The 55,606-nt window shown below is 67.6% G+C and carries 58 protein-coding genes and 1 riboswitch (2 of these 59 only partly in view); of the genes, 46 read left to right on the plus strand and 12 right to left on the minus strand.

Translation table 11 applies throughout. From position 1 onward, the window contains the following. The 6 genes from RU09_RS00285 to RU09_RS00305 form a co-directional block, all read left to right on the plus strand. A protein-coding gene (locus tag RU09_RS00285) for a hypothetical protein (protein ID WP_156145846.1) crosses the window boundary here: on the plus strand, window positions 1-22 show its 3' portion. The gene continues 338 nt to the left of window position 1, outside the view; 22 of the gene's 360 nt are visible here — the last part of the coding sequence; the start codon falls outside the window, past its left edge; its stop codon occupies window positions 20-22. Then, window positions 19-1,920 (plus strand): bifunctional DNA primase/polymerase, encoded by a 1,902-nt coding sequence (locus tag RU09_RS00290; protein WP_042536514.1) that lies wholly within the window; start codon window positions 19-21, stop codon window positions 1,918-1,920. Before RU09_RS00285 ends, RU09_RS00290 begins: the two co-directional genes overlap by 4 nt. Window positions 1,921-2,203: 283 nt before the next feature. After that, complete coding sequence (locus tag RU09_RS19055) at window positions 2,204-2,380, plus strand: WhiB family transcriptional regulator (RefSeq protein WP_442922271.1); 177 nt, start codon at window positions 2,204-2,206, stop codon at window positions 2,378-2,380. A 134-nt stretch (window positions 2,381-2,514) separates the two neighbouring features. Beyond that, window positions 2,515-3,087, plus strand: coding sequence for a hypothetical protein (locus tag RU09_RS00300; RefSeq protein WP_042536516.1), 573 nt, complete (start codon window positions 2,515-2,517; stop codon window positions 3,085-3,087). Between the two features lie 320 nt (window positions 3,088-3,407). Next, entirely contained in the window at window positions 3,408-3,536 is a 129-nt protein-coding gene (locus tag RU09_RS18985; RefSeq protein ID WP_269430278.1) for a hypothetical protein, read from the plus strand. Next, window positions 3,533-4,213 (plus strand): recombinase family protein, encoded by a 681-nt coding sequence (locus tag RU09_RS00305; protein WP_042536517.1) that lies wholly within the window; start codon window positions 3,533-3,535, stop codon window positions 4,211-4,213. Before RU09_RS18985 ends, RU09_RS00305 begins: the two co-directional genes overlap by 4 nt. Here RU09_RS00305 and RU09_RS00310 read toward each other — a convergent pair. From RU09_RS00310 to RU09_RS17950, 3 genes are all read right to left on the minus strand, one after another. Then, window positions 4,164-4,991 (minus strand): DUF3800 domain-containing protein, encoded by an 828-nt coding sequence (locus RU09_RS00310; RefSeq protein WP_082040971.1) that lies wholly within the window; start codon window positions 4,989-4,991, stop codon window positions 4,164-4,166. The two genes, RU09_RS00305 and RU09_RS00310, sit on opposite strands and share 50 nt — an antisense overlap. A gap of 6 nt (window positions 4,992-4,997) precedes the next feature. After that, a complete protein-coding gene (locus tag RU09_RS00315; protein WP_052492796.1) occupies window positions 4,998-6,416 on the minus strand; it encodes a serine/threonine-protein kinase in 1,419 nt (472 codons plus the stop codon). Window positions 6,417-6,480: 64 nt separating this feature from the next. Next, window positions 6,481-7,482 carry a protein NO VEIN domain-containing protein gene (locus RU09_RS17950; RefSeq protein WP_052492797.1) on the minus strand — a complete coding sequence of 334 codons (1,002 nt, stop codon included), beginning with the start codon at window positions 7,480-7,482 and terminating at the stop codon, window positions 6,481-6,483. A gap of 148 nt (window positions 7,483-7,630) precedes the next feature. On the opposite strand from RU09_RS17950, the gene RU09_RS00325 reads away from it, so the two are divergent. Next, window positions 7,631-8,935 (plus strand): hypothetical protein, encoded by a 1,305-nt coding sequence (locus RU09_RS00325; RefSeq protein WP_042536519.1) that lies wholly within the window; start codon window positions 7,631-7,633, stop codon window positions 8,933-8,935. Window positions 8,936-8,975: 40 nt separating this feature from the next. On the opposite strand, the gene RU09_RS00330 is transcribed toward RU09_RS00325, so the two are convergent. Together RU09_RS00330 and RU09_RS00335 are read right to left on the minus strand one after the other, a co-directional pair. Next, complete coding sequence (locus RU09_RS00330) at window positions 8,976-9,527, minus strand: hypothetical protein (RefSeq protein ID WP_042536520.1); 552 nt, start codon at window positions 9,525-9,527, stop codon at window positions 8,976-8,978. 26 nt (window positions 9,528-9,553) lie between these two features. Next, window positions 9,554-10,969: a recombinase family protein gene (locus RU09_RS00335; protein ID WP_042536521.1), complete on the minus strand. Its 1,416-nt coding sequence runs from the start codon at window positions 10,967-10,969 to the stop codon at window positions 9,554-9,556. Window positions 10,970-11,098: 129 nt separating this feature from the next. On the opposite strand from RU09_RS00335, the gene RU09_RS00340 reads away from it, so the two are divergent. The 4 genes from RU09_RS00340 to RU09_RS00355 are packed head-to-tail and all read left to right on the plus strand — an operon-like array spanning window position 11,099 to window position 12,565. Continuing rightward, entirely contained in the window at window positions 11,099-11,311 is a 213-nt protein-coding gene (locus tag RU09_RS00340) for a hypothetical protein (protein WP_042536522.1), read from the plus strand. Window positions 11,312-11,323: 12 nt separating this feature from the next. After that, window positions 11,324-11,734, plus strand: a complete 411-nt coding sequence (locus tag RU09_RS00345) for a TadE/TadG family type IV pilus assembly protein (protein ID WP_042536523.1) — start codon at window positions 11,324-11,326, stop codon at window positions 11,732-11,734. After that, window positions 11,724-12,158 (plus strand): TadE family protein, encoded by a 435-nt coding sequence (locus tag RU09_RS00350; RefSeq protein WP_231567438.1) that lies wholly within the window; start codon window positions 11,724-11,726, stop codon window positions 12,156-12,158. The genes RU09_RS00345 and RU09_RS00350 overlap by 11 nt, the downstream gene beginning before the upstream one ends. A 23-nt stretch (window positions 12,159-12,181) precedes the next feature. Beyond that, complete coding sequence (locus RU09_RS00355; RefSeq protein WP_331451818.1) at window positions 12,182-12,565, plus strand: hypothetical protein; 384 nt, start codon at window positions 12,182-12,184, stop codon at window positions 12,563-12,565. 109 nt (window positions 12,566-12,674) lie between these two features. On the opposite strand, the gene RU09_RS00360 is transcribed toward RU09_RS00355, so the two are convergent. Together RU09_RS00360 and RU09_RS00365 are read right to left on the minus strand one after the other, a co-directional pair. Continuing rightward, entirely contained in the window at window positions 12,675-13,229 is a 555-nt protein-coding gene (locus tag RU09_RS00360) for an NUDIX hydrolase (protein ID WP_042536526.1), read from the minus strand. Continuing rightward, window positions 13,226-14,458 carry an MFS transporter gene (locus RU09_RS00365; RefSeq protein ID WP_042536527.1) on the minus strand — a complete coding sequence of 411 codons (1,233 nt, stop codon included), beginning with the start codon at window positions 14,456-14,458 and terminating at the stop codon, window positions 13,226-13,228. Before RU09_RS00365 ends, RU09_RS00360 begins: the two co-directional genes overlap by 4 nt. Before the next feature lie 108 nt (window positions 14,459-14,566). On the opposite strand from RU09_RS00365, the gene prfB reads away from it, so the two are divergent. Continuing rightward, window positions 14,567-15,676 (plus strand): peptide chain release factor 2, encoded by a 1,110-nt coding sequence (gene prfB, locus RU09_RS00370; RefSeq protein WP_042536528.1) that lies wholly within the window; start codon window positions 14,567-14,569, stop codon window positions 15,674-15,676. 277 nt (window positions 15,677-15,953) lie between these two features. On the opposite strand, the gene RU09_RS18405 is transcribed toward prfB, so the two are convergent. Further along, the gene (locus RU09_RS18405) at window positions 15,954-17,348 is read right to left on the minus strand and encodes a DUF2510 domain-containing protein (RefSeq protein WP_052492798.1); all 1,395 of its coding nucleotides are present in this window, start codon (window positions 17,346-17,348) and stop codon (window positions 15,954-15,956) included. Between the two features lie 138 nt (window positions 17,349-17,486). Here RU09_RS18405 and ftsE point away from each other — a divergent pair, with 138 nt between their 5' ends. From ftsE to smpB, 3 genes are all read left to right on the plus strand, one after another. Next, window positions 17,487-18,548, plus strand: coding sequence for a cell division ATP-binding protein FtsE (ftsE, locus tag RU09_RS00380; RefSeq protein ID WP_042536529.1), 1,062 nt, complete (start codon window positions 17,487-17,489; stop codon window positions 18,546-18,548). Then, window positions 18,545-19,459, plus strand: coding sequence for a permease-like cell division protein FtsX (gene ftsX / locus RU09_RS00385; RefSeq protein ID WP_042536530.1), 915 nt, complete (start codon window positions 18,545-18,547; stop codon window positions 19,457-19,459). The genes ftsE and ftsX overlap by 4 nt, the downstream gene beginning before the upstream one ends. An 84-nt stretch (window positions 19,460-19,543) precedes the next feature. After that, a complete protein-coding gene (gene smpB / locus RU09_RS00390; RefSeq protein WP_042536531.1) occupies window positions 19,544-20,020 on the plus strand; it encodes an SsrA-binding protein SmpB in 477 nt (158 codons plus the stop codon). Here the strand turns inward: smpB and RU09_RS00395 are convergent, their stop codons facing one another. Both RU09_RS00395 and lexA read right to left on the minus strand, forming a co-directional pair. Next, window positions 20,021-21,880: a S9 family peptidase gene (locus RU09_RS00395; protein ID WP_042536532.1), complete on the minus strand. Its 1,860-nt coding sequence runs from the start codon at window positions 21,878-21,880 to the stop codon at window positions 20,021-20,023. A 109-nt stretch (window positions 21,881-21,989) separates the two neighbouring features. Further along, entirely contained in the window at window positions 21,990-22,676 is a 687-nt protein-coding gene (gene lexA, locus RU09_RS00400) for a transcriptional repressor LexA (protein ID WP_042536533.1), read from the minus strand. A 281-nt stretch (window positions 22,677-22,957) separates the two neighbouring features. On the opposite strand from lexA, the gene RU09_RS00405 reads away from it, so the two are divergent. The 4 genes from RU09_RS00405 to hisH all read left to right on the plus strand — a co-directional run bounded on the left by RU09_RS00405 (window position 22,958) and on the right by hisH (window position 25,758). After that, the gene (locus RU09_RS00405; protein ID WP_042536534.1) at window positions 22,958-23,320 is read left to right on the plus strand and encodes a LysM peptidoglycan-binding domain-containing protein; all 363 of its coding nucleotides are present in this window, start codon (window positions 22,958-22,960) and stop codon (window positions 23,318-23,320) included. A 91-nt stretch (window positions 23,321-23,411) separates the two neighbouring features. Further along, on the plus strand, window positions 23,412-24,506 hold the full coding sequence (locus RU09_RS00410) for a histidinol-phosphate transaminase (RefSeq protein WP_194285945.1): 1,095 nt from the start codon (window positions 23,412-23,414) through the stop codon (window positions 24,504-24,506). Further along, window positions 24,503-25,120 (plus strand): imidazoleglycerol-phosphate dehydratase HisB, encoded by a 618-nt coding sequence (gene hisB / locus RU09_RS00415; RefSeq protein WP_042536536.1) that lies wholly within the window; start codon window positions 24,503-24,505, stop codon window positions 25,118-25,120. The genes RU09_RS00410 and hisB overlap by 4 nt, the downstream gene beginning before the upstream one ends. Continuing rightward, the gene (hisH, locus tag RU09_RS00420; RefSeq protein ID WP_042536537.1) at window positions 25,117-25,758 is read left to right on the plus strand and encodes an imidazole glycerol phosphate synthase subunit HisH; all 642 of its coding nucleotides are present in this window, start codon (window positions 25,117-25,119) and stop codon (window positions 25,756-25,758) included. The genes hisB and hisH overlap by 4 nt, the downstream gene beginning before the upstream one ends. A gap of 72 nt (window positions 25,759-25,830) precedes the next feature. Here hisH and RU09_RS00425 read toward each other — a convergent pair whose 3' ends face one another. Continuing rightward, window positions 25,831-26,889 carry a MinD/ParA family ATP-binding protein gene (locus tag RU09_RS00425; RefSeq protein WP_052492799.1) on the minus strand — a complete coding sequence of 353 codons (1,059 nt, stop codon included), beginning with the start codon at window positions 26,887-26,889 and terminating at the stop codon, window positions 25,831-25,833. A gap of 631 nt (window positions 26,890-27,520) precedes the next feature. Here RU09_RS00425 and priA point away from each other — a divergent pair. Genes priA through RU09_RS00440 form a run of 3 tightly spaced genes read left to right on the plus strand, consistent with a single transcriptional unit; the run spans window position 27,521 to window position 29,868 of the window. After that, window positions 27,521-28,267 (plus strand): bifunctional 1-(5-phosphoribosyl)-5-((5-phosphoribosylamino)methylideneamino)imidazole-4-carboxamide isomerase/phosphoribosylanthranilate isomerase PriA, encoded by a 747-nt coding sequence (gene priA, locus RU09_RS00430; RefSeq protein WP_042536604.1) that lies wholly within the window; start codon window positions 27,521-27,523, stop codon window positions 28,265-28,267. After that, a complete protein-coding gene (locus tag RU09_RS00435) occupies window positions 28,251-29,075 on the plus strand; it encodes an SseB family protein (protein WP_042536539.1) in 825 nt (274 codons plus the stop codon). Before priA ends, RU09_RS00435 begins: the two co-directional genes overlap by 17 nt. 34 nt (window positions 29,076-29,109) lie before the next feature. Beyond that, window positions 29,110-29,868, plus strand: a complete 759-nt coding sequence (locus tag RU09_RS00440; RefSeq protein ID WP_042536540.1) for a DUF3626 domain-containing protein — start codon at window positions 29,110-29,112, stop codon at window positions 29,866-29,868. Between the two features lie 149 nt (window positions 29,869-30,017). On the opposite strand, the gene RU09_RS00445 is transcribed toward RU09_RS00440, so the two are convergent. Beyond that, a complete protein-coding gene (locus RU09_RS00445; protein WP_042536542.1) occupies window positions 30,018-30,416 on the minus strand; it encodes a DUF1844 domain-containing protein in 399 nt (132 codons plus the stop codon). A gap of 232 nt (window positions 30,417-30,648) precedes the next feature. On the opposite strand from RU09_RS00445, the gene infC reads away from it, so the two are divergent. The 24 genes from infC to argH all read left to right on the plus strand — a co-directional run. Then, window positions 30,649-31,299 carry a translation initiation factor IF-3 gene (gene infC, locus RU09_RS00450; protein WP_079113185.1) on the plus strand — a complete coding sequence of 217 codons (651 nt, stop codon included), beginning with the start codon at window positions 30,649-30,651 and terminating at the stop codon, window positions 31,297-31,299. Between the two features lie 73 nt (window positions 31,300-31,372). Then, entirely contained in the window at window positions 31,373-31,567 is a 195-nt protein-coding gene (gene rpmI, locus RU09_RS00455; RefSeq protein WP_036278714.1) for a 50S ribosomal protein L35, read from the plus strand. A 32-nt stretch (window positions 31,568-31,599) separates the two neighbouring features. Next, a complete protein-coding gene (rplT, locus tag RU09_RS00460) occupies window positions 31,600-31,986 on the plus strand; it encodes a 50S ribosomal protein L20 (RefSeq protein ID WP_029262486.1) in 387 nt (128 codons plus the stop codon). A gap of 102 nt (window positions 31,987-32,088) precedes the next feature. After that, complete coding sequence (locus RU09_RS00465; RefSeq protein WP_042536547.1) at window positions 32,089-32,901, plus strand: TrmH family RNA methyltransferase; 813 nt, start codon at window positions 32,089-32,091, stop codon at window positions 32,899-32,901. A 76-nt stretch (window positions 32,902-32,977) separates the two neighbouring features. Beyond that, window positions 32,978-33,646, plus strand: a complete 669-nt coding sequence (locus RU09_RS00470; protein WP_042536548.1) for a response regulator transcription factor — start codon at window positions 32,978-32,980, stop codon at window positions 33,644-33,646. A gap of 6 nt (window positions 33,647-33,652) precedes the next feature. Further along, window positions 33,653-35,029 (plus strand): sensor histidine kinase, encoded by a 1,377-nt coding sequence (locus tag RU09_RS00475; protein ID WP_042536549.1) that lies wholly within the window; start codon window positions 33,653-33,655, stop codon window positions 35,027-35,029. Next, window positions 35,026-36,006 carry a TAXI family TRAP transporter solute-binding subunit gene (locus RU09_RS00480; RefSeq protein WP_042536551.1) on the plus strand — a complete coding sequence of 327 codons (981 nt, stop codon included), beginning with the start codon at window positions 35,026-35,028 and terminating at the stop codon, window positions 36,004-36,006. Before RU09_RS00475 ends, RU09_RS00480 begins: the two co-directional genes overlap by 4 nt. Before the next feature lie 352 nt (window positions 36,007-36,358). After that, window positions 36,359-37,108 (plus strand): amino acid ABC transporter ATP-binding protein, encoded by a 750-nt coding sequence (locus RU09_RS00485; RefSeq protein ID WP_376708823.1) that lies wholly within the window; start codon window positions 36,359-36,361, stop codon window positions 37,106-37,108. Between the two features lie 46 nt (window positions 37,109-37,154). Continuing rightward, window positions 37,155-38,063 carry a glutamate ABC transporter substrate-binding protein gene (locus tag RU09_RS00490; RefSeq protein WP_042536552.1) on the plus strand — a complete coding sequence of 303 codons (909 nt, stop codon included), beginning with the start codon at window positions 37,155-37,157 and terminating at the stop codon, window positions 38,061-38,063. 59 nt (window positions 38,064-38,122) lie between these two features. After that, window positions 38,123-38,779 (plus strand): amino acid ABC transporter permease, encoded by a 657-nt coding sequence (locus tag RU09_RS00495; RefSeq protein ID WP_042536554.1) that lies wholly within the window; start codon window positions 38,123-38,125, stop codon window positions 38,777-38,779. Then, entirely contained in the window at window positions 38,776-39,696 is a 921-nt protein-coding gene (locus RU09_RS00500; protein WP_042536606.1) for an amino acid ABC transporter permease, read from the plus strand. The genes RU09_RS00495 and RU09_RS00500 overlap by 4 nt, the downstream gene beginning before the upstream one ends. 9 nt (window positions 39,697-39,705) lie before the next feature. Further along, window positions 39,706-40,344, plus strand: a complete 639-nt coding sequence (locus tag RU09_RS00505) for a hypothetical protein (RefSeq protein WP_153302225.1) — start codon at window positions 39,706-39,708, stop codon at window positions 40,342-40,344. 49 nt (window positions 40,345-40,393) lie between these two features. Further along, complete coding sequence (gene pheS, locus RU09_RS00510) at window positions 40,394-41,434, plus strand: phenylalanine--tRNA ligase subunit alpha (protein ID WP_042536557.1); 1,041 nt, start codon at window positions 40,394-40,396, stop codon at window positions 41,432-41,434. Then, window positions 41,434-43,938, plus strand: a complete 2,505-nt coding sequence (pheT, locus tag RU09_RS00515) for a phenylalanine--tRNA ligase subunit beta (protein ID WP_042536559.1) — start codon at window positions 41,434-41,436, stop codon at window positions 43,936-43,938. The genes pheS and pheT overlap by 1 nt, the downstream gene beginning before the upstream one ends. 133 nt (window positions 43,939-44,071) lie before the next feature. Continuing rightward, complete coding sequence (locus RU09_RS00520; protein WP_079113179.1) at window positions 44,072-44,788, plus strand: DUF402 domain-containing protein; 717 nt, start codon at window positions 44,072-44,074, stop codon at window positions 44,786-44,788. 64 nt (window positions 44,789-44,852) lie between these two features. Beyond that, a complete protein-coding gene (locus tag RU09_RS00525; RefSeq protein WP_042536562.1) occupies window positions 44,853-45,818 on the plus strand; it encodes an NAD-dependent epimerase/dehydratase family protein in 966 nt (321 codons plus the stop codon). Window positions 45,819-45,840: 22 nt separating this feature from the next. After that, window positions 45,841-45,934, plus strand: a riboswitch (TPP riboswitch). Continuing rightward, the gene (gene thiM / locus RU09_RS00530) at window positions 45,925-46,773 is read left to right on the plus strand and encodes a hydroxyethylthiazole kinase (protein ID WP_042536564.1); all 849 of its coding nucleotides are present in this window, start codon (window positions 45,925-45,927) and stop codon (window positions 46,771-46,773) included. It overlaps the preceding riboswitch by 10 nt. Continuing rightward, window positions 46,770-48,920: a bifunctional hydroxymethylpyrimidine kinase/phosphomethylpyrimidine kinase gene (locus tag RU09_RS00535; RefSeq protein ID WP_042536566.1), complete on the plus strand. Its 2,151-nt coding sequence runs from the start codon at window positions 46,770-46,772 to the stop codon at window positions 48,918-48,920. Before thiM ends, RU09_RS00535 begins: the two co-directional genes overlap by 4 nt. 244 nt (window positions 48,921-49,164) lie before the next feature. Beyond that, window positions 49,165-50,217, plus strand: coding sequence for an N-acetyl-gamma-glutamyl-phosphate reductase (gene argC, locus RU09_RS00540; protein WP_042536568.1), 1,053 nt, complete (start codon window positions 49,165-49,167; stop codon window positions 50,215-50,217). Beyond that, on the plus strand, window positions 50,214-51,371 hold the full coding sequence (argJ, locus tag RU09_RS00545; protein WP_042536570.1) for a bifunctional glutamate N-acetyltransferase/amino-acid acetyltransferase ArgJ: 1,158 nt from the start codon (window positions 50,214-50,216) through the stop codon (window positions 51,369-51,371). Before argC ends, argJ begins: the two co-directional genes overlap by 4 nt. After that, window positions 51,368-52,285: an acetylglutamate kinase gene (argB, locus tag RU09_RS00550; RefSeq protein ID WP_042536571.1), complete on the plus strand. Its 918-nt coding sequence runs from the start codon at window positions 51,368-51,370 to the stop codon at window positions 52,283-52,285. Before argJ ends, argB begins: the two co-directional genes overlap by 4 nt. After that, window positions 52,282-53,493: an acetylornithine transaminase gene (locus RU09_RS00555; RefSeq protein WP_042536572.1), complete on the plus strand. Its 1,212-nt coding sequence runs from the start codon at window positions 52,282-52,284 to the stop codon at window positions 53,491-53,493. The genes argB and RU09_RS00555 overlap by 4 nt, the downstream gene beginning before the upstream one ends. Continuing rightward, window positions 53,490-54,419 carry an ornithine carbamoyltransferase gene (argF, locus tag RU09_RS00560; protein WP_042536574.1) on the plus strand — a complete coding sequence of 310 codons (930 nt, stop codon included), beginning with the start codon at window positions 53,490-53,492 and terminating at the stop codon, window positions 54,417-54,419. The genes RU09_RS00555 and argF overlap by 4 nt, the downstream gene beginning before the upstream one ends. After that, on the plus strand, window positions 54,419-55,606 hold the 5' portion of the coding sequence (gene argH / locus RU09_RS00565; RefSeq protein ID WP_042536576.1) for an argininosuccinate lyase. Its footprint extends 243 nt past the window's final position; the window shows 1,188 of its 1,431 coding nt (coding positions 1-1,188); its start codon is at window positions 54,419-54,421; the stop codon falls past the right edge of the window. Before argF ends, argH begins: the two co-directional genes overlap by 1 nt.

Below are 55,606 nucleotides of genomic sequence, written 5' to 3' on the forward strand. Positions count from 1 at the left end.
CGGACCGGAGACCGGCTCATGAGCAACCTCGATATCGCGCTCAGCCTGGTCCGCGCAGGGTTCTACGTGTTCCCACTCACGCCCAGCGGCAAGTTCCTGCAGGGGTTCAGCTGGGACACGGGCGCATCACGTTCCCCGAAGGAGGTCCGCGCGTGGTGGGCCAAGGAAGCGCGTCAGCGTATCGGCATCCACTGTGGGCGGAGCGGCATCGTCGCTGTGGACCTTGACCGGAAGCACGGCAAGGACGGTTTCAAGAGTCTGAAGGCTGCGGGCCTCGACCTGCCGCGCACGTTCCATTACACGAGCCGCAGCGGTAACGGCGAGCACCACATCTACCGCGCACCGGAGGGCGAACAGCTCACCATCGACCGCGACCTGAACGGTATGCCTGGTGTGGACATTCGCAGCGGCATCGGGATGATCGCGTACGCCGGTACGAAGCTGACCAGGAAGCCCCGGCTGGCCCCGGCTCCCGAGTGGGCACTTGTCCACAAGAAGGATGGCTGGGACTACGATGCGGCCGATCTGGAGGCGTGGCTCGATGCCGAGGGCACCGCCACCGACCCGAAGCAGAAGGCGAAGGCTGCCAAGGCGCGCCGCATAGCGACCATCTTCCCCGAGGACGGCATCGCCGAGCCGCAGTTGCTTGGTTATGTCACCCCGCTGGTGTCGGGCCTGATGTGGGGCAGCGGTCGTCGAGAGTCGTACGAGGCTGCGCGGGCGCGGTACACGAATGACTACCCCGACCCGAAGTACCTGATCGCGTTCGACCGGGCGTGGGCCAAGGCGATCACACGGGTTGAGGCGGACCAGCAGAAGTCAAACTCACCCGCCGCGCAGCCGAGGTCGAAGGCGAAGCGCGCGGGAGAGAGCACCGGCCGGAAGCTGATTCTGGTTGACCTCGACGACGTCGAAGAAGAGCCCGTCTACTGGGCGCTGCAGGACGTGTTCCCGCTGGGCACGTTGTCGATCATGTCGGGCTTGGGTGACGTAGGTAAGAGCACGCTGCTGGCGACGTGGGCGAAGCAGATCATGGAGGGATCCGCTGAGGGCGACCTCGACGGGCCGACCGCGATCCTGACCGCCGTAGGTGAGGACGACCTGGGCCGCGTGCTCAAACCGCGTATGCGGGCGGCAGGGTACGACTCCTCGACGCGAAGGTTCCGTGTCATCACGATCACGAGCCAGGGGCACGCCACGTCCTTGCAGATTCAGGAGGACCTAGACGATATCCGGCAGGCCGTGATCGACACCGAGGCACGCGTACTGATCCTTGACCCCGTCATCTCGTATGTAGCGGGCGACCCGAACAAGCCTAAGGACGTGCGAGAGGCTATGGACCCCGTCCGCGACCTGGCCACTGAGCTCAACATCGCTGTCATCTGCATCCTTCACCACAAGAAGGGGCAGGGCACCGCAGCCGAGAAGCTGTCCGGAGCGCACGCCTGGCGCGACATCGCACGGTCGCACATCTTCGTGGTCAAGGACGAGGAAACCGGCATGCGGTACGCCACCGTCGAGAAAGGCAATTACACCGGGGCGCGCCTGTCGTTCTCCTTCGAGACGGAGGAGGTGGTGTACCCGAACCCCAAGGGCCGGGGGAAGCCAATCAAGACCGCCCGCGTGATCAACCTGCAGCAGTCCACGACTACCGCGCACGACGTCATGGCCAAGCAGACGGGGATGGTCAGCACGAACAGTGAGCTGCGGCAGGCCATTGTTCACTACATCGACAGCCAGCGCGTGTCGCTGTCGCCGTCCGAGGTAGCCGAGGCCCTGGGCGAAGACGTGCGGAAGGTGAACGTGTACCTCGACCGCGCGTGGAAGTCCGGGCAGATCAAGAAGGCGGCGCGGGGCGCGTATCACTCGCTCGCTGGTGTAGACATCCGCGCCGAGCGGGCCAAGAAGGGGGAGAAATGATGCCCTGCCGCACCGCAGCCGCAAACCTAACACCGGCTTCTACACACCCGTGGGGCGTTATGTGTGTTGGTTTGGCCCCTCGCGAAAGTAACACTCCTAACACACCTAACGCTGTAGCCCCCTACGCGCGAGGCGTTAGGTTCCCTGCCGTCCGGGACAAGGTCTCACACCTGTGTGGACATGTCACACGCTGCGCAGGAGGACACGGATGAGCCCCGATGAAGCGTACGCGCCGCTCGCAGCTGCGCTCGAGGATTACGTGCCGCCGTGCAACGGCTGGGACATGTTCACGTCGGACTGGTTGACGGATGAGGACCGGGAGCAGTGTTCATCAATCTGTGCGGGGTGTCCCATCGCTGATCTGTGTCGCACATACGCCACCGCAGCCAAGGTCGACTCCGGGTTCTGGGCCGGAAATGACCACAGCCCCAAGCGCAGGCGGGCGAAGGGGGCCAGCTGATGTACGACCACTGTCACATCGCCGACGGCTGTGGGGGCTGATGAAGTCTGCGTCGCCCTCTGCCCACGGCAGTCACGAACTACCGACGCCGGGGCGGTTTCCCTGGCACCCATCCAACAGAAGGAAGAAGCATCATGAGCAAGTCAACCGCTGCATCCGTCGAGTCCGCCCTGCCCACCGCCCTCGCTGGCTTCAAGGACCGGGCCGCTGCCGTCAAGGAAGCGCACCGCGTTGCCCGCAAGGCGATTCAGGACGACAAGATGACCAGCGACCTGGCCAAGCGCGGCAAGCTGGACGGCCTCAATGTGGGCACTCGGGCGAAGCTTGACGCCATCAAGGCTGAGCAGGAGTCGTACGTCAGCGGCCTGCGCAGCAAGATCGAGAAGGAGTTGCGGGGGAACCAGCCTTCAGACGCCAGCAGCGTGCTGCTCCGCCGTGACGCCGCCGACCGCGCCCGCAAGCTCACCGACAAGAATGAGGCGTTGGAGGTGCTGCAGGACGCTATCGCCAACGGTGATGCCGAGATGGCTCACGCAATCGGTACCCGTGCCCGGAACTTCACCTGGCTCGATGTGTCGGACGTGTACCAGGCTGCACACCCGGACACGGCGGACTCGGCGGCTGCGCTCTCGTACGTCGAGGCGAACACAAGCGGGGTCGCCTACAACCTGTCCAACCAGATGACGTACGCGGCACCCAACGTCTGAGTCATGACTGGGCGGGGTTGTTTGACTCCTTTCGCCCGCCCACGCTCGGTGTGCATGCCGAGCACGCAGAGGCTCCCTGGTACATGCTGGGGGGCCTCTGGCGTACCCGGGGGGCTGGGCATGGGCGTTGGGTCCGTCAGAGGGCGCACAGAAGCGCTCGCCGACGGGTGCGCAGCGGCACACTGGCCCGCGCTGGTCGCGTGGATTCGGCACATTGCAGAGTGTCAAGCGGCAAGTTCGAACATTGTGTTTACTGAAGGGTCCCCTTGTGGCTAAAGTTCACACATTCGAACAAAGTTTCGAAAGACTGGGATGACTGCATGAACGCCGCGCAACGCCGTCACTATGACGCCATTCAGCAGATCGCCCGCGTCGAGTGGCCGGTCAACGAGCAGAGACCCAAGGGCGATGGCGACGAGCTCAAGACGGCGCAGGAAAGCAAGCGATGACCACCATGATCGGCTATCTACGGGTGTCCACTGAGGAGCAAGCGAATAGCGGCCTGGGGCTTGACGCCCAACGGGAGTCCATCGAGCGCTATGCCGACGCGCACGGGTGGGCCGTCGCCTGGTACGTCGATGAGGGGCTGTCGGCTAAGTCGCTGGCCCGCCCGCAGCTACAGGCCGCGCTCACGCGTCTGCACGTGCTACCGAAGCGCCGCGACGTTGACGGCATCGTGGTGGCAAAGCTCGACCGTCTGAGCCGTAGCGTGCACGACTTCTCGGGCATCCTCAAACTTGCCAACGCGCGCAAGTGGGCCGTGGTAGCCATCGACCTCGGTGTGGACACCAGCACTCCCACCGGCAAGCTCGTGGCCAACGTGATGATGTCGGTTGCCGAGTGGGAGCGCGAGGTCATCGGGGAGCGCACTTCCGCCGCCATGCAAGCTGCCAAGCGTCAGGGAAAGCACATGGGCCGGGTATCAGCTCTGCCGCAGAGCACGGGGGACCGCCTGCTCGCCCTTCGCGCCACGCACACGCTCGCAAAAACCGCTTCGCAGCTCAACGCCGAAGGGCTCACCACCGCGACCAGCAAATCGTGGTCCGCGAATTGCGTTGCGAAGGTCGAGATGCGCCTTAGAGACCGTCGTCGTGTGGATAGCGCCAGCTTGCAGACGGGAGGCTGACGCCTCCCGCACCGCGTACGAAAGTATCCTCTCCCAGCACCCAGTGATTCAGATTGTTCAGTGTGTCCGGATACAGCTTCAACCCTGTCCCGCCGATGTGGCCACGCCAATTGACGCACATCATGGGTTTGATAAGAGGGAGCAGATCGAGCCCATGCTGGACCCCCGCCACAGCGGCGGTGGTACTCCCCGCGATTAGGTCAGCGAGTTGAATATGCGGATGGAGGTGGGAGGGAGCCGTGAGAATCTGGGTGACGATCGCGTTGGGCTTTACATATTCCGTCCCTAGCCGGACCATCTCCGCGCGTCCCGTGAGCCAGTCCGCTTCGTCGCGGTGGTTGCCGCCGGGCTTGTCGAACACAATAAGGCCGCGTTCGCCGGCGTTCTCAAGCTGCGCCGAGACGCGCTCAAACATGAACGTGATGACGGCGTCCTCGGGCCCCTCACCGCCTGCAGTTGACACCCCTCCGTCGAGGTCCCAGATCACGACGATAACCCGCGCCTTATGCGCCTGAGCTAGTTCCAAGACACGAATACGCATGGGGGTCTGTTTAGCTTTTCGCTCGTCTGACTGACCCCACCAGTTGGTGCGCTGGGAGTTCGCCCACTTGAGCTCGACATCGTAGGGCACCTCGAACTCGTCGTATAGCGCGCGAAACGCCTGCGCGAAGGGCTGGACCTGATCCTCATCGAAGATGGCCGCGCCGAGGGCGACCAATTGGCCCATGCCGCGGCGACGACCGCGTTGTTTTGTGTCGTCAACGTAAGCGATTCGCATCGTGGTCTACCGCCTACGTCTCGGGCGGTTCGTGGCTCCGTCCGGGAGTTGAGACAGGCGCGGGAAATGTCCGGACGCGGCCTGTCCGAAACGCTCCGCCCAGAAGTCAACGAACCGGTCCAGGTCTCCGATGTCGAGAGGAATAACGCCGTACGCCAGGCCAAGGCCGCCGAAGACCCCGTCGAGAGCCCCGAGCCCTTCGCCGGGCTGGGCCGCGCGTGGCTCGTTCTCGAAGTCAGGGCCGAAGCCCTGCATGAAGCCCAATTCGTACCAAGAATACGAGCGCTCGGCTTCGAAGTCGGCGAAGTAGAAGGAGTGGGAACGAGAACGGGTGCGACGAATGTCATCAAGTCGGATGTGCCCGTACGCGATGACATCGAACGGCGACGACTCGCTGCCAGAGAAGTCCGATACGCCAGTGATGACCAGGCGGGCATCGCCGAGCGTCAGCGTCACACCTCCGTCTCGCGAGCGCGACACCGCCGTCGAAGGGGCGCTGTCGGCGATAAATTCGACTAGCTCCTCGATGAGCGCCGCATAGCCGCTACGGCAACTCTGCGCGAGGGCTTCCCTTCGCTCGCGTTCCGTACGGGCGGCCTCTGCAGCCGCCTGTTCCGTGGCAGCGGCTTGAAGAACCGCCGACTGCGCAGCCGCGAGCGCGCTGCCGCCGCGTGTTGCAGCCTCTACCCCCGCACGTTGGAGTCGGTCGATGAGGTTTCCGGCTGCGGGACGAGCTCCGGGCGCTTTGCTCAGACACTCGCCCACGATCCAGGCCAGCTTCCGACCGCCGGGCAGGAGGTCAGGCACGACGTTCAGATGTTGAGCGCGCAAGGCATCAAGCTGCCCGTTGAATGGACGTTGCCCTGCGAGCAGTTCGTGCGCAATGACGCCGAACGCATATACATCCGTCGCCGCCGTCGCGTGCTCGTATCGCCACTGCTCTGGGGCGGCATACTCGGGCGTGAATGAGAACTTGCTTGTGTCGCCGGCAGTTACCGCTTCCGCGTAGCGTGCGATTCCAAAGTCACACAGCGCCCAAGATCCGTCGAGAAAGAGGACGTTCTCCGGTTTAATATCGCGATGAACGACGAAGGGCGCGATGACATTCAGTGCCTCAGCCAGATCGGTGAGTATGGCGATCGCTTCGCCTGCGCCGACGCCCGCGTTCATCTTCTGCCGAAGCGAGTACTCCGCTCGCGGCATATACAGAATGAACGAATCGGTCGTCTCTTCGATCTGCAAAATTGGGACGACATGCGGTGAGCTGGGCGCGTCCTGCGCGATGAGCTGCTCGCGCGTCGTGCCTTTCGCCTTGGGTACGACCTTAGCCGCGAGTTGATCCGAGTCGGGTCCGTACGCCGCATATACCTTGCCAAACGTGCCACTGCCAAGCGGTTTGCCGGAATCCCATCCCCACGTAGTCATGGGAAGAATATAGCGGACCGGCTCGAGCTACATCGCCTAGCGCCGCTCGACACTTGAGGTCCGGTTAGTGATCGGGGAGTGTGTAGCGCAGGTGGGTCGGACGAAGCGCCCTCTCGCTAGGTATCCAGTCCGACCATAGTCGCGCTCTCCCTCCCGACGTCACTACAAGCCCGTCCGCATCGTGGGACGCGCTAATCCCGTCGACCACGAAGAGGTCAGTCGGCTGGTAGGCCCGGGCATGGACGACTTCGCCTTGCGTGAGCTGCACATTTTCCAGCTCATCGCCCACCGAACCTTTGACCTCGACGTGGCGCTCTACACCGTTCAGCATCACACGCAGGTCGTAGGGCTTGCCCAGCTCCTCGATGCTCGTTGCACCGGCAGCTCGGTAGTGCTCAATGGCCAAGCGCACAGCGTGGCCCTCAAGCGCAGAGCGCTTTTCCGCGTCCCGAAGGTACCCCTGCCCACGTCCCGCACGAGCAGTTCTCCTACGGTCGTTCGGCGACTCTGGGGCCTCGGTCGGCGTGAACTCAAAGAACAACGCCACGAGAGCGGCCGGGAACTTTGTGAGATAGCCCTGTTGAGCGCGTAGTTCACGACCACCGTAGTTCTGGAATGGCGCATAGATCGGCTTGCCGTAGGTGCGGGCGAGGCCGTCAACGACCTCGAGTACCTCGGCTCGACGCGCATTAAGAGCCGATCTGGTGATGGGCTGGGCCAGCTCGGTGTATCCGGTGAGTGGCATGTTCCACGTTGGCCCCACTCTAGGTACGCCACGTTTCCGTCCTCGGGTACCGCGCGCTTGCCACGACCAAAGCATGGTTTCGAGTGGACCTGTGGCCTCAGACCAACCAAGGATGCCCTGTTCGCCTGAGGGCGTCTTGTGCCAGTGGAACACCCGGTCGCCGGGTTGTACGTAGGAGGTCAACTCGTAGGACCACGAGGGGTTCCCATCCCCACCCGTTTTCGGCGCGCGCAGGTACTCGCCCAACCCGACCGGCTCCTGCCGAATCTCCATCCAGAAGATCTCGTCGGGGTCCGCGCCCCACCAGTTGTTAATTACCATGAGTCGACTCTGGCAGACCTCGGCTTGCCCGAAGGGGGCCCTTTAGGCGCACTTATGCAGGCGCTCATCCTGGGCGGCGGCCCCGTCGAAGGCGCGCCGTCGAAGCGATGTCGGTGACGGCCGATAGCATGACTGCCGGGAGGCAAGGATGCTGCGGTCAGATTTCGATAGTCACGCGCTATGGGGTGTACTCGACAGGATCGACGATCAGCTCACTGAGATCGTTGACGAGCATCAGCCTGCTGAAATGCCGTTCATCGAACGCATCAAGGCACAGATGGCGTATGTGCGTAGCTTCGACGTCGTCGCCTCGACACGTGCAGCCTTCTTCCATCCCCAGATGCTCGCCCCAGTGCAGACGGTATGGGAATCTGTCGAGAACTCGTTGTCAACCCGTGTCGGCAGTGGGGTTGACTACACAAACTATCTTCATCAGGCTGCGGATCAAGCGGAAACGGGCCTGCTGCAAATGGCCGCGTGGCCACGTCCCTATGGCAGGGGCGGCGAGGTCAACCAGATGAACACTCTCTTCGAGCAGTTGCTCGAGGCTCAGCGCATCAGTATCGATGCACTCAACACCGAGCACGAGAAGCTGCGGAACGAGATCACTGATTACGACGCGCGAGTTGAGGCGAAGCGCGACGAAGTTAGCGCGGAACTGCTGGAGGCTCATGCCAAGCTCGAATCCTTGCAAGCAACTATCGAAGAGCAGAAGAGCGAGCTCACGGTCGCAGTGGCTGGAGCTAAGTCGGCAGTCGAGGCCCTCGACGAGAAGAACTCCGCGGCCTATAAAGAGTGGCGCAGCGCTCGCGAAGCCGCCTTCAACGAGGACTTCCAGCCGCTGAGGGATAGCGCCGCCGAGCGTCTCGATGCTGCTGAGGCAGAGTACGCGGAGTTGATCGGCGCCAAAGAGAAGTACACGAAACTAGTCAGCGCGATCGCCGCTGACGAAGTTGCGTCGCAGTTCGAGTCGGAAGCGGACTGGGGGCGTCGTGTCGGAAACCGCTTCTACCTTCTCGGCTTTGCCCTCCTGCTCGTTGCGACAGTGCCGCTCATCTGGTTGATCTTCGACGGCACCAAGTCCGACGACGGCACCGTGGACTGGACCGCGATCATTACTCGGGCAGCTATAGGCATCTTGGCTGGCTCCGCGGCAACCGTGGCGATCAGACTTGGAAGCCGGTTGATCAACAACGCCAACGCCATCAAACGGATGGAACTAGAGCTACGCGCGATCGGTCCGTTCCTTGCGAATGTGTCCGAGAAGCCCAAGGTGGACGATGCCTTTATCGAGCTGGTGGGTAAGGCATTCGGCAACACTTACGCTGAAACGACGTCCACCGGTGGTAAAGATTCGACGGACGACAAGACGTCAGTCACGACGTTGGCGCAGCTTCTCGAACTCATCGAAAAGGCGCGGAAGGTTCTGCCGCCGGGTCAGACTCCTTCTTGACTTGGTGCCGCTCCATGATGAAGCAGCGCTTGCCAGGACACTAGTCCAAGGGCGCAACGCGCGGGTTCGAGGTAGGCGGAAGCTCCCACCCGTGCTTCTTATGGACGTCTTTCGTGAGGCCCGTGGCGTTCTCTCGCAACTTGGAAAGCGCCGCCTTGTCGTATCCCGTCCGGCGGAACAGGCGGAGGTTCTGGCTGAGAGCTTGCGCCCAACTCATGAACGGGTCGAGGTTGTCGAGGCGCTGGTCCACGCTGTCGCCAGGCTTCGCGGCAGCCATCACCTGCCGCGCGAGGGTGGCCCCCAGTACACGTTCAGCTTCCAGCCACGTGTCGAGGCCTTCCCAATCGGTGTACTCGTCGGCCAGCTCGATCCCGGCAATGCGCAGGTTCGCGAGCCGCTCGCCCACGGGCTCAGTGGTCGGATCGAACGCGACGAGCCGCTGCACCGCTTCCTGCAGAGCGGACCACAGCGCCGTGGTGACCGCCTTGCGGGACTCCTGCAGGGCTTCCTTAGAACGCTTGTTGGCCAGGGCCGTCCCAAGCCCAGCGATAAGGACAGCAATGACGGAGATGACAAACGCAGCGATGTCCACGAACTGATCTTGGCAGACCCCGGCTGTTAGCTCTTCCACGTGACACGCACGGTTGCAGGGTCGAACGCCTTGCCGCTGCCGCTGGGCAGGATGGTCACCGTCACGAGGGTATCCAGCACGGCGCGCTTGACGTCCATGCTGAGCCCGCCCCACACCTGGAGCGCGTTGGGGCCGATCAGCTCGGCGGGTACGGCAGGGGGCAGCGCAGCATCCAGGGCAGCCGCAGCCTGCACACGGTCAGCCCGCAGTCGCTCGGTGATGCGCGTCAGCTGCGCCGCGTCAATGTCACCCGTGGCGAACATGTCGGCAGCATTGGCCAGGCGGGCATCCAGCGCCTCTATGGTGTCGCGCGCCTCCTGAAGCGTAGCCGGGTCACCCTGGGTGAACAGCGCCGCAGCATCAGGCATCTGCAGACGCCCAATCAGCACTCGGTCAACGGCGTCATCGACGCTGTCTTGCTTGCGCCGCACCCGGTAGCACTCGCTGCACACGTAGCTCGGGGGCTGACGCTTCTCGTTGCCGTTGGCCTGGCGCGTCTTCCGGCCTACTGCGCGCACCATCACCCCGCCACACTCCACCGGCTTGCCGGGCTCATCCAGCGCGCCTGTGGAGCGACCGCAGCGGGCGATGCCACCCAGCAGGTACTTTGGCGTGCGGCCTGCGGGGCTGGTGCGGCGCAGCGGGTCAGTCAGCACGGCCTTCAGGCGCTCATGAGTGTCCTCGTCGATGACGCGCGGGGAGTCGGCAGGGGAGTGGCCTACCACCTGCCCTCTGTGGACAGTCAACCCGGCCAGGCTGGGCCGTAGCAATAGCTGCTTCAGGGTCGTGGTGTTCCAGCCTGCGCCTCGTCCCGGGGTCGGCACCTGCTGCGCGTCCAAGTCCTTGCACACGGCCCGCAGCGACTCACCGTCGAGCACGCGCTTCACGGCTGCCCGGATGGTGTCAGCCTCGGCGTCGTGCAGCACCACGGCGGATCCCTCGCGCCGATAGCCGTAGCCCACGCGGCCCTGATGGACTCCGCTGACGGCGCGCTGCACGTTGGCGGCTACCTGGCGTGTGGCCTTCTGCTCGCCCTCGTACTGGCTCCACGCGGCCACGGTGCGCGCCACTGCACGGCCTGCGGGTGTGGTCAGGTCTAGGGTGCCAGCGGTCACGGAATACACCGGCACGTTCAGTGTGATCACCCGCTCCAGGTCGCGGGTCAGGCGCAGTAGCCGGTCCTGATGCCAGGCGACGATGGCTGGGGGCTGGGCGTCCAGCATGGCCTCAAAGTCAGGGCGCACCTTGCCGCTCGTGGCGCTGATGTCGTTGTCAGAGTAGACCTTGACCACACGCAGCCCGAGCTTCTTCGCCAGGGCACGGCATTCCTTCTCCTGGCGGGCAACCCCCAGCCCCTCACCCGTGCGGTCAAGGCTGATGCGGGTGTAGATGACGCAATCCATGAAGGTACCTTAGCGCCATGCCAGCGCCGCTCGTGTTCCTGATCCTCCCGCTCTCCGTTCTCTTCGCCATCTATCCGGGCCTCTTCATTCTGCGTCTCGGCATCGGCTGAGCGATCACGAAAGGACGACATGAACACTCCTCGACCTCACAGGGCGCGCTTCGCGACCTGCCTCTCTCAGGCTCCCGCCAAGAATCTCGTCGACGACGAATCCGGAGACGTGCCTGGCTGGGTGCTGGTGACACTGATGACGGCAGGCCTCGTGGTGCTGATCTGGGCGGTGGCCGGACCTGCGCTCAGTGCGCTGTTCGAGCAGGCCATCCAGCGTGTGTCGGGACTCTGAGGGGCTATCTCGATGCCGGTCACATCATCACGGCCCTCTTTTACGGACGACCGCGGATCGAGCCCGGTCGAGTTCGTGCTCGCGGGAACGCTGCTCACCCTGCTCACCCTTGCCGTTATGCAACTCGCGCTCGCCGTCTACGTCCGCAACGTCGTGCACGACGCGGCGGTCGACGGGGCCTATCACGCCGCTCTGGCGGACACGAGCACAGAGCAGGGAGCCGAGCGTGCACGGGAGGTCATCACCCGCGCGGTCGGCGAAACCTACGCCGAGGATGTGACTGTCGTCCGTTCGATGTCACTCGCTCAGCCGACGATCGAGGTTCGCATCCGCACCACACTTCCCGTGATCGGTCTCCTCGGTGTGCCGCTCGCACTGGAGGTGCAGGCGCATGCACCGGAGGAGTCGTTCGATGACGGATGACGACGGCTCGGCCGCCCTCGAGTTCATCGCCGTCGGCGTCATTCTGCTCGTGCCGCTCGTGTATCTGATCATCGCGCTGGGGGCTGTCCAGGAGCAGACGCTGGGTGTCGAGGCCGCCGCACGGCACACGGCACGGGCGATCGCCCTCGCGCCTGATGCCGGGACCGCGGCCATGCGGAGCGAGCAGGTGATCGCGAGCATCTCCGATCAGTACGGCCTCGATGCGGAATCCATCGAGGTGTCTGTGACCTGCGCACCCCTCGAGGTGGCATGTCCGTCGGCGGGCGCGACCGTGACCGTGACGGTCGCGACGTCGGTGTCCCTGCCCCTCGTGCCGACGATCTTCGGAGTGGACGAGGCTGCATCGATCGACGTCGAGGGGGCGGCGGTGCAGAAGATGTCCCGTCTGTGGGGTGACGGGTGAAGCAGGCGGGCGAGGACGGAAGCGTGCTGCTCCTGACCCTCGGCTATGCGCTGCTCGCAGTCGCCCTCATCTTCATGAGCGTGTGCGCGACGGACCTGTACATCTCGCAGAAGAGACTCGATGCGATCGCCGACGCGGCAGCGCTCGCCGGAGCGGACGGATTCACCCTGGCGCTCGACGGCGAGGCTGCACACGCGGATCTCACCGATCAGGGCGTCAGAGATCAGGTCGAGGCGCTGCTCGCAGCACTCCCGGCGGCGGTGACTCTGGAATCGGCGTCGAGCCCCGACGGCCGCTCCTCGCGGGTGACCGTCGCCACCACGTGGAGTCCGCCGCTCGCGTCGCTGTTCGTTCCGGACGGAGTGCGACTGGAGGCGACGGCGACGAGCCGCACGGCTCTGCGTTGATCGGGACGGACCGGCCCGTCGCGACATCGGCCCTTCGCGACACCGGCCCATCGCGACACCGTTCCTTCACGACACCGCTCCTTCAGGACACCGGTCCTTCGCGAGGTCGTCAATTCATCAGACGATCCCGCAGTCGACGCACCCGCCGTGGGAATCCATCCGGCACCTGCACGGGCAGCGCGTCGATCGGCCACCAGCGCACGTCCTCCGACTCGTCGCTCACGATCAGTGAAGTGTCATCTGAGACGACGACGGCGACCCCGATATCGAGGTGCGAGGCGCAGCGTCCGAAGGCCGAGGAGAGCGCGTGGTGGTCGAGGTCGTACACGAGAGGCTCGGCGAGGCCCGAGACGACCACTCCGGTCTCTTCACGCAGCTCACGGAGCGCGGCATCCGCAATCGACAGGTCGCCCGCCTCGAGATGTCCTCCAGGTTGCACCCAGAACTGCCCCTTGGCGTGGAACACGAGCAGGGTTCGAGTGAGTGTCGGATCGAACACGAGCGCGGATGCCGTGGCGTGGCGTGGACCGTCGTCACGGGAGACGGGGCCGTGGTCGTCGGGAAAGAAGCTCGCGAAGTCGACCTGGGCAGCGCGCTCGCGCTCGGAGGACACCGCGGCGCCCAGAACCAGGAGACGCACATCGGCGCCGAGGCCACCGGTCATGAAGGCTCCTCTCTCGTGCGGGGCACGAACCGGGGGATCCAGCGGATGAACCCGCCCGCGCCGACCAGACCGATCACGCCCATGGCCGCCGCCGCGATCGGCAGGGACGCGATCGCGACGATCGCCGAGACCAGCAGGGGAGCGACGGCTCCTCCGGCATCCGTCAGCGTGCGCCACGAGCCGAGGAACGCGGCAGGCTCGCTCTTCGGGGCGACGTCGGCGCCCAGCGTCAGCAGAATGCCGCTCGAGAGCCCGTTGCCGACCCCGAGCACGGCGGCGAACATGCCGAACCACAGCACGGCCGCATCCAGATCATGTGTGAAGGAGAGCGCGAGGAATCCCGCTCCCATCAGCACCATCGCCGGCATCGCCGCCCAGAGCCGTCCGAAACGGTCCATCACCTGGCCGCTCGCATAGAACAGCGCGAAGTCGATCGCACCCGAGATTCCGACCACCAGCGCGATCGTCGAGGCGTCGAGGCCGAGCGACAACCCCCACAGCGGCAGCACGACCTGCCGTGCAGACCGCACGGCCGACAGCGACGCGGCGGCGAGTCCCAGTCGGCCGAGTACGCTGCGCTGCTGCCACATGGTGCGGAAGATGCCCGCGCGCGCCGCCGTGGGAATCGAACCCGTGACAGGCTCGCCCGAATCATCCGCAAGCGCAGCGGTGCGCACCGCAGTCGTCGGCGCGATCGTCTTCTCAGGATCGGGGCCGAGAAGCACGAGCAGCACCATCACGACGAGGCAGCCCAGGAAGAACCAGATCGCTGCCGTCTCCGAACCGAACAGCTGCAGCAGACCCGCAGCGACGAACGGTCCGATGAAGATCCCGAGGCGGAAGCTGCCGCCGAGCAGCGAGAGGGCCCGCGCGCGGAAGGCGATCGGCACCCTCGTCGTCATGAAGGCATGACGTGCCAGACCGAAGGCGGCCGCGCAGAAGCCCAGGAGGAAGACGGATGCCGCGAGCACGCCGAGCGTGGGGGCGAAGACCATGCCCACGCCGGCACTGATCGCGATCACGCCCGCGATCACCATCGTGAAGCGTTCGCCGATGCGGCCCACAGCCCAGCCTGCGGGGAGGTTTCCGCAGAGCTGGCCGACCACGAGAGCGGAGGCCACGAGCGCGGCGAACGCGATGTCGGCGCCCATCCGCGCCGCGATCACCGGGATGAGCGGGATCACCGCGCCTTCCCCGAGCGAGAAGAGGACGGTCGGGAGGTACACCATCGGCCCGAACCGCCTCAGGACCGTGGATGCGCTGCTCACCCGTTTCACGCTACTCCCGTTCGAACGCCGTCCCCGCCCGCGCAGGCGGCACGTTAGGCTGGACGCGACATGCTCGAACTCGATCTCTCCGCCGACATCCAGGCCCTGCGACTCACCTACGGTGACATCCGCGAGGTCATCGATGTCGAGACCCTCCGCTCCGACATCGCGCGCCTCAGCGAGGAAGCCGGCGTGCCGGACCTCTGGGACGACCCCGAACGCGCCCAGAAGGTGACCAGCGCGCTGAGCCACCGGCAGTCGGCGCTCGCCAGGGTCGAGGGCATCGGTCGTCGACTCGACGACCTCGAAGTGCTGGTCGGGCTCGCGAACGAGATGGGCGATGAGGAATCCGCCGTCGAGGCTCGCGCCGAGCTCACCGCGCTCACCGAGATCATCAACCAGCTCGAGGTCCAGACGCTGATGGACGGCGAGTACGACGAGCGTTCCGCCATCGTCACGATCCGCTCGGGTGCCGGCGGCGACGATGCCACCGACTTCGCCGAGATGCTGATGCGCATGTACCTGCGCTGGGCCGAGCGTCACAAGTACCCCGTGAAGGTGCTCGACACCTCGTACGCCGAGGGGGCCGGCATCAAGTCGGCGACGTTCGAGATCGACGCGCCCTATGCGTTCGGCACGGTGTCCGTCGAGGCCGGAACGCACCGCCTCGCGCGCATCAGCCCGTTCGGCTCTGCCGACAAACGTCAGACGTCGTTCGCCGCGGTCGAGGTCATCCCTCTCATGGAGGAGGCGACCGAGGTCGACATCCCCGAGAACGACATCCGTGTCGACGTCTTCCGTTCGTCGGGCCCTGGCGGACAGTCGGTCAACACCACCGACTCCGCGGTGCGCCTGACCCACCTGCCGACCGGCATCGTGGTGTCGATGCAGAACGAGAAGTCGCAGATCCAGAACCGCGCCGCGGCCATGCGAGTGCTGCAGACCCGACTCCTGCTCCTGCAGAAGGAGGAGGAGGCCGCGAAGAAGAAGGAACTCGCCGGCAACATCACGGCGAGCTGGGGCGATCAGATGCGCTCCTACTTCCTCTACGGCCAGCAGCTCGTGAAGGACCTCCGCACCGGACACGAGTCGGGCAACCCGGCTGCCGTGTTCGACGGCGATCTCGACGGGTTCATCTCGGCCGGCATCCGCTGGCGCAAGCGCAAAGACGAGGACTGAGCGAAGGCTCACTCTCAGCGGGCGGCCTCTTCGAGGCGGCCCGCTTTTGTCGTCCCCCCTCGCGGTTCGTGTCCATGTCGGAGGCCGAACCCCGACGAGTGCGCGTGGCGACGGGCGGACATGGCCGGAGCTGAAGCGGGCCGGAGCCGAGATGGGCCCGTGCAGAAGTGGGCCGGGACGGAAGTGGGCCCGTGCCGGATGCCGAAGCATCGTGCACGGGCCCACCTGCGACGCGAACCGCCGGCGACCGCCGGACGGGTTCGCCTTGCGCTGTGTTCTAGCCGGCTGACGGGGTGACGGTGATGCGCGTGACCTCCTGCAGGACCTCGTCGGTGAAGATCACGTCGTAGGACTCGCTCTGCGCGACGTCGAAGGTGATCTTGCCGTCGACCGTGTCGCCGGGCTCGAGTTCTTCAGCCACGATCCCGTCGACGTAGTAGTCGTAGGTCCCTTCGACGCCTTCAGCGGTCTCGATGCCGAAGTTGAATGCGCTCAGGTAGCTCGTGCCCGAGACGCCGGTGAAGGTGACGTCGAGGATCACGTAACCGCCGTTGGTCGAGGGAATGCTCGAGCCGTCGCTCGTCGCCCACGTGGCCGAGTGGATCGTGACCTCGCTCGTGGCGGCCATCTGGTTGATCGGCACGGGGGAGCCCATCTCGCCCTCGACGACCTCGGGAGCTCCCGTGCCCTCTTCGTCGGTCCCGGGATCCTGTTCCGTTCCGGTGCCCGTGTCCGAATCGCTCGACGGCGGGGCCGTCGGCAGGTCGCGGACGGCCTCGGACACCGTCGCGAAGACGATGACGAAGAACATGACGATCGCGATGATCGCGCCGATCACCGACAGGATCAGGCCGGAGATGCCCGGCCACTTCTTGCCCTTGAGGAACAGCGAGATCAGCGAGACGATGAATCCGACGCCCAGCAGGAGCCATCCGAGCCAGAAGATCACGGGGATGCACGACAGGATGGTGCCGAGCGCTGCGAGCCCGAGCCCGACGAGGCCGAGGATCGAGGGCCCCGACGGAGCTGCCGGGGCCGTCGCTCCGTACGCGGGCGGGTAGCCCGTGGGAGCACCGTACTGCTGTCCTGCGGACGCATAGGGTGCGGCGCCGGGGTAGCTCGGCGCTGCGGCCCCCGGGTAGCCGGCGGTGACGGGGTACTCCTGGGGCTGCGCAGGAGCAGCGGCACCGGGGTACGAGGGCGCGCCCCCGCCATACGGCTGCACGGTGCCGTCGGCCGGCGCAGCGGCGCCCGGAGCGGTGAAGTCGGGTGCCTGCGCGCTGCCGGGTTCTTCAACGGGAGTCTCGGAGGCGGACCAGGAGGACTCGGACTCGGGAGCTGCGACCTCGTCCGCAGGCGCCTGCGCACCGGCATCGGAGTCGGAGGGTGCAGGGGCATTCCACGACTGGGTCTCGACCGCAGCGACGGATTCGATCGACGCGGCGGTCTCTGCGTCGGCCGCGGTCTCCGGGGAGCCTGCGGAGGAGGCGTCATGCGCGCTCTGGGCGGAACCGGAGTTCGTCGCCTCGTCGTCGGTCGAACCGGCGGTCGACGCATCCGCTGCGGGCTCCGTGGAGTCGACGATCGGAGCGAAGTGCTCGGTCCACTGGGTGCCGTCCCACCAGCGCTGGCGCCCGGATCCGTCGTCATACCAGCCTGCAGGCGTCGTCATGGTTCCCCCTCGGAGTATCGTCCACCCTGATGGCGTGGATCGCACCTCCATGTATAGCAGTGCGGTGTGACACGCAGGGGGCTCCCGCGGGGTGTCGCTCGCGAACAGATGAACGGGCGCGCTTAGGCTCGAACCGCCATGATTCGGTTCGAGAACGTCACGAAACGCTACCGCGGGACCTCACGGCCCGCTCTGTCCGATGTCGACTTCGAAGTGCAGCGAGGCGAGTTCGTCTTCCTCGTGGGCGCTTCAGGGTCGGGCAAGTCGTCCTGTCTGCGGCTGATCCTCCGAGAGGACGTGCCGACCACCGGTCGCGTCGCCGTGCTCGGACGCGACCTGCGTTCGCTGGCGAACCGCAAGGTGCCGTACTTCCGCCGCCACATCGGATCCGTGTTTCAGGACTTCCGACTGCTTCCGTCGAAGACCGTCTATCAGAACGTCGCCTTCACCCTGCAGGTGACGGGCTCGTCGCGCGGTTTCATCCAGCAGGCCGTCCCCGAGGCGCTCGCGCTGGTCGGGCTCGACGGCAAGCAGAAGAGAATGCCGCACGAGCTCTCCGGTGGAGAACAGCAGCGCGTCGCGATCGCTCGAGCGCTCGTCAACCGCCCCCAGGTGCTGCTCGCGGACGAGCCGACCGGAAACCTCGACCCGGCGACGTCGGTCGACATCATGCAGCTTCTCGCGAGGATCAACGCGGGCGGTACGACCGTGCTCATGGCGACGCACGAGGCGGGCTTCGTCGACCAGATGCAGCGCAGAGTGATCGAGCTCCGCGACGGCGAGATGGTGCGAGACGAAGTGCACGGCGGGTATGGCGACACATCCAACATCCCGCGCCTCGTCCCGGAGGAGGTGCGCGGTGCGGCAGCGGCAGCCGCCCTCACCGCGGTGCAGGAGGTGCAGCGCCAGACCGCCGACCTCTCGCTCGTCCGCGCTGCGCTCGCTGAGGAGCTCACCGCTCAGCGCAGGGCCGAGGGAGCATCCGCGGATGCCGTACCGACCGCATCCGAGACGCCGGAGGCGCAGGCCGCACCGATCGAGCCGCCCGTCGTCGAGGAGCAGCCCGTGGCCGTCCAGGCCCCTGTCGCGCCTCGGACGCATCCCATCGTGATGCCGCAGGTCGACGTCGCCGAGCTCGGCGTGGCCGATCGCCTCGGCCTGTCTGATGACGGTTCCGAAGAAGTGGGGCCGACGTCATGAGAATCGGACTCATCCTCACCGAGGCCCTCGGCGGCCTCCGACGGAACATCTCGATGGTCATCTCCGTCGTTCTCGTCACCTTCGTGTCGCTGACGTTCGTCGGCGCTGCGATCCTCATGCAGGCGCAGATCGGCACCATGCGCGGGTACTGGACCGAGCGGGCCCAGGTCGCCGTGTACATGTGCTCCGACATCTCCGAGCAGGACACCTGTGTCGACGGTGGTGCCTCGGAGGAGCAGGTGAACGCCGTGCGGGCCCAGCTCGAGGGCGAGGCGCTCGCCCCCCTCATCAGCGAGGTCACCTTCGACTCCAAGGAGGACACCTACGCCAAGCTCGTCGAGCAGCTCGGCGAGGACCAGGCGAGCGTCATCACCCCGGAGCAGGCGTTCGAGGTCTTCTTCGTCACCATGAAGGACCCCGGCCAGTCTCAGGTGATCTCCGAGGCGTTCAACGGCGTCGCCGGCGTCGAGCAGGTGCAGGACCAGTTGCAGTACCTCGAGCCGCTCTTCTCCGCGTTGACGGTCGCGACATACATCGCGGTGGGGATCGCCACGCTGATGCTGATCGCCGCCATCCTGCTGATCGGCACGACTATCAGACTCTCCGCCTACGCCAGGCGCAAGGAGATCGGGATCATGCGTCTGGTGGGTGCATCCAACCGCTTCATCCAGACGCCGTTCGTGCTGGAGGGCGTGTTCGCCGCGTTCCTCGGCTCGGCCCTCGCGAGCGCGGCGGTCGTCGCCGGGGTGCATTTCGGTGTCGACGGCTACCTTCGAGGACGCGTGCCGTTCATCACGACGTGGGTGTCGATGCAGGATGCCGTCGTCGTCGTCCCCGTGCTGATCGGGATCGGTGTCGTGCTGGCCGCGCTCTCGGCGGGCTTCGCGATCCGGCGCTGGCTTCGCACGTGAGCGGCTCGCCGGTATAGACTGACAGGCTGTCGTGCGCCCGACTCGGGCTCTGGAACACTGCGCGACACGGATCAGGAGAGAATCATGCCCAGGGAACGCGGGGAGAAGGTCATCGCGACCAATCGTCGCGCACGTCACGACTACAACATCGAGAAGTCGTACGAGGCGGGGATGGTGCTCACCGGCACCGAGGTCAAGTCGTTGCGTCAGGGACGCGCGAACCTCAGCGACGGGTATGCGTTCGTCAAGGGGAACGAGGTCTTCCTCGATTCCGTGCACATTCCGGAGTACTCGCAGGGGCACTGGACCAACCACTCCGCCAAGCGCGTCCGCAAGCTGCTGCTGCACCGCGAGGAGATCGCGAAGCTGCAGCATGCGGTGTCTGCCGGCGGCTACACGCTGATCCCGCTGAAGCTGTACTTCTCGGACGGTCGGGCCAAGGTCGAGATCGCCCTCGCCAAGGGCAAGAAGGAATACGACAAGCGTCAGACGCTGCGTGAGCGTCAGGACACCCGCGAGGCCGACCGCGCCATGCGCCTGCGCAACCGCGTCGGGGAGTGATCAGCGCGCGGGCGTGAAGCCGAACACGCGTCCGAGAAAGCCGAGCTCCCTCTCGAGTGCGTCGATGATGGTCTCGCTCGCACGGAAGCCGTGGCCCTCACCCGGGTAGAGCAAGTACTCGTGCTCGACGCCTCGCTGCGCCAGAGCGTCGCGGATCGCTTCGGACTGCGACGGCGGCACGACACGGTCCTCCGCTCCCTGCATGAGCAGCACGGGCACGCCGATCCGATCGGCGTGCGTCAGGGGAGAACGATCGACGTAGAGCGCCTCGGCCTCGGGCAGCGGTCCCACCAGGCCCTCGACGTAGTGCGCCTCGAAGTCGTGCGAGTGCTCGGTCAGCATCCGCAGATCGGCCACGCCGTATCGGCTGATGCCCGCGGCGAACGTGCCGCCCCGCACCAGCGACGAGAGCACCGTCCAGCCGCCGGCCGAACCCCCTCGGATCGCGATGCGGTCGGGATCGGCGAGCCCGGCCTCGGCGAGGCCGCGCGCCGCGGCGATCACATCGTCGACGTCGACCACGCCCCATCCGCCGTCGAGTCGTTCTCGGTAGGCGCGCCCGTATCCCGTCGATCCGCCGTAGTTGACGTCGAGCACGCCGATGCCGCGGCTGGTCCAGAACGCGATGGCCGCGGACGAGGCGCCCGTCACATGGGCGGTCGGGCCGCCGTGCACGAGCACGAGGTAGGGCGGGAGCTCGTCGTCTGCGGCTGAAACCGACGGATTCACGGGCTCGTAGACGAAAGCATGGACAGGGCCGTGAGCGCCATCGACCAGGATCTCTGATGCTGCGGGCATCCACGTCGGGTCCGCCGGCGTCGCTCCCGCGACCACCTCTATGTCGCCGGAGTCGACGTCGACGCACCAGACACCTGGCGCGGTCGTCGAGCTGTTGCCGGAGAGGAGCACTCGGGTGCCTGCGACATCGTCGATGCTGACATGGCCGTCGGCGGCAACGGGGATGCGGTGGGCACCGCCGTCCCGCTCGATGACGTCCACCTCGTCGCGTCCGTTCGTGCGCACCGCCACGATGCGACCGTCGGCGAGCGGTCGATACCAGCGATTGCCGAGCACCCAGAGTCCGTATCCCGTGTCGGCGTCCGTGTCGTCGATCCGCTCTGCGGGACCGACCGCCTCGCGGCCGTCGACGCGCTGTCGGTGCAGCGCCCAGCGACCGGAGGGGTCATCCGAGTACAGGATCTCGCCGTCGTCCGTCCACTCCGGCTGGAGGGCGGCTCGCGTGGGCAGCTCCGTCCGGCCGGTGCCGTCGGAGAGCACCAGCGACGCGTCCTGCCACGGCATGCGTTCGCCCGACCATTCGACCCACGCGGCGCGAGTCCCGTCGGGAGACAGCGCAGGATGCGCGTAGAACGACTCTCCCTCCACGAGCACCTTCAGCAGCGTCGGATCGTCGGAGGCCGACCCGTCTGTCGGGATCTCGACGATGCCGCGCTGGTGCGGGGCGACCGAGAGGTCCTCCCGCACCGCGAACAGTCGCCCGTTCTGCAGGCGCAGGCCGCCATGTGCCGGCCCCGCGGGAGTCAGGGGCATCGGGGCGCCACCGCGGGGCATCCGATGCACACGCTGATCCTTGGCCTCGACGAAGAACAGTGTCCCCTCGGCATCCGCCGTCCACGCCCCTCCGCCGTACTCGTGCACGCGCGACCGTGCACTCCAGGGCGCGGGGAGGATCTCGGCGCCGCTGGAACTTCGTACCGTCAGGCGACCGCCCTCGGCAGGCACCGACTCGCCCCACCAGATGTCATCGCCGACGAAGGCGGCGCCGTCGATCCTCGGAGACGACGCGGCGATCCGGTCGGGAGTGAACGGAGAGGGCCAGGTACCGAACGGCGACGACATGGTTCGAGCCTATGGCGCACCGGCTCACGGCGTCACACAGGGTGGGTTTCGGGCCAGGCGACGAGGTCTCCGAGAATGCACGATTCCGGAGGCTCGTGTGCGGAGAGGGTCAGACGGAGCGGAGCACCGCGACGATCTTGCCGAGCACGACGGCCTCGTCGCCGAGGATCGGCTCGAAAGCGGAGTTCCGAGGCAGCAGCCACGTGTGGCCGTCTCGTCGCCGGAGTACCTTGACGGTGGCCTCGCCGTCGAGCATGGCGGCCACGATCTCACCGTTCTCTGCGCTGTTCTGCGAACGGACGACGACCCAGTCGCCATCGCAGATCGCGGCGTCGATCATCGACTCGCCCGACACCTTGAGCATGAACAGGTCGCCCTTGCCGACGAGCTGACGGGGGAGCGGGAAGATCTCCTCGACCTGCTGGTCGGCGGTGATCGGAACGCCGGCGGCGATGCGCCCGACGAGGGGAACCAGTGCGGCGTCTCCGACGGGCGTCGCCACATCGGCAGGGTTCTCACCGCTCGCGCCGGGGAGGTCGATGAGCACCTCCATCGCGCGGGTCTTTCCCGGATCGCGGCGCAGATATCCGCTGAGCTCGAGCTGACCCAGCTGATGAGTCACGCTGGACAGCGACTTGAGTCCGACGGCGTCGCCGATTTCGCGCATGCTCGGCGGGTAGCCGTAGTGACTGATCGACGTCTGGATGACCTCGAGGATCGCCATCTGCTTCGGGCTCAGGCTCTTCCGGCGACGAGTGCGCGGGGCGTCGGCCTCGGGGGCGGAGTTGTCGCTCATGGTGCTCCTCAGGTGTGCGATCCGGCGTCTCAGTTTGAATGTCGGAGGCCCGTGATGGGGTGTTCCTATCGAAACCGTATCCGAGAAACGCGACGATGTGGAAGATCTGTTCGAGCGTGTCGGCCGATTCTCGCACTTCTGTTTCGAAGAACGCTTGACAGATGTTCGAATTCGAAGATAACTTCGGTACGTAGCTTCGCATCCCCGGCTCCCGGCCGAGGCGTGGATGCGAACGCTACGCCAACTTCACCGCCCACGCGGTAGATGCAGAGGAGCACGACATGAGCACCATCACCTTCAGCAGTGCAGCAGTCCTTCCGGCTCGTCCGGCGACGCGGCTCCGGCTGACGGCGCGTGGTCGACGCGTCGTGCTCGCCGTCGCAGCGGTGCCCCTCGCCGTCGGAATCGCCTTCGCGGCGATCAGCGGCGGCAGCGCGATGGCCTCGGGTGAGCAGACGGCGACGGCGACGTTCGCGACCGTGACCGTGATGCCGGGCGACACTCTCTGGTCGATCGCAGAGGGCATCGCGCCCGAGGCCGATCCGCGCGACGTGATCGGCGACATCACACGGCTGAACCTGCTGCGCGGCGGGGAGCTGCAGATCGGTCAGGAGCTGGCGATTCCGGCGCAGTATTCGGAGTGAGCCCGACTCCGCCCGATTCGTGGAGCGAGGCGGGGGAGTTCCCGTTCACACTCGGTCTCGACGGGCATTCATGGGGCGAACGCGGCCTACCATGGGAAGGGTGACTGCATCACTCGACGACCTGCCACTTCGCGACGACCTCCGGGGGCTCACGCCGTACGGAGCGCCTCAAGCGCCTCTCCCGATCGCACTGAACGTCAACGAGAACACGCATCCGGTTCCGGACGCCGTGGCCAGCGACATCCTCGATGACATCGCGGTCGCGCTCCGAGACGTCAACCGCTACCCGGATCGCGAGTTCACCACGCTGCGCGAGGGGTTCGCCGAGTACCTCGGCCACGGTCTCGAGGCGGATCAGATCTGGGCGGGCAACGGGTCGAATGAGGTCCTTCAGCACATCCTGCAGGCATTCGGGGGGCCGGGTCGTACGGCGTTCAGCTTCAGCCCGACCTACTCGATGTACCCGCTGATCTCGAAGGGGACCGGGGCGCGGTGGGTCGCCGGCGCCAGGCAGCCCGACTATACGATCACGCCCGAAGAGGCGGCGGCCCAGGTCAGGGATGTCGACCCCGATGTCATCCTCCTGTGCTCCCCGAACAACCCGACGGGCACACCGCTCGGTCTTGACGTGGTCGAAGCGGTCTACGAGGCATCGACGGGGATCGTGGTCGTCGACGAGGCCTACCAGGAGTTCGCGCCGCGCGAGGCGGCCTCCGCCCTGACACTGCTCGACGGACGCCCTCGGCTCGCCGTGTCTCGCACCATGAGCAAGGCCTTCGCGTTCGCGGGTGCTCGCGTGGGCTACCTCGCCGCCGATCCCGCCTTCATCGACGCCCTGAGGCTCGTGCGTCTGCCGTACCACCTCAGCGCTCTCACTCAGGCGGCGGCGGTGGCCGCACTGCGCAACTCCGACGTGATGCTGGGCATGGTCGAGGAGATCGTCGAGCAGCGGGATCGCATCTCGGCGACGCTCGAGGCCCTCGGCTACACGCCGCACGAGTCGTGGTCGAACTTCGTCCTCTTCGGGGGCGTGGCAGAGCCTCAGAAGATCTGGCAGCAGCTGTACGACCGGGGAGTGCTGATACGCGACGTCGGGATCCCCGGACACCTCCGCGTCACCGCAGGCACCGAGGCGGAGACCACCGCGTTCCTCGATGCCCTCGCCTCGATAGGATCGGCTTCATGAGCACCCCCGCCCAGATCTCCCGCACCGCCACGCGTGTGCGCAGCACGTCGGAGTCCACCGTCGAGCTCGAGCTGAACCTCGACGGCACCGGTGCGAGCCGCATCGACACGTCGGTGCCGTTCTTCGACCACATGCTGACGGCGTTCGCGAAGCACTCTCTCACCGACCTCACCGTGCGCGCATCCGGAGACACGCAGATCGACGCCCACCACACCGTCGAAGACATCTCCATCGTGCTCGGTCAGGCGATCCGCGAGGCGCTCGGCGACAAGTCCGGGATCTCCCGCTACGGCGACGCGCTGGTCCCGCTCGACGAGGCGCTCGCCCAGGCCGTCGTCGACATCTCGGGGCGCCCCTACCTGGTTCACACGGGAGAGCCCGCCGGTTTCGAGCACCACCTCATCGGGGGCCACTTCACCGGGTCGCTGGTGCGCCACTCCTTCGAGGCGATCACGTTCAACGCCGGGCTGACGGTGCACGTGCGCGTCCTCGGTGGCCGTGACCCCCACCACATCGCTGAGGCCGAGTTCAAGGCGTTCGCTCGAGCATTCCGCCAGGCCAAAGCGCTCGACCCCCTGGTCGACGGCATCCCGTCGACGAAGGGTGCGCTGTGAGCTCGGCACCCAGGGTCGCCGTCTTCGACTACGAATCGGGCAACGTCCACTCGGCGGTGAAGGCTCTCGTCGCGGCGGGTGCGGACGCCGTGCTGACGCGCGATCGCAAAGAGGCGCTCGAGGCCGACGGTCTCGTGGTGCCCGGCGTCGGCGCGTTCCAAGCCGTCCGAGACGCGCTCTACGCGCACGGCGGCGACGAGATCATCGACCGTCGCCTCGCAGGCGGACGCCCCGTCCTCGGCATCTGCGTCGGGATGCAGGTTCTCTTCGCACACGGCGTCGAACGCGGGCATGATGCCGAGGGCCTCGGCGAGTGGCCCGGAGCGGTCACCGAACTCAACGCGCCCGTGCTTCCGCACATGGGGTGGAACACCGTCGAGCCGGGCGCCGACTCCGTGCTGTTCAAAGGCATCGAGAACGAGCGCTTCTACTTCGTGCACTCGTACGCCGCGCAGTCGTGGGAGCTCGATGTCATCCCGCCGTTCCCACAGCCCGTGCTCACCTGGTCGACCTACGGAGACCCGTTCCTCGCCGCCGTCGAGAACGGACCGCTCTCGGCGACGCAGTTCCACCCGGAGAAGTCGGGAGAGGCAGGAATCCAGCTGCTCCGCAACTGGGTCGACAGCCTCCGGTCGTGACGAGCGATACCGGGCGCCCCGGATCGAGAGCCCGTCGCACAGCTGCGCGTCGGTGACCGCCCGCGGGGCTGCTCAGAAACCGCGCGCGACCGCGGCTGCGGCCGAGAGCCAGGATCGCTGCGTCGGTGCCGCGAGTGCCCGAAGGCGCAGGTGGCCGTCGACCATCTCGCGGTCGAAGGGAATGCCGACGACTTCGCGCGCGAGAGGCTGGTAACCCGCGATCACGTCCGTCACCTCGGCCGGTGACGCCTTCGGATCGGCCTGGCTGACGATGACCACCGATTCCCGCGCGAGCCGCGCCGAGCGCTCGTCGCGGTCCTCGAGCGCCTCAAGCAGCAGGGCCCCGGCTTCGGCATGGTCATCGCGTGTCGTCGTCGCGACGACGATCTGGTCGGCGAGGTCGATCATCCGCAGCCACATGGGATCGGATTCGTCGTTGCCCGAGTCGATGATGATCAGGCGATAGAACTTGGCCGCGATCGCGTGGATGGAGTCGACGTCGGTGGGCCGGAGCCGGTTCTCGTGCGCGAGTCGGATCGGCTTCGACCGCAGGACATCGTATTTCTCCTGAGGCTGGTGGTGCACGAAGTGCGCGAGGTCCGCAGACTGTCCCTGGGCTCCGAGCAGACGCTGCGTCTGCGGAAGCAGTTCAAGCAGTGTGCGGTCGTGAGCCCCGGTCTCGGTGCGCCAGCCGAGCGTGCCGCGGGTCTGGTTGTTGTCCCATGCCAGTACGCCGGCTCCGCCGTACTGAGCGAAGACCGCTGACAGCAGCACGGTGGCCGGTGTCTTTCCCGCCCCGCCCTTTCCGTTGACGACCGCGACGGTGCGGGGTCCCGGCCAGTGACGGCTCACAGCGTGCTCGTCGTCGCGCACGGCTCGCTCGCGGGCGTTGGGTCCGAGGGAGAATCCGACGCGATTGAGCAGCCCGCGCCCGCCCTGTCGCGCGGGCTCCTCGCGGCGCTCCTCCTGCAGGAACGAGCGTCGTCCTACACCCTGCTCACGCTGCTGACGGCGCGATGATGCCGAAGACGCCGACTCGGCCGCAGCGGCGTTCGGTGCCGGCGGGGGCGCGGTGGTCGGCGCCGGCAGCGGCGGGGTGGGCGGGACGCCGGGGGTCTGGTGCTGCGGCACGCCATTCGCCGGGGTCGGCGTCGACGTCGGCGGGATGTTCGGGGCAGGGGCAGGGGCAGGGGCAGGGGCAGGGGCAGGGGCAGGGGCAGGGATCGGCGCCGCAGGGCTCGCCGCGGAACGGGCGTCAGTACCGGGAGCGGCAGGGCTCTGCGGCCCCGCCCACGCAGCGGGAGGCGGTCCGGGAACCGAGGGGGCTGCAGGCGGTCGGGAGATCGGGTCGGAGGGGCTGACCGCTCGGGGAGTGCCGGCCGGCGGAGTCTCGGCAGATGCTGCCGCCCACGCCGCCGCCGCGGCTGCGCGCGTCCCGGGCAGGGGCGGGCTCGACGGCGCGTCGCCGGTCAGCGGTCGCTGGCGTGCATGGTCGGGATTCCCTTCCGGTGCGACCGGCCTCTGCGCGCCGTCATCCGGAGTCTCGGGAGGCAGCGCATTCCCGCGCCGCAGGGGTCCGCCTCCTCGCGGTTCCGCATCGCGCACCATGCAACATCTCCTCACCGACCGAACAGGGGCGTCATCGAGGCTACCGCGTGGCACACGATGTTCTCAGCCGTCATCGTTTTGGAGCGGGCGGATGCGCGGGCTAGTGTCGATTCTCGTGCCGGTGAATCGGCTCTCCATCTCACCTGAGGACGTCATGAACGACTTCGCGCAGTCTCCCTCTCTCACTCTGCTCCCCGCCGTCGATGTCGCCGGCGGCAAGGCAGTCCGTCTCACCCAGGGTGAAGCCGGCACCGAGACCAGTTACGGCGACCCGCTCGACGCCGCGGGGGAGTGGGTCGCGCAGGGCGCGCAGTGGATCCACCTCGTCGACCTCGATGCCGCCTTCGGTCGCGGCAGCAACGCCCCGATCCTCCGCAAGGTCATCAAGCAGTTCAAGAACGTCAACGTAGAGCTGTCCGGCGGCATCCGTGACGATGCGACGCTCGAAGCGGCTCTCGAGAGCGGCGCGACACGGATCAACCTCGGCACGGCCGCGCTCGAGAACCCGGAGTGGGCTGCCGACGTGATCGGCCGCTTCGGCGAGGCGATCGCCGTGGGACTCGACGTCCGCGGCACGACGCTGGCCGCACGCGGCTGGACGAAGGAAGGCGGCGACCTCTGGGAGGTGCTCGAGCGCCTCGAGGATGCCGGTTGCAGCCGCTACGTCGTGACCGACGTCACGAAGGACGGAACGCTCAAGGGCCCGAACCTCGAGCTGCTCCGCGAGGTCACCGCCCGCACGCCGAAGCCTGTCGTGGCCTCCGGGGGCATCTCGAGCCTCGACGACATCGCCGCGCTTCGCGAGCTGGTGCCGCTGGGTGTCGAAGGTGCGATCGTCGGCAAGGCGCTCTACGCCGTCGCCTTCACGTTGGCTGAGGCTCTGGATGTCGCAGGGGACTGACGACGCCTGCAGCCCCGGCTCACAGGGCCACGGCTCACAGGATCATGCCTCGCCGAAGCAGGGAGACTCCGCAGGTGTGCCCTGGGAGGGGCGCAGCTTCGAGTCGAATCCGCATGCGGGGGATGACGGCTCCGCGGACCCGGCGCTTCTCGACGCCCTCCTGCGATTCCGTGCAGGTGAGGGCGCTCAGAGCGAGGTCGTCGACGCGTTCCGCACGGCACGGGTGCTGATACCTCTGGTCGCCGAGAAGGGCGAAGAGGGCGTCGCCCCCAGCGGTCTCGCGGTCGACAAGACGCAGGAGCTCTCCATCGTGACGGTGGCTGCGCCGGACGGTCGCCGGGTGCAGCCGGTGTTCTCCTCGGTCGAGGCGATGCAGCGCTGGGACGCCACGGCGCGACCGATTCCGGTCGACGCAACGCGCGCCGCACTCGCGGCGTCCGCGGACGACACCGACCTCATCGTGCTCGATCCGACCTCCGACACCGAGTTCGTCATCCGTCGCCCGGCAGTGTGGGCGATCGCGCAGGGGCACGGCTGGGAGCCGAGCTTCCTGTCTCCCGAGGTGTTCGGCGCCCTCCAGGCGAGCGTCGCGCACGAACTCGCGGTGATCGATGTCGCAGTCGCCGCCGGCGACCCGGATGCGCGCCTGCGCGGGCCAGAGCTCATCGTCATCCTCGAGCTGGTCGACGGCCTCGAACGCGAAGTGCTCGACGCCGTGCTCGCCCGCCTCGCACAACGCTGGGCGGCGGACGACCGCATCGCCGTGCTCGCCGACTCGCTGACCGTCAAGCTCCGTCGTTCGGCCTGACCGGAGCAGCGCACCCCATCGCTAGGGTTGCTGCATGCCCGTCGCCGTCCTCCTGCACTTCCATCCGGATTGGCCCTTTCGAGACGGCACGGTCATGGATGCGATGGCGAGGGACGGCCGGTATCGTTCACAGTTCGAGACGGGGACGTCGAACGGCGGGCTCACTGCGCATCGGCAAGGCGATCGGTGGCGTTGGGAGAGCCGTCTGTTCGACGGGAGATACGACGCCGGCGCGCCCCACGCGAGACCCGTGTACGGCGCGCTCGACCTCGGCGACGCGCACGGAGCATCCCCACGATTCGGGTCGTCGTTCGTCCGGCTCCGCCCCGAGGCGGCTGCGCGTGCCACGTTCTGCTACCCGGACTCGGTCTTCGAGCCCGACGGCGTCGTCGACCTCCATGGCGTCGACGCTCTGGTCGAGCAGATGCGATCGGGTGACCTCGACCCGCTGGACCGCTACGTCGAGGCGCACGTTCACGGGGGAGTCGACTTCGCGGTGGATGTCGAGGAGATCGTCCTCGACCCCTGCTTTCGCGACTCCGACGCACATGCCGCCGCCGCTCGGCTCGCAGCGGTCGACTTCCATCCCGGTTTCAGGGCTGACACGGCCGCCCTCGATCCGAGGTATCGCGGAGCCGAGTACGTCGACCTGGCGAGGAGTCTGTCGGACGAACTGACGCCCGACGTGGTCGGAGCGGCAGCGCGCTCCGGCATCCATGAGCCGCAGGCGCTGAAGCGGGTCTGGCATCTGCTGGCACGTTTCGGACGCAGTCCATCGCATGCGCCCCACTGATTCGTGTGTCGTCGTGGTGCGCGCCGCCGACCGGACCATCTGGGAACCCTGCGACGGAGCCCGCGATGCTCCTGGAACCCGGACCGCAGCATTCTGACGCTCAGGTCATCTGCGTCCCACGGGATCCAGGAGCCCGCCACACGCGGTGACTAGTTGACCGGCCCGGTCCACTTCTCGCCCGGACCCTTGCCGATCGGGTCGGGGATCGTCGATGCCTCGCGGAACGCGAGCTGCAGTGAGCGCAGCCCGTCACGCAGGGAGCGTGCGTGCATGTCGCTGATCTCCGGCGCGCCGGCGGTGATGAGACCGGCCAGAGAGTTGATGAGCTTGCGAGCTTCGTCGAGATCGAGCTGCTCTGCCGCGTGCGGGTCGTCGGCGAGGCCGAGCTTGACGGCTGCCGCGCTCATGAGATGCACGGCTGCGGTGGTGATGACCTCCACCGCCGGAACGTCTGCGATGTCCCGGGTGGCGGAAGATGCCGCCTCCTCCTGCCGTGCCCAGCGCTCTTCGCGCTCGCGTGCAGCCTCGTCCGATGCCTGGTTCGTCACTTCGCCTTGCCTTCTGTTAGACTGTGTCGGGCTCCGGAGCGTCATGCTCCGGTACGAAAGAGGATTCACTTCCCACCCGCGCTTGCCGTTCCAGGCTACCGGGTCTTGCACTCCACCGGATCGCGTCGTGAGACTGATCCGGCAGGCAGGGTGCATAGCCGGCGTCTGACTGCCGGTGGGTGGGGGACGATTCTGATTTCGCCCGGGATGCTGACTGCGTCCTGGTGGCTGAATCCCATCGTCTAAGGAGTTACGCATCAGCGATCCCCGCACCAATGAGCGCATCCGCGTCCCCGAGGTCCGCCTCGTCGGCCCCGCGGGTGAGCAGATCGGCGTCGTCCGCATCGAGGCGGCGCTGCGCCTTGCGCAGGAAGCCGACCTCGACCTCGTCGAGGTCGCACCGAACTCGAAGCCGCCCGTGGTCAAGATCATGGACTACGGCAAGTTCAAGTACGAAGCCGCCCAGAAGGAGAAGGAAGCTCGCCGCAACCAGGCGAACACCATTCTCAAGGAGGTCCGCTTCCGACTGAAGATCGAGGCGCACGACTACACGACCAAGCTCAAGCGCGCCGAGGGCTTCCTGAAGGCCGGCGACAAGGTCAAGGCCATGATCCTGTTCCGCGGCCGCGAGCAGTCGCGTCCCGAGCAGGGTGTCCGTCTTCTCCGCAAGTTCGCCGAGGACGTCGCCGAGCTCGGAACCGTCGAGTCGAACCCGACCATCGACGGTCGCAACATGGTGATGATCGTGGCTCCGCTCAAGAGCAAGTCCGAGGCCAAGCAGGAGCAGAACGCGGTTCGCGACGCCCAGCGCGCAGCGAACAAGCAGGCCGCCCGCGAAGCCAAGAGCGACACCGATGCCCCGGCCGAGGCCGCAGCGGAGTAACTCCCGCCCCCCAGACTCCCGCACCGCGGGTTGACACCGTCGCCTGAGAAGGCGCCATACGAAGGAAGAGAAGATGCCGAAGCAGAAGACCCACTCGGGTGCTAAGAAGCGCTTCAAGATCACCGGCAGCGGCAAGCTGAAGAAGCAGCAGGCCGGTATGCGCCACAACCTCGAGCACAAGTCGAGCCGGCGCACCCGTCGTCTGAACCAGGACCAGGTGCTCTCGAAGGCTGACACCAAGACGGCCAAGAAGCTTCTCGGCCGCTGACGCGCCCGACGCACGAATAGGAACACAGGAAAATGGCAAGAGTCAAGCGGGCGGTAAACGCCCACAAGAAGCGTCGGGTCATCCTCGAGCGCGCAAAGGGTTACCGCGGTCAGCGTTCGCGCCTGTACCGCAAGGCCAAAGAGCAGGTCATCCACTCGCTGGTCTACTCGTACCGTGACCGTCGCAAGCGCAAGGGCGACTTCCGTCGTCTCTGGATCCAGCGCATCAACGCTGCTGCACGCCAGAACGGCATCACGTACAACCGCTTCATCCAGGGCCTCGGTCTTGCGGGTGTCACTGTCGACCGTCGTATGCTCGCCGACCTCGCGGTCAACGACGCAGCGACCTTCACGACGCTGGTCGAGACGGCGAAGAAGGCTCTGCCCTCTGACGTCAACGCTCCGAAGTCCGCTGCGTAAGCAGCTCTTCACCACAGAGGACGCTCTCCTTCGGGAGGGCGTCCTCTGTCGTTCCCCCGGCGTTTGCGCAGGAACAGCTCTGCCGTTCTCTAGACTGAGAACGTGCTGGAGAACCCCCGTTCGCCCCGAGTCCGTGCCGTCGCCAAGCTGACCAAGCGCAGCGCGCGAGCAGAGACAGGTCTGTACCTCCTCGAAGGACCTCAGGCGGTTCGAGAGGCGCTGACCTACAGCCCCGAGGCGATCGTCGAGTTGTTCGCGACACCGACCGGCTGGGAGAAGCATCCGGACATCCGCGCGAAGGCATCGGATGCCGGCATCGACGTCGAGCACGTCACCGAGTACGTGCTGAACGCGATGGCGGACACGGTCACGCCGCAAGGACTGGTCGCGGTCGTCCGGCAGGCACCGACCTCCGTCCGCGACATCTTCGCGGACTCCCCGCGTCTCGTCGCGATCTGCGAGGAGATCAGGGACCCGGGAAACCTCGGCACGATCATCAGGGCCGCCGACGCGGCGGGGGCGGATGCCGTCGTGCTCACCGGTCGCACGGTCGACCCGTACAACCCGAAGGTCGTCCGTGCCACGACGGGGTCACTGTTCCACCTGCCCGTGGCGGTGGGAGCCGAGCTCGCCGATGTGGTCGAGAAGGCGCACGCCGCCGGTCTTCAGATCCTCGCGGCGGATGTGAAGGGCGACGATCTGCTTCGGGCACGCGCGGACGGAGTCCTCGCCGAGCCGACGGCCTGGCTGTTCGGCAACGAGGCGCGGGGTCTCGAGGACGACGCGCTCGACCAGGCCGATCAGGTGCTGAAGCTGCCGATCTTCGGTCGGGCCGAGTCGTTGAATCTGGCCACGGCCGCGAGCGTCTGCCTCTATGAGAGCGCTTTCGCGCAGCGGGCGGCATCCTCCTCCTGATCGCGGGCGGCGAGGCGCTCTCTCGCTCTGCTGGTAGGTTTGTCCCTGCTCGAGCGGAGAAGGGGACCCAGGGTCGATGCAGATTCTGATCGTGGAGGACGACGAGCGCGTCGCCGCCGCACTCGAGGCATTCCTCGCCCGCTCGGGTTATGCGTCCGTACGAGCGGCAGACGGTGCGTCCGCCCTGCAGCTGCTGGGTGCCGACACCGAGGTCGTGCTCCTCGATCTCGGTCTGCCCGACGTCGACGGCATCGATCTCTGCCGCCGGATCCGCGGTCGCTCCGAGGTTCCGATCGTCATCGTGACAGCGCGCAACCAGGTCACCGAGCGCATCAGAGGGTTGCGGGCCGGAGCCGACGACTTCGTCGTCAAGCCCTACGACGTGCACGAGCTCCTGGCTCGCATCGAGGCCGTCACCCGACGTTCGCGACCGGTGCGGCCGGAGTCCGAAGCGCGTGTGCTCCTGCAGGATGGCGAGGTGGAGATCGACCTCGTCGCTCGTCAGGTGCTCATCGACCGGGCACCGATCGAGCTCACTCGCAAGGAGTTCGACATCGTGTCGGTGCTCGCCCGGTACCCCGGTGTGGCCGTGCCGAAGGAGAGACTCATCCGCGAGGTCTGGAACACCGATTGGCGCGGGTTCGGCCACTCTCTCGAGGTGCATGTCGGCGCCATCCGCAAGAAGACGGGCCAGCGTCGTCTGATCGAGACCGTGCGCGGTGTCGGCTACCGGCTGGCCGGGTAGCCGTCGATGCGCAGACGTCTGGTCGTCGTGTTCCTCGTGCCGCTCGTCGCGATCCTCCTGTCGCTCGGCGGCGCGACGGCCTGGAGCGCGACCCGCAGCATCCAGCAGGCGTTCTACACCGAGCAGCTCGGCGACCTGGGGTACTTCGTGACGAGTGCACGACAGGCGCTGCGGTCGGGGAGCGCGACCGTGATCGACGCCGAGGTCGAGCGATTCCACGAGGTGTACGGGATCGACGTCGTCGTGTTCGATCTCGCCGGCGGCGTGTGGGCTTCGGGAGTGGACGCGGCCGAGGTGCTGCCCGACGACGATGCCGCACGCGTCGGCCTCGCGCTCTCGGGGCGGCGGGCCGAAGCTCCTGAGCCGGTGTTCCCCTGGATCGCGGCCGAGTCCTCGCTCGTCGAGCCGGTGTTCGATGACGGGGACGTCATCGGCGCCGTCATGCTCTCCGCCGACGTCGAAGCGCCGAGGACGGAGATCCTGCGGCAGATCCTCGTGCTGTCGGCGGTGTCGGCGGTGTCGATCGGACTGGGCGTCTTGCTCGTGTTCCAGCTCGCCAGGTGGGTGCTCTCTCCGGTGCGTCGTCTCGACGAGGCGATGATCGCGATCGAGCGGGGGGAGATGGACGCCAGAGTCGCGGAGGACACCGGACCACCCGAGCTGCGCCGGATGACCCGCGTCTTCAACGGCATGGCGGATGAGATCGAGCGCGTCATGACGCGCCAGCAGGAGTTCGCGCTGAACGCCTCGCACGAGCTCCGCAACCCCCTCAATGCGCTGCTTCTGCGCGTCGAGCACCTCTCGACTGGCCTCGATGACGACTGGAAGGACGACGTCGAGGAGACGAGGGAGGAGGGACGCCGCATGGCTCGCATCCTCGAGACGCTCCTCGGGCTCGCGCGGGGCGGACGCTCAGACACCACGATCTCGGCCGTCGATCTGACGACGCTCGCGGCCAGGCGCGCCGAGGCCTGGAGCGAGGTGGCCTCTCACCGGGGGATCCGCACACTCTCGTCGGGGGACGCCCCGGTGATGAGCGTCACCGATCGCACGATCGTCGAGAGCGCGCTCGACGCGATCGTCGACAACGCGGTGAAGTTCTCTCCATCCGACACCGTCGTCGAGATCGGATCGCACCGCAGCGAGGGAATCTGCGTGCTCACCGTCCGCGATCACGGCCCTGGTCTGACTCGCGAGCAGGCCGAGAACGCCGCCGACCGGTTCTGGCGGAGCGACGACAGCGGCGGGGTGCCCGGTTCAGGGCTCGGCCTCGCGATCGCCACCGACCTCCTGGCGACGATCGGTGGCGAGCTGAGGGTCGACACGCCGGAGGACGGCGGACTGCTTGTCTCGCTGCTGCTGCCGGACGGAGCTGCGGAATGAGCCGGCGCGGCAACCGCCACGCCCGCTGGCGCAGGATCGCGGCTGCGGTGGCCGTGCTGGTGATCGCAGGCGCGAGCAGTGCCTGCAGCACCCGGTCGGACGAATGGGGTGACTCTCAGTACGCGATCGCCGGAGGGGGATCGAACGGGGTGTACTACGCCTACGGTGCGGAGGTCGCTCGCGCGCTGTCCGGCTCGCTGGGCGTCCGCGTGGAGGTGGCAGAGACCGCCGGGTCGGTCGACAACCTTCTTCGGGTGAGTTCGGGGGAGGCTCTCCTCGGCTTCGCACAAGGGGATGCCGCGGCGGACGCGGTCGCGGGTGCCGGGGCATTCGACGAGGCGCTGCCGGTGCGGGCCGTCGCCCGCCTGTACGACGAGTACCTCCACGTGGTCGTGCGCGCCGACTCGGACATCGTCGACCTCGGAGACCTGGCGGGAAAGACCGTGTCGCTCGGCGCGGAGAACTCGGGCGTCAACGTCATCGCCGCACGAGCCCTGGATGCCGCAGAGGTCGACATCGCGTCGATCGCGGATCCGCAGCTCGACCTCAGCGCGTCGATCAGCGCACTCGAGGGGTCGGGCATCGACGGATTCTTCTGGGTGGGTGGCATCCCGACCCCCGGCATCGCCGAACTGGCGAAGACCACCCCCGTGCGGCTGGTGCCGGTGCAGCAGACCTGGGTCACCGCGATCAACACGCGCTACTCCGACGCATACCGTCCGTCGGACTTCCCCGTGGGCCTCTACGGGCTCGACGAGTCGGTGCCGACGATGGCGGTCCCGAACTATCTGGTCACCTCGTCCGACACCCCCGACGGCATCGTGCGAGACGTTCTGACGAGCCTCTTCGACGGCCGCACGGATATCGCGCAGCGGGTGCCGGTCGCCTCTCTGCTCGACCGGAGACAGGCGATCTTCACAGGGCCGGTCGACCTCCACCCCGGTGCGATCGAGTACTACCGAGACCAGCGGGACTGAGGCCTCAAGAAATCCTCAAGAAGTCTCATGCCGGCATGCTGCTCTGCCAATGTGGTGGTCGATCGCGCTCGATTCGACGGAGAATTCAGATGCCACAGAGCCCACGCCCTTCACTCGGGCGCGCTCTCGGTCGTTTCCGGGGATCGTCGTGCGAGCGGATCCGGTCGGAGGCTTGCTGCAACGTTTTACTCGGGGGAGGAACCGCGCAGCAGGGACGCCCCCACGGTTCGCGGGGGCGGACCGTGGGGCACTCCGGCATCCGGACGGGATTCGCCTCTTCGCGTGGTTACGAACGTGTAAATGTCGACGGATCAATGTGGAGCCACGTGATCGACCTGGCTAGTTTGGAGAAATGATGACCTCTGGTAAGCCTCTCGTCGTGGTCGACAACGTCCAGAAGCACTATGGCGACTTCCAGGCGCTCACGGATATCGACCTCACCGTGAACGCCGGCGAGGTGGTCGTGGTGATCGGCCCCTCCGGCTCGGGCAAATCGACCCTGTGTCGCACCATCAATCGACTCGAGACGATCACGAGCGGCACGATCAGCATCGACGGCAAGGCGCTGCCGGCGGAGGGCAAGGGACTCGCGAACCTGCGAGCCGACGTCGGCATGGTGTTCCAGTCGTTCAACCTCTTCGCGCACCTCACGATCCTCGAGAACGTCACGCTGGGCCCGATCAAGGTCCGCGGCATGAAGAAGGCCGATGCCGACAAGGAGGCGATGATGCTGCTCGAGCGCGTCGGCGTCGCCCAGCAGGCGTCGAAGCTCCCCGCTCAGCTCTCGGGCGGACAGCAGCAGCGCGTCGCGATCGCCCGTGCCCTCGCCATGCAGCCCAAGGTCATGCTCTTCGACGAGCCGACCAGTGCGCTCGATCCCGAGATGATCAACGAGGTCCTCGACGTCATGGTCGAACTCGCCCGTGACGGCATGACCATGATCGTCGTCACCCACGAGATGGGCTTCGCGCGCAAGGCTGCCAACCGCGTCGTGTTCATGGCGGACGGGAAGATCGTCGAAGAGGCGACACCCGAGGAGTTCTTCACCAACCCGAAGAGCGACCGCGCCAAGGACTTCCTCTCCAAGCTCCTCACGCACTGACGAGCTTCACAGACCTTTGCACACACAGCACACGAAGGAGACGCACATGCGACGCACACGCACACTGGCAGGAATCGGGATCGCGACGGTGGCACTGTTCGCGCTGACCGCCTGCAACAGCGGCAGCCCGTCCGACCCCGGCGCCGGAACCGGCGGCGACGAGGGCGAGGACTCCACCTGGTTCGAGGTCGCCGAGGACGTGCAGCTCGAGGGCAGCCCGACGTTCGACGCCATCCAGGAGCGCGACAAGGTCGTCGTCGGCGTCAAGGAGGACCAGCCAGGACTCGGCTACCTCGACGTGACGACGGGGGAGCGCACCGGCTTCGACGTCGACATCGCTCGGTGGATCGCCGCATCGCTCGGCTACGACGAGGACAAGATCGAGTTCAAGCCGATCGCCTCGGCGAACCGCGAGCAGGCGATCACGAACGGTGACATCGACTACTACGTCGGCACCTACTCGATCAACGACAAGCGCAAGGAGCTCATCGACTTCGCCGGCCCGTACTTCATCACCGGCCAGGGACTCCTGGTCGCCGCTGATGCTGACGACGCCGAGGCGCTCGAGGACTTCAACGGCAAGACCGTCTGCTCTGCGACCGGCTCGACGCCGATCCAGAACATCAAGGCGAACTTCCCCGAGATCAAGACGCAGGAGTACGACCTGTACTCCGCCTGCGTGCAGGATCTCATCGACGGCAAGGTCGACGCTGTGACCACTGACCAGGCGATCCTGATCGGCTACGCAGCGCAGTACCCGGACGACGTGAAGGTCACCGGCGGCCTCTTCACCGAGGAGCGCTACGGTGTCGGCCTCACGAAGGGCGATGACGCGCTGCGCACGCACATCAACGAGCTCTTCACCGACAACGGCGACATCTGGCAGGCGATCTTCGACGCGAACCTCGGTTCCAGCGGCATCGAGGTCGAGCAGCCCGAGGTCGACGCGTACTGATCGACATGGGCGGCCTCCTCAGGGAGGCCGCCCACTCATTCTGAAGAAGGGAGGGTGGCGTGGACGTCATCTTCGGCAACCTCGACCTGTGGGGACAGGCGATCAGCAACACGCTGATCGTGTTCTTCGCCGGCGGGATCATCGCGCTGATCCTCGGCCTCATCGTCGGGGCGATGCGCGTGTCTCCGGTGCCCATCGCGCGAGGCGTCGGCACCGTGTACGTGAACACCGTGCGCAACACCCCACTCACCCTCGTCTTCTTCTTCTTCATCTTCGGGTACCCGCAGCTCGGGCTTCCCGATCTGTCGAACCTCGTGCTCGGCATCCTCGCCATCGGCATCTACACGGCGACCTATGTCGCCGAGGTGCTGCGGGCCGGAATCAACACGGTCCCGGTCGGCCAGGCTGAGGCGGCGCGCGCGATCGGGCTTCCCTTCGGCCAGGTGATGGGCCTCGTGATCCTCCCGCAGGCGTTCCGCTCGGTGGTGCCTCCGATGATGAGCGTCTTCATCGCCCTGCTCAAGAACACGACCGTGGCGGCCGGATTCTCGGTCGCCGAACTCGCGGCACTGCGTTCGACCATCAACGACTCGGCCGATCGCCCCGGCAACCCGATGGAGGTCCTCCTCTGGGTCGCGGTGGTGTTCGTCGCCCTGGTGCTGCTGTTGAGCTGGCTGCAGCGATATCTCGAGAACCGATGGAGGATCGCGCGATGAGCTCTGTACTGTACGACGTCCCGGGGCCCCGGGCGATCGCCCGCAACCGCGTCATCGCGGTCGCCACCGTCATCCTCGTCCTCGCCGCTCTCGGCTTCATCGTCCTGCGGATGGTGGAGACGGGCCAGTTCTCGGCGGAGAAGTGGTTCGTCTTCACGTTCTCCAACGTGTGGATGGGCATCTTCAAGGCGCTCGGCAACACCCTCGCCGCGTTCGCGCTCGCCGCGGTGCTCAGCATCGTGCTGGGATTCGTGCTCGCGATCGGTCGGCTCTCCGACCACGCCTGGGTGCGGATCCCGGTGACCGCGATCACCGAGCTCTTCCGCGCGGTCCCGGTGCTGGTCTTCATGATGCTGCTGTACTACGGACTGCCCGTGGTCGGCGTCAAGATGGACCCGTACTGGGCGGTCGTCATCGCGCTGATGGCGTACAACGGCTCCGTGCTCGCAGAGGTGCTGCGGGCCGGTATCGAGTCCCTGCCCCGCGGGCAGAAAGAGGCCGGCTACGCGATCGGACTCCGCAAGAGCGGCGTCATGCGTCTCATCCTGCTGCCGCAGGCGATCCGGGCGATGCTCCCGGTGATCGTCGCCCAGCTGGTCGTGACCATGAAGGACACCGCTCTCGGGTTCATCATCACCTACCCGGAGCTGCTGTACTACGCGAAGCAGCTGACGTCGCAGCAGGGTCGTCCGATCCTGCAGTCGGCGTTCGTCATCGGCGGCATCTACATCGTCATGTGCCTCATTCTCTCCGGCATCGCGAAGTGGGTGGAGATCAGCACCCGTCGTTCGCCGAAGGTCAAGGCGATCCAGGCAGCCGGGGACCCGCGCCAGCACGGCGACGGCACCAACACCGAGCTCATCACCCTGCAGCGCGGGGGCGGGGTCGCGGGCGGGGACGGCCCCGGCCCGGTCTGAGCGTCCGTCGTGATGCGCGTCGAGCCGGTCTCCGCCTATCCGCCTGCGACGAGCCGCACGCTCGCGGAGTGGATGGATGCTGACCTGGCCGCGCTGCATGGCGCGGACTCCCGGTCTCGGCTGCGTGAGGTCGCCGATGCCCGCGCGATGCGCCGTGGGATGTGGGCCTCGTTCCTCGCGCTCGGCTCGTCGTCCGTCGTCGTCGGGCTCGTCCTGCTGGCGGTCGGTATGCCGCCGTCGGCATACGTGCCGTCGATGATCGTCGGTGGCATCGTCGCCGTCGTCTCCGGCGTGTTCCTCGCACGGGTGAGAGGCTGGATCCCGAAACCCGGCACGTCGCACACGACCCGGGGTGCCGGCTCGCTCGGAGGCGGCCTCATCGCCGCAGCCAGCATCTTCGGGGCGCTCAACGTCTTCCTGATCCCCGGAATCGTCTCCTCGGTCGACCCGGTGCCGCTCCTCGTCCTCGACGCAGGATTCGCACTCCTGCTCGTCTCGGTGTTCGTGATCCCGGCCGCGGTCATCGGCAGGGGGCGTCAGACGCTGCGTCGCGAAGCGGCGCGGGACCAGCGACTCGTGGCCGCGCTCGAGCGCGATCGGGTCACGTGGGTGCCCCTGGTCGCAGTGCCGATGTTCGGCCCGCTCTGAGCCCGGCCCCGGGAAGGAGCAGCCCGCCGTCCCGGTAGACTCCTGTCTCGTGTCTGAGTCTCCCGAAATCACCCCGGAAGCGGTCGAAGCCGCCGTCGCGGCCGCACTCGAAGCGATCACTGCGGCCGCCGATAGCGCCGAGCTGAAGGCGGCGAGAGCCGCTCATGTCGCAGACGGCTCGCCTCTCGCCGTCCTCAACGCCTCGATGCGGCAGGTGGCTCCCGAGAACAAGGCGGCCTTCGGCAAGCTCGTCGGGCAGGGGCGCGGTCAGGTCACGAAGGCCCTCGCCGCCAAGGAGGAGGAGCTGGCAGCCGCCGAGGTGGCCGCCCGTCTCGAATCCGAGCGCCTCGACATCACCGCCGTTCCTTCCCGGACCCGCGTCGGTGCGCGGCATCCGCTCACCCTGCTCAGCGAGCAGATCTCCGACATCTTCGTCGGCATGGGCTGGGAGATCGCGGAAGGGCCCGAGCTCGAGCACGAGTGGTTCAACTTCGACGCGCTGAACTTCGACGTCGACCACCCCGCTCGCCAGGAGCAGGACACCTTCTACGTAGACCCGCCCTCGCGCCACCTCGTGATGCGCACGCACACGAGCCCGGTGCAGGTGCGCTCGATGCTCGACCGCGACGTGCCGATCTACGTGCTGTGCCCCGGTCGCGTGTACCGCACCGACGAGTTCGATGCGACGCACCTCCCCGTCTTCACGCAGTTCGAGGGGCTGGTCGTCGACAAGGGCATCTCGATGGCCCACCTCAAGGGCACGCTCGACCACGTCGCGCGTCAGCTCTTCGGCCCGGAGGCGAAGACGCGCTTCCGCACGAACTTCTTCCCCTTCACCGAGCCGTCGGCCGAGCTCGACCTGTGGCACCCGACCTTCAAGGGCGGCGCCCGCTGGATCGAGTGGGGCGGCTGCGGCATGATCAACCCGAACGTGCTGCGTGCGGCGGGGATCGACCCCGACGTCTACAGCGGCTTCGCCTTCGGTATGGGCGTCGAACGCGGACTCATGTTCCGCAGCGATGTGCAGGACATGCGGGACATGGCAGAGGGCGATGTCCGTTTCAGCGAGCAGTACGGGATGGTGGTGTGATGCGCGTCCCGCTTTCGTGGCTGCGTGAGTACGTCGATCTGGCAGCGGATGCTACGCCCGAAGACGTTCTGGCGGCGATGGTCACCGTCGGCTTCGAGGAGGAGGATATCCACCGCTTCGAGATCTCGGGTCCCGTCGTGGTCGGACAGGTCGTCTCCCTCGAGGGGGAGCCGCAGTCCAACGGCAAGACGATCAACTGGTGCCAGGTCGACGTCGGCGAGGCGAACGGCGGCATCCGCGGGATCGTCTGCGGAGCGCACAACTTCGTCGCCGGCGACAAGGTCGTGGTGACCCTGCCGGGCGCTGTGCTGCCTGGGCCGTTCCCGATCGCCGCCCGCAAGACCTACGGTCATGTGTCCGACGGCATGATCGCCTCGGCGCGGGAGCTCGGTCTGGGTGACGAGCACAACGGCATCCTCGTTCTCGCCGACCTCGGAATCGACGCTCCCGTCGGCACCGACGCGATCAGCCTGCTCGGTCTCGACGATGTCGCGGTCGAGATCAACGTGACACCCGACCGCGGGTACGCGTTCTCGCTCCGAGGTGTCGCACGCGAGTATTCGCACGCCACCGGAGCGACGTTCCGCGACCCGGCCGAACGCGACTTCGCCGAACTCCAGCCCGGAACCGGTCATACGGCGATCGTCGACGACGCCGCCCCCGTGCGCGGCCGCGTCGGGGCGAGCGAGTTCGTCACCCGTGTCGTCCGCGACGTCGACCCGTCGCGCCCGACCCCGCCGTGGATGATCGCTCGCCTGTCGCTCGCCGGCATGCGCTCGCTCGGCATCCTGATCGACATCACCAACTACGTGATGCTCGAGCTGGGGCAGCCGCTGCACGGATACGACCTCGACAAGCTTTCGGGCGGCATCACGGTGCGCCGTGCGACCCCCGGTGAGAAGATGACGACTCTCGACGGCCAGGAGCGAAAGCTCCACGTCGAGGATCTTCTGATCACCGATGGATCCGGGCCCATCGGCCTGGCCGGTGTCATGGGTGGTGGCACGACCGAGATGAGCGACACGACGCGCAACGTCCTCATCGAGGCAGCGACGTTCGACCCGGTGACGATCGCGCGCACCGCCCGTCGGCACAAGCTGCCGAGCGAGGCCTCCAAGCGCTTCGAGCGCGGCGTCGACCCTCTGGTGCCGTTCGTCGCGGCTCGTCGAGCCGCCGACCTGATGGTCGAGTTCGCCGGCGGCACGCTCACCGAAGAGGGTGGCGCGCTGTTCGCCGAGGTCTTCGTCGCCGAGATCGAGCTGCCGCGAGGATTCGTACAGGGACTCATCGGGGTCGACTACTCCGACGACGAGATCGTGGGCGCGCTCACGACGATCGGTGGCGAGGTCACCGAGACGGATGCCGGCTGGGTCGTCATCCCGCCGACCTGGCGCCCGGACCTCACCGACAAGTGGTCTCTTGCTGAAGAGGTCGCGCGCATCCACGGTCTCGACCGCATCCCCTCGGTGCTGCCGACGCCTCCGTCCGGCCGTGGCTTGACGCCGCACCAGCAGGGGCGACGTCGCGTGGCTGACGCGCTCGCAGCAGCCGGTCTCGTCGAGACGCCCTCCTTCCCCTTCACCACCGACGCCGAGAACGACCTGCACGGTTCGGCGTCGGGAGAGCACCTGCCCAGCATCCGGCTCGCGAACCCGCTCGACGGCTCTGCTCCGTTCCTGCGTCGCTCGCTCATCCCGGGACTGCTGCAGACCGCGCATCGCAACATCTCGCGCGGCCTCACGGATCTCGCGCTGTTCGAGACCGGCGTCGTGTTCCTGCCCGAGCCCGGTGTCGAGTACGGCACCGATGATGTTCCGCCGCTCGGCGTGCGTCCGTCGGACGAGACCCTCGCCGCGCTGAACGCGTCGATCCCGCCGCAGCACCGCCACGTCGCGGCGCTGTTCACGGGCAATGTCGTGGCACGCCAGCCCGGCCGTGCGGCTGAAGCGGCCGGTCTGTCGGAAGCGCTGGACGCGGCTCGCGTCATCGCCGCAGCTGCCGGCGTGGACATCGAGGTGACCCAGGGCGAGCGCGCGGCGCTGCACCCCGGGCGCACCGGCGTGCTGTCGGTCGGCGGCGTCGAGGTCGGCTATGTCGGAGAACTCCACCCCGACGTCGCAGCGGGAGCAGATTTGCCGGGTCGCGCGACCGTGCTCGAGCTCGATCTCGACGGAATCCTCACGCTGGCGAACGCGCGTGCGGTCGCCGCCTCGCTGTCGACGTTCCCGGCCGCCACGCAGGACGTGTCGCTCGTGCTCGGGGCTGACGTCCCCGCCGGCGCGGTCAAGGCTGCGCTGGCCGAAGGCGCGGGAGAGCTCCTCGAGGCGATCCGACTCGTCGACGACTACCGCGGAGACGGCGTCGCGGACGGACAGAAGAGTCTCACCTTCGCTCTGCGGTTCCGCGCGGACGATCGCACGCTCACCGCGGCCGAGGCGACCGAGGCGAAGCTCGCGGGCGTCGCTGTCACGGCCGAGCGCTTCGGCGCGACGCTGCGCGACTGACTCAGCGCTGCGCGGACTGCATTCCATTACGGGATGCAGTCCGCCACGCAGGCGGTCGAGGCGTCGGGTGTGGAAGTGATCGCCACCGCCGAGCCGACCTGAACCTGGCTTTCCCGCGAGGTAGCGTGTCGTGATGAGCATCCTTCCCCACAGCACGCCTGCGGCGGTTCCCGATGGCGTCCGACCGATGGGCGAGGCGCCCTTCCTCGACCCGGGCGATCAGATCTCCTGGCACTACCGGAAGCCGGGGTGGCAGCCCGGAGACGCGTCGACGATCACACCCATGCGAGTGGTCCGCGACGACGAGCGGGGCCTCGTCGCCTGGCTCGCTCCGGGCACGCTGCAGGAGGGGCAGGGCACTCCGGCAGGCGAGCGCATCCGAACGGTTCCGCTCGAGCGGCGATGGCTGGACCCGCGGACGCGGATCGTGGAGGAGTGGTGGGGCAACGGCATCCTGCGGATCGCCCCCGCAGGCGCCGCGTGGTCGGTGTGGCTCTTCTGGAGCGATGTGAGCGGGGCGGAGTGGCAGTTCGCCGGCTGGTACGTGAACCTCGAGAACGCGCACCTGCGCACCGACCGCGACACCTACTCGTCGGACCACATCCTCGACGTCGAGATCGAGCCGGACGGCCGGGTGCATCTGAAGGATGAGGACGAGCTGATCGCGGCCGTCGAGCAGGGCCGCCTCACATCCGAGCAGGCGGCGCAGATCGAGCGGCACGCCGACGCGGCGATCGCGTCGTACCGCGACGGTGACTGGCCGTTCGCCGCGGAATGGCGAGATTGGCGGCCGGATCCCTCCTGGACCGTCCCCGAGCTCACGGGGCTGTCAGACCTCCGTCCGCGGTGAACCCGGCATCCGCCGTGAGCGGAAGACACTTCCCCTCGCACGGCGGAGATGGTGGCATGGGTCCATGACTGACGTTCTGATCCTCGGCGGGACCGGCTGGCTGTCCGGTCGGATCGCCGGACGCCTGCTGGTGAACGGGGCGGCGGTGATGTGCCTCGCGCGAGGAGGTCGACCGTCCCCGGAGGGTGCGAGCCTGGTTCTGGCCGATCGTGACGACGCCGACGCCTATGACGCCGTCCGCGGTCGCGATTGGGACCACGTGATCGACGTCTCCTCGAATGCGGCGCACGTGGCGGCGGCGGTCGAGGCGCTCGGGGATCGAGCCGCCCGCTGGACGTACGTCTCGTCGGTGTCGGCATACTCCGATGACGAGACGGTCGGGGCGGACGAGTCCGCGCCGTTGCATCAGCCGGCCGGCGCCGGGGATGAGTACGAGTACGGCGCGCAGAAGGTCGCCGCCGAGAAAGCGGTTCGCACGCTCGGCGACCGAACGCTGATCGTGCGCCCGGGGCTGATCGTCGGGAAGGGCGACCCGAGCGACCGCTTCGGATACTGGGCTGCGGCGTTCCTGCGCGCTCACGACGAACCCGTGCTGCTGCCCCGTGCAGACGGGCGCGACGTGCAGGTGATCGACGTCGATGACCTGTCGGAGTTCATCAGCACGACGACCGCGACCGGAGTGATCAACACGACCGGCGACCGGCACCCGATGGCCGAGGTCATCGAGGCGGTGCGCAGGCATGCGGGTCACCGAGGAGACACCGTCACGGCCACCGACGACTGGCTCGTGGCGAATGAGGTGGAGTACTGGGCGGGCACGCGATCGCTGCCGCTCTGGCTCCCGCGCGACATGACCGGATTCATGACGAGGTCGAACGCGCGCTACCGTGCGGCCGGGGGAGAGCTGCGTCCGCTCGACGAGACCATCGCCGTGGTGATCGAGGACGAGCGGGAACGCGGTGTCGATCGCGAGCGGCGGGCAGGTCTGACCCGGACAGACGAACTCGCGCTGATCCAGCTCCTGCGCTGACGGCGCGCGTCGCTAGACTGCGAGCAGTGACACGGGGTGCCGCATCCGCGGCTGAGAACAGACCCGTCGAACCTGATCTAGTTCGTACTAGCGAAGGGATGTCGCAATGAGCGATCGTCTGCGTCCTGAATCCGAATCGACCCTGGCTGCCACGGCCGGACAGCTCCTGTCCGAGCTGCGCGAGAGTCCACCTCTGACCCACTGCATCACCAACAGCGTCGTCACGGGGTTCACCGCCAACGTGCTGCTCGCCCTCGGCGCGGCACCGGCGATGGTCGACATCGTCGACGAAGCAGGAATGTTCGCCGGGGTGGCGTCCGGCGTCCTGATCAACCTCGGAACGCCGACCCCCGAGCAGCGAGCGGCGAGCCTCGAAGCTGCGGCCGGTGCCGTCGCCGCGGGCACTCCGTGGGTGCTGGATCCCGTTGCGATCGGCGCACTCCCGGTGCGCACGGCCCTCGCCCACGAGCTGGTCGCCTCGCGCCCCACGGCGATCAGGGGGAACGCATCCGAGATCCTCGCGCTCGCCGGACTCAGCGCAGGCGGCCGGGGTGTGGACGCGACAGACACGACAGACGATGCGGCAGAGGCAGCGCTCTCACTCGCCGCGCGTCATGGCTCTGTGGTCGCGGTGTCTGGACCGGTCGACCTGGTGACCGATGGCGTCCGTCTGCTGCGCATCGCGAACGGTCACGAGCTGCTCACCCGGGTCACCGGCGGCGGGTGCGCGTTGGGCGCGGTCATGGCCGCGTTCCTCGGCGCGGCGCGCTCGACCTCTGCCGATCCGCTCACGGCGGTGGCGTCGGCGAGCCTCGTCTACACGATCGCCGCCGAGAGGGCCGCGGTGCACGCCTCGGGCCCAGGCACCTTCGCTGTCGCTCTGCTCGACGCGCTCGCCGCCGTGCAGCCGGCTGACCTGGTGGCCTCCGCGCGTGTTCAGGAGAGCGCGCTGTGATCGCCGACCTCTCGCTCTACCTCGTCACGGATCCGGGCCTCTGCGGTGAGCGGGGTGTCGTCGAGACCGTGCGCCTCGCTGTCGACGGGGGAGTGCGCATCGTGCAGCTGCGCGACAAGATCGCGACGGATGCCGAGACCGCCGATCAGCTGGTCGAGCTGTCGCGCGTGATCGCCGGCCGTGCGATCCTCCTGGTGAACGACCGGGTCGACGCGGCGCTCGCCGCTCGCGCTCGGGGAGCTCGCGTCGACGGCGTGCATCTCGGTCAGGGCGATGCGTCGGTACTGCGGGCGCGCGAGCGACTGGGTGCCGAGGCGATCATCGGGTTGACGGCGAACACACCCGACCACTTCGACGCGGTGGCGGCTCTGCCTGCGGGCGTGGTCGACTACCTCGGCGTCGGTGTGATCCGCCCCACCGACACCAAGCCCGACCATCCGCCGGTATTGGGCATCGACGGCTTCCGGTCGCTCATCGAGACGTGCGCCGTGCCCTGCGTGGCCATCGGCGGCGTGGACATCGATGACACTGAGCGACTCCGCGACGCGGGCGCGGCCGGCCTCGCGGTGGTCTCGGCCATCTGCGCCGCGGTCGATCCGAAGCAGACGGCGCAGAGCTTCCTCCGGCGGTGGCGGGCGTCAGGCACGCCGCGGGTGCTCAGCATCGCCGGCAGCGATCCATCGGGCGGTGCGGGGATCCAAGCCGACCTCAAGTCCATCGCCGCGAACGGCGGGTACGGCATGGCGGCTCTGACCGCACTCACCGCTCAGAACACCGTGGGCGTGCGGGCGGTGCATGTGCCGCCCGCGGAGTTCCTGCGGGAGCAGCTCGATGCGATCTCAGACGACATCGTCATCGATGCGGTGAAGATCGGGATGCTGGCGAATGCCGACGTGATCCGTGCGGTCTCCGACTGGCTCGATGCCATCCGGCCGCCGATCGTCGTGCTCGACCCGGTGATGGTCGCGACCAGTGGCGACCGGCTTCTCGACCGGGAGGCCGAGGTCGCGCTGCGCGGACTCCTCGAGCGCGCGCATGTCGTGACGCCCAACCTCGCCGAGCTCGCCGCGCTGGCCGACCATCCGATCGACGGGTGGGATGACGCGCTCGCGGCGGCCGCTGCGCTCTCCGACCGTGTGAGCGCGGCGGTGCTCGTGAAGGGAGGGCATCTCGACGGCGACGACGTTCCCGACGCGGTGATCGACGCTGCCGACGGAGTGAGTCGGGGGTATCCGGGCGCGCGCATCGCGACTCGCAACACGCATGGCACCGGGTGCTCCCTCTCGTCCGCCCTCGCCACCCGCCTCGCCAGGGGCGAGTCCCTCACCGACGCGGTCGCCTCGGCCCGTTCGTGGCTGCGTGAGTCTCTGACGGAGAGCGATGCGCTCCACGTCGGACGAGGACACGGGCCGATCAACCACTTCGGCGGCCTCTGGCGACGTGGCGGACTCGAGACCACCCCCGACCGGGCGCACATCCGCGATCAGTGGTGGGAGCGGATCGCGCACCTGCGGGCAGATATCGACGAGCTCCCCTTCGTCGGCGCTCTCGCCGACGGGACACTCGACCGCGAGTGGTTCCTGTTCTACCTTCGCCAGGACGCGCTGTACCTCCGGGAGTACGCGAGGGTCCTCGCCGAGGCCTCTCGGCTCGCACCGTCACCGCACGAGCAGGCGTTCTGGGCGGAGTCGGCGCACGGGGCGATCGCCGGAGAACTCGAACTCCACGCGTCGTGGCTGACCCCCGGTGCGGGCGTGGAGGCGGAGACTTTCGCCGCTGATCCGGCCCCCGCGACCGTCGCGTACCTCGACCATCTGCGATCCGTCGCCTTCGGCGCAGACTACGCCGAGCTCATCGCCGCCGTGCTGCCGTGCTTCTGGCTCTACACCGATCTCGGGACGCGTCTGCACGCGGGGGCGTTCGGCGAGTACGCCCGCGATCCGCAGCATCCCTATGCATCGTGGCTCGCGACCTACGCCGATCCGGCCTTCGAGGCGGCGACAGAGCAGGCGGTCGGCTACGTGATGGACGCGGCGGCGGAGTCGGATCCCCCGCGGCGTCGACGGATGCTCCGAGCGTTCGAGGTCTCGAGCGCCCACGAGCTCGCGTTCTTCGCGGCGCCGGCGCTCCACGTGCCTGCCGGATGACGGACCGGATTTGCGCATGCCGCGACGAGCGCGCTATCGTCGCGGCATGCCTTCGGCCGCCACCGCAACTCTGACGCTCGCTCCGAGCGCCATCGCCGTGCGCCGACGCCGCAGCGGCCGCCGACTCTAGGCGACCCTGCGCTTCTGCCTGCGTACGCACGGCGGTCGAGTGCCGGTGTCGCCGCCCCGGTTCCCGACACTGCACCCCGCGTTCGCCGAGGGGTCCGACCGTTAAGGTAGAAGCATGACGTACTCCGTCGCCGTCTCCGGCGCATCCGGCTACGCGGGCGGCGAGATCCTGCGCCTCCTCGCGTCTCATCCCGACATCGAGATCCGCACCGTGACGGCTCACTCGAACGCCGGTCAGCCGCTCGTGCAGCATCAGCCGCACCTGCGGTCTCTCGCTCACCTCACTCTGCAGGACACCACACCCGAGACGCTCGCAGGTCACGACATCGTGTTCCTCGCTCTGCCGCACGGTCAGTCGGGTCAGTACACGGATGCGCTCGGCGACACCCCGCTGGTGATCGACGCCGGGGCCGACCATCGCCTCACCTCGCAGGCGTCCTGGGATGCGTTCTACGGCGGCGACTTCCACGAACCCTGGGCCTACGGGGTCCCCGAGCTGCTCGTCGACGGCATCAAGCAGCGCGAGACGCTGCGCGATGCGAAGCGGATCGCCGCCCCCGGATGCAATGCATCCACGGTGAGTCTGAGTCTCGCTCCCGGCGTCGCAGCGGGAGTGATCGACGCGGGAGACATCGTCTCGGTGCTCGCCGTCGGCCCCTCGGGTGCGGGGAAGAGCCTCAAGACCAATCTGCTCGCCAGTGAGATCCTCGGCAGCGCCAATCCCTATGCGGTCGGCGGCACCCACCGGCACATCCCCGAGATCCGCCAGGCGCTCGCCGCGGCATCCGGTGCTGCCGCCGACGGCATCCGCATCTCCTTCACCCCTGTGCTCGTTCCGATGTCGCGGGGAATCCTCGCCACCTCGACCGCGCCGATCGCCGGTGACGTCAGTGACGCGGAGATCCGCGCCGCCTGGGAGGACGCCTACGGTGACGAGACGTTCGTGCAGCTGCTGCCCGAGGGGCAGTTCCCGCGCACGGCCGATGTCCTCGGCGCGAACACCGCACTCATCGGCCTCGCGATCGACCGTGCGGCGAACCGGGTGACGGTGGTCGCCGCGGTCGACAACCTCGTCAAGGGCACCGCAGGCGCTGCCATCCAGTCCATGAACCTCGCGTTGGGACTTCCCGAGTCCCGCGCCCTCTCAGTGAACGGAGTCGCACCGTGAGCGTCACCGCCCCCGCAGGATTCGAGGCGGCCGGAGTCGCCGCCGGCCTCAAGTCGACCGGCAAGCCCGATGTCGCCGTGGTCGTCAACCGCGGCCCGCGCAAGGTCGGTGCCGCCGTGTTCACGAGCAACCGCGCCAAGGCCAACCCGATCATCTGGTCTCAGCAGGCCGTCGCCGATCGCGTGGTCGAGGCCGTCGTGCTCAACTCCGGCGGAGCGAACTGCTTCACCGGCAGCTTCGGCTTCCAGACGACGCACCAGACCGCCGAGAAGGCGGCAGAGCTGCTCGGCGTCAGCGCCGGCGACGTCCTCGTCTGCTCGACGGGTCTCATCGGGGTCGGAGACGAGGTCTTCCGCGGCAAGGTGCTCGCGGGCACCGAACAGGCGATCGCCGAGCTGTCGGCCGACGGCGGCGACGTCGCGGCCGAGGCCATCATGACCACCGACAGCGTCTCGAAGACCGCTGTCGTGAGCCGGGACGGCTGGACGATCGGCGGCATGGCGAAGGGCGCGGGCATGCTCGCCCCGGGCCTCGCGACGATGCTCGTGGTCATCACGACGGATGCCGTGCTCGAGCCTCTCGAGGCCGACGCGGCGCTGCGATTCGCGACCGGCACGACGTTCGACCGCCTCGACTCCGACGGCTGCATGTCGACCAACGACCAGGTCACGCTGCTCGCCAACGGCGCCTCCGGGGTGACTCCCGACCTCAAGCACTTCTCTGCTGCCCTCGCCGAGCTCTGCCTGGAACTCGCGGTCAAGCTGCAGAGTGATGCCGAGGGCGCGAGTCATGACATCACCATCGAGGTGCGGCACGCCGCCAGCGAGGGGGAGGCCGTCGAGGTCGGCCGCTCGGTCGCCCGCAACAACCTCTTCAAGGCCGCGATCTTCGGCAACGACCCCAACTGGGGCCGGGTGCTCGCCGCGATCGGCACGACCAACGCGCAGTTCGACCCGTACGACGTCGACGTCTGGATGAACGGCGTCCGCGTGTGCAGCGAGGGCGGCCCCGACCGTCCGCGCGAAGAGGTCGACCTCACCCCTCGCGCCACGCACCTCGTGATCGACCTCAAAGTCGGCGAGGCCACTGCCACGATCCTCACCAACGACCTGACCCACGACTACGTGCACGAGAACAGCGCCTACGCCTCATGACCGACATCCAGGACACCACGCCTGACGTCGCCGCCGTCAAGGCCGCGACGCTCATCGAGTCGCTCCCGTGGCTGAAGAAGTTCCGCGACCAGATCGTCGTCGTGAAGTACGGCGGCAATGCGATGGTCTCGGACGAGCTGCAGGAGGCGTTCGCGCAGGACATCGCGTATCTGAGGTACGTCGGCGTGCTGCCGGTGGTCGTGCATGGCGGTGGGCCCCAGATCTCCGACATGCTGCAGCGCCTCGAGATCCCGAGCGAGTTCAAGGGCGGCTACCGCGTCACCAACACCGAGGCGATCAGCGTGGTGCGCATGGTGCTCACCGGCCAGGTGAACCCGCAGCTCGTCTCGAAGATCAACTCTCATGGTCCAATCGCGACCGGGCTCAGCGGCGAAGATGCCGGGCTGTTCGGCGGGCGTCGCCGCGGCGTCGTGATCGACGGCGAGGAGATCGATCTCGGTCGTGTGGGCGACGTCGTCGAGGTGGACCCGACGCCTGTGCTCGACCACCTCGCGGCCGGACGCGTTCCCGTGGTCTCGAGCATCGCCCCCGACCTCGATCACCCGGGCCAGTCGCTGAACGTGAACGCGGATGCCGCGGCTGCCGCGCTCGCCGTGGCTCTCAAGGCGCGCAAGCTCGTCATTCTCACGGATGTCCCCGGGCTGTACGCCGACTGGCCCAACCGCGACTCTCTCGTGTCGCACCTCACCTCGGAGGCTCTCATCGAGATGCTGCCGACCCTCGAATCAGGCATGATCCCGAAGATGAAGGCGTGCCTGGACGCGATCGAGGGCGGCGTCGACGCCGCCGCGATCATCGACGGACGCGTGCCGCACTCGGTGCTCGTCGAACTCTTCACCAGCAAGGGAATCGGAACAGAAGTGGTCATGGGAAGCGCAGGAGTGAAGGCATGAGCAACTGGCAGGATGACGCAGCGAGCGATCTGGTCCTCAACGCAGGTCCCCGGTTGGCGATGCTGACTCGCGGCGAGGGATCGTACCTCTGGGACTCCGAGGGCAAGCGCCACCTCGACTTCCTCGCCGGCATCGCTGTGACCTCGCTCGGTCACGCGCATCCGGTGTTCGTCGAGGCCGTGTCGACGCAGGCCGCGACCCTCGCGCATGTGTCGAACTACTTCGCGACACCGTCGCAGCTCGCGCTCGCCGCACGGTTGAAGCGTCTCGCCGGTGCCGGGATCGATGGGCGCGTGTTCTTCTCGAACTCCGGCGCCGAGGCGAACGAGGCCGCGTTCAAGCTCGCCCGCCTGCACGGCGGGACGGAGAAGCCCCGCATCCTCGCGCTCGAGAACGGATTCCACGGCCGGACCATGGGATCTCTCGCGCTCACGGCGAAGGCGGCCATGCGCGCGCCGTTCGAGCCGATGCCCGGGGGAGTCGAGCACATCCCGGCGACCATCGAGGCACTCGAGGCGGCGATCGACGACCGCGTCGCGGCCGTGATCGTCGAGCCGATCCAGGGTGAGGCAGGCGTCGTCGAGCTTCCCGAGGGATACCTGCAGGCCGCTCGCTCGCTCACTCTGAAGCACGGGGCCCTGCTCATCGTCGACGAGATCCAGACCGGGGCAGGGCGCACGGGCGCCTGGTTCGGCTTCAGCCACGAAGGCATCACGCCTGACGCCATCACGCTCGCGAAGGGCATCGGCGGTGGCTTCCCGATCGGTGCTCTCGTGACCTACGGTGCGGCGAGTTCGCTCTTCACTCCCGGTTCGCACGGCTCCACGTTCGGCGGAAACCCGCTCGCGACGGCCGTCGCAGACGCGGTGCTCACCGAGATCGAGCGCGCAGGCCTCGTCGACAACGCCGCGCGTCGTGGGGAAGAGATCCTCCAGATCATCGCCGATATCGACTCGCCTCTGGTCACGGGAGTGCGTGGCCGCGGGCTCCTGATCGGGGTGGCTCTGAGCGCCCCCGTCGCGAATGAGGTGGTCGCCGCCGCTCAGGAGCGCGGCCTCATCGTGAACGCCGCCAACCCCGAGACCGTGCGCATCGCGCCGGCCCTCACGATCGGAGACGCCGAACTCGCCGAGTTCCGCGAGCTGTTCGCCGCGTCGCTCTCCGACGTCCAGACCTCCCTCGCCGAATCCGGAAAGGCCCTCGCATGACCCGCCACCTGCTGCGTGACGATGATCTGACCCCCGCTGAGCAGGCGGAGATCCTCGATCTCGCCATCGAGCTGAAGAAGGATCGCTGGGCGAACAAGGCCCTCGAAGGCCCCCAGACGGTCGCGGTGATCTTCGACAAGTCCTCCACCCGCACCCGTGTCTCGTTCGCCGTCGGCATCGCCGACCTCGGCGGGTCGCCGTTGATCATCTCGACCGCGAGCAGTCAGCTGGGCGGCAAGGAGACTCCGTCGGACACCGCCCGGGTGCTCGAGCGTCAGGTCGCGGCGATCGTCTGGCGCACGTACGCGCAGGCAGGGCTCGAAGAGATGGCCGCAGGCACCACGGTGCCCGTCGTCAACGCACTCTCGGACGACTTCCACCCGTGTCAGCTGCTCGCCGACCTGCTCACGATCCGCGAGCACAAGGGCGACCTGAAGGGTCTGACTCTGACGTTCTTCGGCGACGGGCAGAGCAACATGGCGCATTCCTACGCGCTGGCCGGGGTCACCGCGGGTATGCACGTGCGCATCGCCTCGCCCGCCGACTACGCGCCGCGTGCGGACATCGTCGAGGCGGCCGACCGCCGTGCGGCGGAGACCGGCGGCTCGATCACCCTGTTCACCGATGCGGTCGAGGCTGCGGCCGGTGCCGACGTCGTGGTCACCGACACCTGGGTGTCGATGGGCAAGGAAGAGGAGAAGCTCGCACGCATCCGCGATCTCGGTGGCTACAAGGTGACGCCGGAGACGATGGAGATCGCCGACTCGGAGGCCATCTTCATCCACTGCCTTCCCGCCGACCGAGGCTACGAGGTCGACTCCGAGGTCATCGACGGACCGCAGAGCGTCGTCTGGGACGAGGCCGAGAACCGCCTCCACGCCCAGAAGGCCCTGCTCGTCTGGCTGCTCGACAAGAAGGACGCATGATGGTCGACGCGAAGAACGAGGGCACGAACGAAGGCGCGCTGTGGGGAGCCCGCTTCGCGAGCGGCCCGTCGCCCGAGCTCGTCGAGCTCAGCCGGTCGACGCATTTCGACTGGATCCTCGCACCGTATGACATCGCCGGGTCGCACGCGCACGCGACGGCTCTCGCGGCTGCCGGTTACCTCGAACCCGACGAGGCAGCCAAGATGCACGAGGGGCTCGATGCCGTGGCGCGCAAGGTCGCCGACGGCACCCTGCGGCCCGTCCCCTCGGATGAAGACGTGCACGGGGCTCTCGAGCAGGCCCTGATCGCCGAGCTCGGCCCGGAGCTGGGTGGACGTCTTCGTGCGGGACGCAGCCGCAACGACCAGATCGCCACCCTGGTGCGGATGTACCTGATAGACCACGCTCGTGTGATCGCACGGGACATCCTCCGTGTCGTCGATGCCCTCGTCGCTCAGGCGGAGGCTCATCCTGACGCGATCCTCCCCGGACGGACGCATCTGCAGCACGCACAGCCGGTGCTCCTCGCGCACCACCTGCAGGCACACGGGTGGCCGCTCGTGCGCGAGCTCGAGCGTCTGGTCGACTGGCGTCGCCGTGCCGGTGTCTCGCCGTACGGCGGCGGAGCCCTCGCGGGCTCGACGCTCGGACTCGACCCCGCGCTGGTCGCATCCGAACTCGGACTCGACCGCCCGGCCGAGAACTCGCTCGACGGAACCGCGGCGCGTGATGTCGTCGCCGAGTTCGCCTTCATCACGGCCATGACCGGGGTCGACATCTCGCGTCTGAGCGAGGAGATCATCCTCTGGAACACTCGCGAGTTCGGCTTCGTCACTCTGCACGACGGGTATTCGACCGGCTCGAGCATCATGCCGCAGAAGAAGAACCCCGACATCGCCGAGCTCGCTCGCGGCAAGTCGGGGCGCCTGATCGGCAACCTGTCTGGGCTGATGGCCACGCTCAAGGGGCTTCCGCTGGCCTACAACCGCGACCTTCAGGAAGACAAGGAGCCGGTCTTCGACTCGGTGCAGACGCTCGAGGTCGTGCTGCCGGCCTTCGCCGGGATGATCGCGACGCTGCGCTTCGACACCGAGCGCATGGCCGCCCTCGCACCTCAGGGGTTCTCGCTCGCGACCGACGTCGCCGAGTGGCTCGTGAAGCGCCGTGTGCCGTTCCGCGATGCGCAC

Origin of the sequence: Microbacterium sp. MEJ108Y (assembly GCF_000834175.1) — a bacterium.
GTDB classification, from domain to species: domain Bacteria; phylum Actinomycetota; class Actinomycetes; order Actinomycetales; family Microbacteriaceae; genus Microbacterium; species Microbacterium forte.

Excerpts from the sequence above, each read along its gene's own strand:
- RU09_RS00290 (WP_042536514.1), top strand. The coding sequence starts at position 19 with ATGAGCAACCTCGATATCGCGCTCAGCCTGGTCCGCGCAGGGTTCTAC.
- RU09_RS19055 (WP_442922271.1), top strand. The coding sequence starts at position 2,204 with ATGTTCACGTCGGACTGGTTGACGGATGAGGACCGGGAGCAGTGTTCA.
- RU09_RS00300 (WP_042536516.1), top strand. The coding sequence starts at position 2,515 with ATGAGCAAGTCAACCGCTGCATCCGTCGAGTCCGCCCTGCCCACCGCC.
- RU09_RS18985 (WP_269430278.1), top strand. The coding sequence starts at position 3,408 with ATGAACGCCGCGCAACGCCGTCACTATGACGCCATTCAGCAGATCGCC.
- RU09_RS00305 (WP_042536517.1), top strand. The coding sequence starts at position 3,533 with ATGACCACCATGATCGGCTATCTACGGGTGTCCACTGAGGAGCAAGCG.
- RU09_RS00310 (WP_082040971.1), bottom strand. The coding sequence starts at position 4,991 with ATGCGAATCGCTTACGTTGACGACACAAAACAACGCGGTCGTCGCCGC.
- RU09_RS00315 (WP_052492796.1), bottom strand. The coding sequence starts at position 6,416 with ATGACTACGTGGGGATGGGATTCCGGCAAACCGCTTGGCAGTGGCACG.
- RU09_RS17950 (WP_052492797.1), bottom strand. The coding sequence starts at position 7,482 with ATGGTAATTAACAACTGGTGGGGCGCGGACCCCGACGAGATCTTCTGG.
- RU09_RS00325 (WP_042536519.1), top strand. The coding sequence starts at position 7,631 with ATGCTGCGGTCAGATTTCGATAGTCACGCGCTATGGGGTGTACTCGAC.
- RU09_RS00335 (WP_042536521.1), bottom strand. The coding sequence starts at position 10,969 with ATGGATTGCGTCATCTACACCCGCATCAGCCTTGACCGCACGGGTGAG.
- RU09_RS00340 (WP_042536522.1), top strand. The coding sequence starts at position 11,099 with ATGAACACTCCTCGACCTCACAGGGCGCGCTTCGCGACCTGCCTCTCT.
- RU09_RS00345 (WP_042536523.1), top strand. The coding sequence starts at position 11,324 with ATGCCGGTCACATCATCACGGCCCTCTTTTACGGACGACCGCGGATCG.
- RU09_RS00350 (WP_231567438.1), top strand. The coding sequence starts at position 11,724 with ATGACGGATGACGACGGCTCGGCCGCCCTCGAGTTCATCGCCGTCGGC.
- RU09_RS00360 (WP_042536526.1), bottom strand. The coding sequence starts at position 13,229 with ATGACCGGTGGCCTCGGCGCCGATGTGCGTCTCCTGGTTCTGGGCGCC.
- RU09_RS00365 (WP_042536527.1), bottom strand. The coding sequence starts at position 14,458 with ATGGTGTACCTCCCGACCGTCCTCTTCTCGCTCGGGGAAGGCGCGGTG.
- prfB (WP_042536528.1), top strand. The coding sequence starts at position 14,567 with ATGCTCGAACTCGATCTCTCCGCCGACATCCAGGCCCTGCGACTCACC.
- RU09_RS18405 (WP_052492798.1), bottom strand. The coding sequence starts at position 17,348 with ATGACGACGCCTGCAGGCTGGTATGACGACGGATCCGGGCGCCAGCGC.
- ftsE (WP_042536529.1), top strand. The coding sequence starts at position 17,487 with ATGATTCGGTTCGAGAACGTCACGAAACGCTACCGCGGGACCTCACGG.
- ftsX (WP_042536530.1), top strand. The coding sequence starts at position 18,545 with ATGAGAATCGGACTCATCCTCACCGAGGCCCTCGGCGGCCTCCGACGG.
- smpB (WP_042536531.1), top strand. The coding sequence starts at position 19,544 with ATGCCCAGGGAACGCGGGGAGAAGGTCATCGCGACCAATCGTCGCGCA.
- RU09_RS00395 (WP_042536532.1), bottom strand. The coding sequence starts at position 21,880 with ATGTCGTCGCCGTTCGGTACCTGGCCCTCTCCGTTCACTCCCGACCGG.
- lexA (WP_042536533.1), bottom strand. The coding sequence starts at position 22,676 with ATGAGCGACAACTCCGCCCCCGAGGCCGACGCCCCGCGCACTCGTCGC.
- RU09_RS00405 (WP_042536534.1), top strand. The coding sequence starts at position 22,958 with ATGAGCACCATCACCTTCAGCAGTGCAGCAGTCCTTCCGGCTCGTCCG.
- RU09_RS00410 (WP_194285945.1), top strand. The coding sequence starts at position 23,412 with ATGGGAAGGGTGACTGCATCACTCGACGACCTGCCACTTCGCGACGAC.
- hisB (WP_042536536.1), top strand. The coding sequence starts at position 24,503 with ATGAGCACCCCCGCCCAGATCTCCCGCACCGCCACGCGTGTGCGCAGC.
- priA (WP_042536604.1), top strand. The coding sequence starts at position 27,521 with ATGAACGACTTCGCGCAGTCTCCCTCTCTCACTCTGCTCCCCGCCGTC.
- RU09_RS00435 (WP_042536539.1), top strand. The coding sequence starts at position 28,251 with ATGTCGCAGGGGACTGACGACGCCTGCAGCCCCGGCTCACAGGGCCAC.
- RU09_RS00440 (WP_042536540.1), top strand. The coding sequence starts at position 29,110 with ATGCCCGTCGCCGTCCTCCTGCACTTCCATCCGGATTGGCCCTTTCGA.
- rpmI (WP_036278714.1), top strand. The coding sequence starts at position 31,373 with ATGCCGAAGCAGAAGACCCACTCGGGTGCTAAGAAGCGCTTCAAGATC.
- rplT (WP_029262486.1), top strand. The coding sequence starts at position 31,600 with ATGGCAAGAGTCAAGCGGGCGGTAAACGCCCACAAGAAGCGTCGGGTC.
- RU09_RS00470 (WP_042536548.1), top strand. The coding sequence starts at position 32,978 with ATGCAGATTCTGATCGTGGAGGACGACGAGCGCGTCGCCGCCGCACTC.
- RU09_RS00475 (WP_042536549.1), top strand. The coding sequence starts at position 33,653 with ATGCGCAGACGTCTGGTCGTCGTGTTCCTCGTGCCGCTCGTCGCGATC.
- RU09_RS00480 (WP_042536551.1), top strand. The coding sequence starts at position 35,026 with ATGAGCCGGCGCGGCAACCGCCACGCCCGCTGGCGCAGGATCGCGGCT.
- RU09_RS00485 (WP_376708823.1), top strand. The coding sequence starts at position 36,359 with ATGATGACCTCTGGTAAGCCTCTCGTCGTGGTCGACAACGTCCAGAAG.
- RU09_RS00490 (WP_042536552.1), top strand. The coding sequence starts at position 37,155 with ATGCGACGCACACGCACACTGGCAGGAATCGGGATCGCGACGGTGGCA.
- RU09_RS00500 (WP_042536606.1), top strand. The coding sequence starts at position 38,776 with ATGAGCTCTGTACTGTACGACGTCCCGGGGCCCCGGGCGATCGCCCGC.
- pheT (WP_042536559.1), top strand. The coding sequence starts at position 41,434 with ATGCGCGTCCCGCTTTCGTGGCTGCGTGAGTACGTCGATCTGGCAGCG.
- RU09_RS00520 (WP_079113179.1), top strand. The coding sequence starts at position 44,072 with ATGAGCATCCTTCCCCACAGCACGCCTGCGGCGGTTCCCGATGGCGTC.
- RU09_RS00525 (WP_042536562.1), top strand. The coding sequence starts at position 44,853 with ATGACTGACGTTCTGATCCTCGGCGGGACCGGCTGGCTGTCCGGTCGG.
- thiM (WP_042536564.1), top strand. The coding sequence starts at position 45,925 with ATGAGCGATCGTCTGCGTCCTGAATCCGAATCGACCCTGGCTGCCACG.
- argC (WP_042536568.1), top strand. The coding sequence starts at position 49,165 with ATGACGTACTCCGTCGCCGTCTCCGGCGCATCCGGCTACGCGGGCGGC.
- argB (WP_042536571.1), top strand. The coding sequence starts at position 51,368 with ATGACCGACATCCAGGACACCACGCCTGACGTCGCCGCCGTCAAGGCC.
- RU09_RS00555 (WP_042536572.1), top strand. The coding sequence starts at position 52,282 with ATGAGCAACTGGCAGGATGACGCAGCGAGCGATCTGGTCCTCAACGCA.
- argF (WP_042536574.1), top strand. The coding sequence starts at position 53,490 with ATGACCCGCCACCTGCTGCGTGACGATGATCTGACCCCCGCTGAGCAG.